The 57,671-nt window shown below is 43.8% G+C and carries 34 protein-coding genes (2 of these 34 only partly in view); 19 read left to right on the top strand and 15 right to left on the bottom strand.

All coding sequences use genetic code 11. From position 1 onward, the window contains the following. Positions 1-292 carry the beginning of a diaminopimelate dehydrogenase gene (locus tag RB604_RS20500; RefSeq protein WP_055294901.1) on the bottom strand. It extends 608 nt beyond the left edge of the window, so only the first 292 of its 900 coding nucleotides appear in the window; its start codon is at positions 290-292; the stop codon falls past the left edge of the window. A gap of 156 nt (positions 293-448) precedes the next feature. On the opposite strand from RB604_RS20500, the gene ruvA reads away from it, so the two are divergent. The 4 genes from ruvA (at position 449) to rpiA (ending at position 10,513) form a co-directional block, all read left to right on the top strand. Continuing rightward, entirely contained in the window at positions 449-1,045 is a 597-nt protein-coding gene (gene ruvA / locus RB604_RS20495) for a Holliday junction branch migration protein RuvA (RefSeq protein ID WP_025819005.1), read from the top strand. After that, entirely contained in the window at positions 1,042-8,418 is a 7,377-nt protein-coding gene (sov, locus tag RB604_RS20490) for a T9SS outer membrane translocon Sov/SprA (protein WP_309007139.1), read from the top strand. The genes ruvA and sov overlap by 4 nt, the downstream gene beginning before the upstream one ends. A gap of 39 nt (positions 8,419-8,457) precedes the next feature. Continuing rightward, entirely contained in the window at positions 8,458-9,447 is a 990-nt protein-coding gene (locus tag RB604_RS20485; protein WP_055294859.1) for a DUF3843 family protein, read from the top strand. A 367-nt stretch (positions 9,448-9,814) separates the two neighbouring features. Further along, positions 9,815-10,513, top strand: a complete 699-nt coding sequence (gene rpiA, locus RB604_RS20480; RefSeq protein WP_005933263.1) for a ribose 5-phosphate isomerase A — start codon at positions 9,815-9,817, stop codon at positions 10,511-10,513. A gap of 84 nt (positions 10,514-10,597) precedes the next feature. Here rpiA and RB604_RS20475 read toward each other — a convergent pair whose 3' ends face one another. Further along, positions 10,598-11,164, bottom strand: a complete 567-nt coding sequence (locus RB604_RS20475) for a TlpA family protein disulfide reductase (RefSeq protein WP_055294861.1) — start codon at positions 11,162-11,164, stop codon at positions 10,598-10,600. Beyond that, positions 11,157-12,005, bottom strand: coding sequence for an outer membrane protein assembly factor BamD (locus tag RB604_RS20470; protein ID WP_055294863.1), 849 nt, complete (start codon positions 12,003-12,005; stop codon positions 11,157-11,159). The genes RB604_RS20475 and RB604_RS20470 overlap by 8 nt, the downstream gene beginning before the upstream one ends. Before the next feature lie 156 nt (positions 12,006-12,161). Between RB604_RS20470 and RB604_RS20465 the strand changes: the two genes are divergently transcribed. The 3 genes from RB604_RS20465 to RB604_RS20455 all read left to right on the top strand — a co-directional run bounded on the left by RB604_RS20465 (position 12,162) and on the right by RB604_RS20455 (position 18,772). After that, the gene (locus RB604_RS20465; protein ID WP_055294865.1) at positions 12,162-13,595 is read left to right on the top strand and encodes a CCA tRNA nucleotidyltransferase; all 1,434 of its coding nucleotides are present in this window, start codon (positions 12,162-12,164) and stop codon (positions 13,593-13,595) included. Between the two features lie 277 nt (positions 13,596-13,872). Continuing rightward, positions 13,873-15,978, top strand: coding sequence for a WD40 repeat domain-containing protein (locus RB604_RS20460; protein ID WP_005933253.1), 2,106 nt, complete (start codon positions 13,873-13,875; stop codon positions 15,976-15,978). A gap of 7 nt (positions 15,979-15,985) precedes the next feature. After that, the gene (locus RB604_RS20455) at positions 15,986-18,772 is read left to right on the top strand and encodes a caspase family protein (RefSeq protein ID WP_021935700.1); all 2,787 of its coding nucleotides are present in this window, start codon (positions 15,986-15,988) and stop codon (positions 18,770-18,772) included. Between the two features lie 158 nt (positions 18,773-18,930). Here RB604_RS20455 and RB604_RS20450 read toward each other — a convergent pair whose 3' ends face one another. From RB604_RS20450 to RB604_RS20440, 3 genes are all read right to left on the bottom strand, one after another. Continuing rightward, on the bottom strand, positions 18,931-20,094 hold the full coding sequence (locus tag RB604_RS20450) for a M24 family metallopeptidase (RefSeq protein WP_055294867.1): 1,164 nt from the start codon (positions 20,092-20,094) through the stop codon (positions 18,931-18,933). Between the two features lie 160 nt (positions 20,095-20,254). Beyond that, on the bottom strand, positions 20,255-21,592 hold the full coding sequence (gene gdhA / locus RB604_RS20445) for an NADP-specific glutamate dehydrogenase (protein WP_005933243.1): 1,338 nt from the start codon (positions 21,590-21,592) through the stop codon (positions 20,255-20,257). Positions 21,593-21,904: 312 nt separating this feature from the next. Continuing rightward, positions 21,905-24,016, bottom strand: coding sequence for a prolyl oligopeptidase family serine peptidase (locus RB604_RS20440; protein WP_055294869.1), 2,112 nt, complete (start codon positions 24,014-24,016; stop codon positions 21,905-21,907). A gap of 161 nt (positions 24,017-24,177) precedes the next feature. Between RB604_RS20440 and RB604_RS20435 the strand changes: the two genes are divergently transcribed. Then, on the top strand, positions 24,178-27,147 hold the full coding sequence (locus tag RB604_RS20435; RefSeq protein WP_007482426.1) for a PEP/pyruvate-binding domain-containing protein: 2,970 nt from the start codon (positions 24,178-24,180) through the stop codon (positions 27,145-27,147). A 1-nt stretch (position 27,148) separates the two neighbouring features. Here the strand turns inward: RB604_RS20435 and RB604_RS20430 are convergent, their stop codons facing one another. The 6 genes from RB604_RS20430 to RB604_RS20405 form a co-directional block, all read right to left on the bottom strand. Further along, positions 27,149-28,729 carry a PD-(D/E)XK nuclease domain-containing ATP-binding protein gene (locus RB604_RS20430; RefSeq protein WP_007482428.1) on the bottom strand — a complete coding sequence of 527 codons (1,581 nt, stop codon included), beginning with the start codon at positions 28,727-28,729 and terminating at the stop codon, positions 27,149-27,151. Between the two features lie 700 nt (positions 28,730-29,429). Continuing rightward, positions 29,430-30,764 (bottom strand): NADP-specific glutamate dehydrogenase, encoded by a 1,335-nt coding sequence (locus RB604_RS20425; RefSeq protein ID WP_005933232.1) that lies wholly within the window; start codon positions 30,762-30,764, stop codon positions 29,430-29,432. A 164-nt stretch (positions 30,765-30,928) separates the two neighbouring features. Next, the gene (locus RB604_RS20420; RefSeq protein WP_005933230.1) at positions 30,929-31,105 is read right to left on the bottom strand and encodes a hypothetical protein; all 177 of its coding nucleotides are present in this window, start codon (positions 31,103-31,105) and stop codon (positions 30,929-30,931) included. Continuing rightward, entirely contained in the window at positions 31,102-33,390 is a 2,289-nt protein-coding gene (locus RB604_RS20415; RefSeq protein WP_005933229.1) for an NADP-dependent malic enzyme, read from the bottom strand. Before RB604_RS20415 ends, RB604_RS20420 begins: the two co-directional genes overlap by 4 nt. Positions 33,391-33,555: 165 nt before the next feature. Next, positions 33,556-34,041, bottom strand: coding sequence for a PepSY-like domain-containing protein (locus tag RB604_RS20410; protein ID WP_005933227.1), 486 nt, complete (start codon positions 34,039-34,041; stop codon positions 33,556-33,558). Positions 34,042-34,315: 274 nt separating this feature from the next. Further along, entirely contained in the window at positions 34,316-35,164 is an 849-nt protein-coding gene (locus tag RB604_RS20405; RefSeq protein WP_055294871.1) for an AraC family transcriptional regulator, read from the bottom strand. 148 nt (positions 35,165-35,312) lie between these two features. Between RB604_RS20405 and RB604_RS20400 the strand changes: the two genes are divergently transcribed. From RB604_RS20400 to RB604_RS20380, 5 genes are all read left to right on the top strand, one after another. Further along, complete coding sequence (locus RB604_RS20400) at positions 35,313-36,515, top strand: multidrug effflux MFS transporter (RefSeq protein ID WP_227096913.1); 1,203 nt, start codon at positions 35,313-35,315, stop codon at positions 36,513-36,515. A gap of 19 nt (positions 36,516-36,534) precedes the next feature. Further along, on the top strand, positions 36,535-37,653 hold the full coding sequence (locus tag RB604_RS20395; RefSeq protein ID WP_005933221.1) for an efflux RND transporter periplasmic adaptor subunit: 1,119 nt from the start codon (positions 36,535-36,537) through the stop codon (positions 37,651-37,653). Positions 37,654-37,791: 138 nt separating this feature from the next. Beyond that, entirely contained in the window at positions 37,792-40,989 is a 3,198-nt protein-coding gene (locus RB604_RS20390) for an efflux RND transporter permease subunit (RefSeq protein WP_005933217.1), read from the top strand. A 30-nt stretch (positions 40,990-41,019) separates the two neighbouring features. After that, positions 41,020-42,396 (top strand): TolC family protein, encoded by a 1,377-nt coding sequence (locus RB604_RS20385; protein WP_044094161.1) that lies wholly within the window; start codon positions 41,020-41,022, stop codon positions 42,394-42,396. Between the two features lie 21 nt (positions 42,397-42,417). Beyond that, entirely contained in the window at positions 42,418-43,026 is a 609-nt protein-coding gene (locus RB604_RS20380; protein ID WP_005933210.1) for a TetR/AcrR family transcriptional regulator, read from the top strand. Positions 43,027-43,195: 169 nt separating this feature from the next. Here the strand turns inward: RB604_RS20380 and RB604_RS20375 are convergent, their stop codons facing one another. After that, complete coding sequence (locus RB604_RS20375; RefSeq protein WP_227096914.1) at positions 43,196-44,536, bottom strand: MATE family efflux transporter; 1,341 nt, start codon at positions 44,534-44,536, stop codon at positions 43,196-43,198. Between the two features lie 82 nt (positions 44,537-44,618). Next, positions 44,619-45,275 carry an HAD family hydrolase gene (locus RB604_RS20370; protein ID WP_055294877.1) on the bottom strand — a complete coding sequence of 219 codons (657 nt, stop codon included), beginning with the start codon at positions 45,273-45,275 and terminating at the stop codon, positions 44,619-44,621. A 791-nt stretch (positions 45,276-46,066) separates the two neighbouring features. Between RB604_RS20370 and RB604_RS20365 the strand changes: the two genes are divergently transcribed. Genes RB604_RS20365 through RB604_RS20350 form a run of 4 tightly spaced genes read left to right on the top strand, consistent with a single transcriptional unit; the run spans position 46,067 to position 53,909 of the window. Next, complete coding sequence (locus tag RB604_RS20365) at positions 46,067-47,305, top strand: T9SS type A sorting domain-containing protein (RefSeq protein WP_055294879.1); 1,239 nt, start codon at positions 46,067-46,069, stop codon at positions 47,303-47,305. Between the two features lie 59 nt (positions 47,306-47,364). Continuing rightward, positions 47,365-47,898, top strand: a complete 534-nt coding sequence (locus tag RB604_RS20360; RefSeq protein WP_005933199.1) for a leucine-rich repeat protein — start codon at positions 47,365-47,367, stop codon at positions 47,896-47,898. 24 nt (positions 47,899-47,922) lie between these two features. Beyond that, the gene (locus RB604_RS20355) at positions 47,923-49,014 is read left to right on the top strand and encodes a leucine-rich repeat protein (RefSeq protein ID WP_007482443.1); all 1,092 of its coding nucleotides are present in this window, start codon (positions 47,923-47,925) and stop codon (positions 49,012-49,014) included. A gap of 8 nt (positions 49,015-49,022) precedes the next feature. Further along, positions 49,023-53,909, top strand: coding sequence for a C25 family cysteine peptidase (locus RB604_RS20350; RefSeq protein ID WP_007482444.1), 4,887 nt, complete (start codon positions 49,023-49,025; stop codon positions 53,907-53,909). Positions 53,910-54,016: 107 nt separating this feature from the next. Here the strand turns inward: RB604_RS20350 and RB604_RS20345 are convergent, their stop codons facing one another. Further along, complete coding sequence (locus RB604_RS20345) at positions 54,017-55,297, bottom strand: O-acetylhomoserine aminocarboxypropyltransferase/cysteine synthase family protein (RefSeq protein ID WP_005933191.1); 1,281 nt, start codon at positions 55,295-55,297, stop codon at positions 54,017-54,019. 393 nt (positions 55,298-55,690) lie between these two features. Between RB604_RS20345 and RB604_RS20340 the strand changes: the two genes are divergently transcribed. Beyond that, positions 55,691-56,740, top strand: a complete 1,050-nt coding sequence (locus tag RB604_RS20340) for an N-acetylmuramoyl-L-alanine amidase family protein (protein WP_005933189.1) — start codon at positions 55,691-55,693, stop codon at positions 56,738-56,740. 87 nt (positions 56,741-56,827) lie between these two features. Further along, positions 56,828-57,671, top strand: the 5' portion of a protein-coding gene (locus RB604_RS20335) for a homocysteine S-methyltransferase family protein (RefSeq protein ID WP_007482445.1). Its footprint extends 110 nt past the window's final position; only the first 844 of its 954 coding nucleotides appear in the window; its start codon is at positions 56,828-56,830; its stop codon lies beyond the right edge, outside the window.

The following is a 57,671-nucleotide window of genomic DNA, read 5'->3' as shown; positions in this document are numbered from 1 at the left end:
TGATACCTGTGTGGATATCGAAGCTGTCTACCGTATTGATACCTAATGCCAGAATCTCTTTTGCATAGGATTCTACGCTACGGGTAGGAGTACATAGAATGGCTACGTCTACTCCCTGCAGCTCTTTGATGTCTTTCACAACGGCATAATCATTCAGTTCGGCCGGCTTGTTTTCGGCTCCTGCACGACGGACTACACCTGCTATTTCGAAATCGGGGGCTGCCTGGAGCGCTTCCAGTACATAGTGACCAATATTGCCATATCCGACGATGGCTGCTCTTACTTTTTTCATTTCTTTATTGGTTTTGTTTAACATATTTCTTGTTTTATGCCGCAAAAATAATCATTTTCTCTGTTTATTGCCCTAAAAGGGTTGTTAAAGTTAGTTTTTGTTGCTCAAGGTTAGTAAAGCACAATATTTCTCGTGCGCGTGCGTTATAAGGATATTATGATAGAATACGTCAAAGGCGAGATTGCCGAACTTAGTCCGGCAACAGCGATAATCGATTGTAACGGTTTGGGGTATGCGGTAAATATTTCATTAAATACATACTCTGCAATTCAAGGAAAAAGCACTTGCAAACTCTATATTTATGAAGCCATTCGTGAAGATGCATATGTGCTTTATGGTTTTGCGGACAAGCAGGAACGTGAGTTGTTCCTGTTATTGATTTCCGTATCCGGCATCGGCGGTAATACGGCGCGGATGATTCTTTCGGCACTCTCTCCGGCCGAGTTGGTAAATGTGATCAGCACAGAAAATGCCAACATGTTGAAAACCGTGAAGGGGATCGGATTGAAAACGGCACAACGTGTAATTGTTGATTTGAAAGATAAAATAAAGACTTCCGTACCCGCAAGCGGAGGCGGACAGGCTATGTTGCTGTCTGCCATGAATACCGAAATACAGGAAGAAGCGGTAGCTGCACTTACTATGCTTGGGTTTGCGGCTGCTCCTTCACAAAAAGTAGTACTTGCCATTTTGAAAGATGAGCCCGATGCGGCTGTAGAGAAAGTTATTAAACTTGCTTTGAAAAGATTATGAAAGTAATATGCCAATTTTTTAATGTTTCAATTTACCAATGTGCTGCGTGGGTATGTCGCGGGTTCGCCGGTATGTCGACACATTACTTTATTGGCATATTATTTTTATGTTTAGGAAGTTTGCCTGCTGTTGCCCAAGTGCTCCAGCCTATGCCTATTGTTGAAGAGAAGGTAGAGTATGATGCATTGACCAACCGCTATCTGATCCGTACCATTGTAGGAGGGCAGGAAATGGAAGTTCCTATCATAATGACTCCTGCCGAATATCTGGACTGGAGCATGAAACGTTCTATGCAGAACTATTATCGCCAACGCAACGACTCGGTATTCACCAAAGGAAAAGAAGAATTCGACTTCACGAACATGAAGTTCAATCTCGGGCCGGCAGAAAAGATATTCGGCCCGGGTGGCGTTCAGATCAGAACTCAGGGAAGTGCTGAACTGAGTATGGGAATGAAGTATAACAATGTCCAGAATCCGACTCTTCCCGAAAGTATGCGTAAGACCTGGGGATTCGACTTTGATGAAAAGATCAATATCAATGTCAATGGTAAAGTGGGTGATAAGGTGAACCTTGACATGAACTATAATACGGATGCAACTTTTGATTTCGACAGCAAAAAGTTGAAGCTGAAATATGAAGGTAAAGAAGATGAGATCATAAAACTGCTGGAAGCCGGTAATGTGAGTATGACTACCGGTAATTCATTGATACGGGGGGCTACTTCCCTGTTCGGTGTACGCGCTGATTTGCAGTTTGGAAAATTGAAGTTGCAGACGGTTATCAGCCAGCAGGAAAGCGAATCGAAAACGGTGAACAGTAAGGGCGGGGCACAGACGACTTCTTTTGATTTTTCGGCAGCCGATTATGATGAGAACCGTCACTTTTTTCTGGCGCATTATTTTCGGGATAGGTATGATGAGAATATGGCGCAATTGCCGAATATTCTTTCCGGTGTCACGATTAACCGTATTGAAGTGTGGGTGACCAACAAACGGGGTAATTATGATAACCCCCGTAATATTGTGGCGTTGACGGATTTGGGAGAGAGCAATCTTCCTGCCGGTTCGCCGTGGTCCTCCGAATCGGGAGGCAATAAAGTTCCGAGGAATAGTGCCAATAATCTGTATAGCCAGATGGTGAATGTTTATTCCGCCGCACGTGATATCAGTTCGGTAAATGCCGTAATGGAGGGTATTCCCGGGATGGAGAGCGGGATGGATTATGAGAAGATAGAAAGTGCCCGTTTGCTTACTTCTTCGGAATATACGCTGAACACCACTTTAGGATATCTTTCGGTGAAACAGACTTTGCAGCCCGACGAGGTGCTTGCCGTTGCATTTGAATATAATATCGGTGGTAAGACCTATCAGGTCGGTGAGTTTTCTTCCGATATAAAGGAAACTTCAAATTGTCTTTATGTGAAGTTATTGAAAAACACCTCTAATTCTCCGAACTCCAATTGCTGGGATTTGATGATGAAAAACGTCTATTCATTGAATGCTTATCAGGTGCAATCGGAGAAGTTTACGTTGAATATTACCTATTTGAGTGATACTACGGGTGTGTATCTGCGATACATTCCGGAAGGGAAAATCAATAAGATACCTTTGCTTAAGGTGATGAATCTGGATCGTTTGAACAGTAAGAACCAGGTGGGTAGTGACGGATTCTTCGATTTTGTCGAAGGGTATACGGTCAATGCGCAAAACGGTCGTATCTTCTTCCCGGTGGTGGAACCTTTCGGTAAGCATCTGGCCGATAAACTCGGCAATAAGGAACTGGCCGATAAGTATGCATTTACGGAGTTGTATGACTCTACATTGACGGTGGCCAAGCAGTTGGCGGAGAAAGATAAATTCCGTCTGCAGGGAGAGTACCGTGCCTCGTCTGCCAATGAGATACGTCTTGGTTCGATGAATGTCCCCCGGGGATCGGTGCGTGTCACGGCTGGTGGACGGACGCTGACGGAAAACTCCGATTACTCGGTTGACTATACGATGGGAGTAGTTACCATCCTGAATCAAAGTATCATCGATGCAGGTACTGCGATCAGTGTGAATCTTGAAAGTAATACGGCTTACAACATGCAGCGAAAAACGATGTTGGGGCTGAATTTCACGTATGATTTTTCACCGGATTTCCAGTTGGGAGGTACCATTATGCATCTGAGTGAAAAACCGATGACCACCAAGGTGGCTATGGGAGACGAACCTATTTCGAATACTTTGTGGGGGCTGAATGCGTCGTGGAAGCGGGAAAGCCAGTGGCTGACCAATATGGTGGATAAGTTGCCTTTTGTCGAAGCTACCGCCCCGTCGAATATAAACTTGGGATTGGAATTTGCCCAGCTTATCCCGGGACATAGCGGAGGATTGCAGGACAACTCTTCTTATATCGATGATTTTGAAAGTTCTCAAAGTGGAATCGATTTAAGTCAACCGCTAAATTGGCAGCTCTCTTCTATTCCTTATAATGCAAAAGGCCCTCTAAACGGGGGAAGCGGCGAACAGATATTATTTCCGGAGGCAAGTACCAACCTTTCCGATAGTACGGCTATTGGGAAAAACCGTGCTTTGCTGGCCTGGTATCATATCGACGGTTTGTTTACCCGCCGTAATTCCTCATTGACTCCGACCCATATTAAAAATGACTTGGACCAGCTTTCCAATCATTATGTCCGTGAAGTTTATGAACCGGAGTTGTTTCCCGGCAAAGATTATAACAATACGGAAACGTCCACTATGTCAGTGTTGAATGTCGCCTATTATCCGCAGGAGCGCGGTCCTTACAACTTGGACAGGGATTTGGATGAAAATGGAAATCTATTGGATCCTGCAAAGCGTTGGGGAGGAATGATGCGTAAAATAGAGACCAGTGATTTTGAAAAGAATAACATCGAGTATTTGGAGTTCTGGTTGCTCGATCCCTTTATTTATGCCGATGGAGACGAACCGGGTACTTCAACAAGAAAAAATACCCGCAGTACGAACGAAGGCGGATATCTGTATTTCAACTTAGGAGATATTTCTGAGGATATCCTGAAAGATGGAAAGAAGTTTTTCGAGAACGGTTTGCCTATCGATGACGATCCGTCCCGGGTGGATTATACGGTTTGGGGACGTGTGCCCAAAGACCGTAGTCTGGTATATGCTTTTGATAATACGGCAGGAGCCCGCAAGAAGCAGGATGTCGGATTCAACGGACTATCGGTAGAAGATGAAAGGAACTATCCTACATATGCCAAGTATCTTGAAGAGATACGGCCGAAGTTGAACGCCGATGCCTTTCAGAAATTCTATGATTCACCGGCCGGTGATAAATTTCATTACTATCGCGGATCGGACTATGATGCCGAAGAGAAAAGCATTCTTGAACGTTACAAGTATTTTAATAATACGGAGGGCAACTCGGTTGCCAAGGAAGATTCTCCGGAAAGTTACCCGACTGCTGCCAAAGATAGTCCTGATATTGAAGATATCAATCAGGATAATACCCTTTCGGAGACGGAAAGATATTTTCAGTATAGAATTCACCTGACTCCTTCCAAACTGGAAGTCGGGCAGAATTACATTACGGATAAACGGGTATCGAAAGTAAGACTGCGTAATGGCAGCTCGGAAGAGGTAACCTGGTATCAGTTTAAGGTTCCTGTACGTAGCGGAACGCCTATCGGTAATATCAAAGACTTTAAATCGATACGTTTCATGCGTATGTTCCTTACCCAGTTCGAGAAACCTGTTATTTTGCGTTTTGCTACGCTGGAACTGGTGCGTGGCGAATGGCGTACGTATACAGATCCTTTGTACAATCTTCAAAATCCGGCTCCTACTGTAACCGGTACATTGGATGTGTCTACTGTCAATATAGAAGAGAATGGTGATAAAACGCCGGTAAACTATGTAATGCCTCCAGGCATCAGTCGAGTTGTAGATCCGGGACAGCCGCAGTTACGCCAGCAAAATGAGCAGGCCATGAGTTTGAAGCTGGAAGATCTGGCGCCGGGTGATGCACGTGCCGTATACAAAAACTCTACAATGGACATGCGCCAGTATCGTCGCCTGAAGATGTTTGCTCACGCAGCAGCGCTGACCGACAATGTTACCGATCCGGAAGATGGGCAGTTATCCGTATTCATTCGTTTGGGATCCGACTATCGTTCTAATTTCTATGAATACGAAATACCGTTGAAATTGACTCCTGCCGGACATTATAATGGAGATTCGGAATCCGACCAACTCATTGTGTGGCCTAAAGATAATATGTTGGACATTGCTCTTTCTGTTTTTACCGATTTGAAGAAGAAACGTAATCAGGCGAAGAACAATCCTCTGAGCGGTGTCAGTTACGGAAAACTTTATTCCGAATACGATTCGGAGCAACCGGCCAACAAGATAAGTATTATCGGTAATCCGTCATTGGCGGAAGTGAAGACGATGATGATCGGTGTGCGCAATAATTCGCGCTCTAAAAAGTCGATAGAGGTTTGGGTGAACGAATTGCGTCTGTCCGATTTTGATGAAGACGGCGGTTGGGCAGCACAGGGAAATATGAATGTGCAACTTTCCGACCTCGGTAGTGTAAGTATGGCCGGACATGTAGAGACTGCGGGATTCGGCGGATTGGAACAGAGTGTCAGCGAGCGTCGCTTGGACGACTATTATCAATATCAGTTCACTACCACCTTTGAACTGGGACGTTTCTTTCCGAAAGCGGTGAAGTTGAGTGCCCCGATTTACTACTCTTATTCCCGTGAAAAAACTTCTCCCAAGTATAATCCGTTGGATAAGGATATGTTGCTGAAGGATGCACTTGATGCATTGGCTAACGACAGGGAACGGGATTCTTTACGGAACATCGCCAACGAGATAACGACGTACAAGAATTTCAGTCTGAGTAATATGCGTGTAGGGGTCACCAGTAAAAATCCGATGCCTTATGATCCGGGTAACTTTACCATGAGCTATAGCCGTACGAAACGGCATAACCAGGGCAGTACCACTGTTTATGAAAATGAAACGGACTGGCGTGGGGCGTTGTCTTATAATTATGCTCCCGTTTACAAAGCTTGGGAACCCTTCAAAGGATTGAAGAGCAAATCCAAATGGATGAAATTTGTGAAAGACCTGAACTTGAGTTATCTGCCGCAGAATATCTCTTTCAATACGGATATGAGCCGTCACTATTACGAACTCCAACTGCGTGATATGGAGAACTTGAGCGATCCTGCCGATATTCCCGTAAGTGTGGCGAAAGATTTTCTGTGGAATCGCGACTTTGCCTTGCGCTGGGATTTGACGAAGAATCTTCGTATGAATTTCACTTCGGCCACTCGTGCCGAGATAGAAGAACCTTATGGAGTGGTAAACAAGACGCTCGATCCGGATGAATATGAAGCGAAGAAGGATACGATACGTCGTAGTCTGTTGAGTTTCGGACGTCCGATCGATTATCAGCAGACATTCAATGCTTCGTATAAACTGCCATTCGATAAAATTCCTGCTACCGACTGGATTACGGCGGATACCCGTTTTAACTCTTCTTACAATTGGGATCGCGGTGTGTCGCTTTCGGATGGGAGAGAGATGGGTAATACCATTTCGAACCAGCGCAGTATCGATGTGAACGGGCGTTTCAATTTGGAGACTCTATATAATAAGGTGCCTTTCCTGAAAGCTACCAACCGTCGTTTTGCCGCTACTTCTTCGGCGCGTCGTCCGGATACGCGTAAGAAAGAGAAACCGAAACGGTATGAAAAAGAGATACAGTTGAAGAAAGACACTACGGTGACCGTTCGTCATAGCTTGGGGTCGAAGAAACCGAAAGTCTCGGCACTGACAGTAGATGGTAACCGTTATCCGATTCGTTATAAAGTGATGGATGCCAATACCATTCGCATCGAAACAAGAGACAGCATCCGGATAAAACTGACCGCTATACAAGGCCCGAAACCCGAAGATAACCGTTGGTATAAGATAGCACAGTCGGCAGCGCGTGTCGCTATGATGGTACGTAATGTAAGTGTTACTTATAAAAACACCTATGCGATGTCCATATCCGGTTTCCGACCGGAAATAGGGGATATGCTCGGGCAGACGAAAGGAGCGTCCGGTTTTGCTCCGGGACTTGATTTTGCTTTCGGTATGACGGGCGACAGTTATATTAACAAGGCGTTGGATAACGGCTGGCTGGTTTCAGATTCTGTAGTAAGTCCGGCAACAACCAATGCCCAGGAAGATTTACAGATACGTATGACGCTGGAGCCTGTCCGTGATTTGAAGATCGATCTTAATGCCGGACGTACCCGTAATAAATCCAATCAGATTCAGTTTATGTATGAAGGCATGCCTCAGATACAGAGCGGTAACTTCAATATGACGGTGATCACGATCGGTAGTGCATTCGAACGCCGCAGTGCTTCTAACGGTTACTCATCCTCTTCTTTCAACCGCTTTTTAGGAAATCTGGATATCATAAAGAACAGGATAGAAAATATGTATGCCGGAGTTCCTTATCAGGGGCAGAGTGGCTTGAATCAACAGCCATTGTATCAGGTGAACAAATATAGTTCTGACGTGATGATACCGGCTTTCCTGGCGGCTTACACCGGACGAAGTGCAAGCAACAGTGCTCTCGACCTGTTCCCGGGTATCTTGTCTATGATGCCTAACTGGCGTGTGACTTACAGCGGATTGAGCAAACTTGAATTTTTCAAGAAATACTTTAAGAGTGTGACGTTGAATCATGCTTATCGCAGTACGTATAGTGTCGGTAGTTACAGTACGTTCCAGAATTTCCATAGCTACATGGGGGATTGGGGATTTGTAGATGATATACAGACCGGTATACCTGTTCCGTCCTCTATGTATGACGTTTCTGCTGTTTCCATCAACGAACAGTTCTCTCCTTTGTTAGGCGTGGACGTTACTTTCAAAAACGGCATCACTACCAAGGTGGAATACAAGACTACCCGAATTCTTAATCTCAGCCTTGCCGCCAATCAGATTGTAGAGAGCAGTACGAAAGATTTCGTATTGGGTATGGGATATAAGATCATGGGTCTTGAACTTTTCCCGGGACGCAATAAGAAGGATTCGAAGAATAAGATAAGCAACGACCTCGCGTTGCGTATGGATGTGTCTTTCCGTAATCAGTCTGCTCTTGCCTGGGATATCCAGCAAGTGACCACGCAGGCCACCAGTGGTAACAAGGCACTTAAAATCTCTTTCTCTGCGGACTATACGCTGAGCCGCCTGCTTAGCGTCAGCTTCTATTATGATCGTCAGAAAAATACGCCGCTTGTATCTGCCAGCTCTTATCCGGTGACCAGTGCGGATTTCGGAATGAGACTGAAATTCTCGCTTACAAGATAATACTTTCCCGATGCTTTATTAAAAAAATACCCTCGTGATATGGAACGAAATAAAAAGATATTTATGCAGTCGTGGCTTCGGCCTCATCCTCGTGCAAAGTCGGTTTCTACGGATGAATGGTATCTGGACTTTGCCAACCGGCTTTTCTCGTTGATCGGCTCTTCACAACCCTATATCGGAAAACGGACAGAGGATATACAACGGGCTGCCATTATGCTGACTCTATATCTGGAAGACAGCATAGCGAATGCAGGCGGATGGCGGCATTTCTGCGACCTGTGTCATCAGCTATATGGTAGTTACCTTCCTTTTTATGAGTTGTCGGAAGATTATATTCCTGATGAGATAAACGAAGCCGACATTGCTTTTGTCCTGTGGAAACTCAATTCGGACGATGATTTCTCGGCGACGGTTGCCAACCCCTTTGATAAAGAGATGCTGCGATTGGCCGGAGATGTTTATCGGTTGATGGATCATGTATTTGAGCAGGCGCCTATTACGGAAGTCCCTTCCGGTGATTGGGTGTTGCCGTCCGAACAGCTATTGGTGGAACGGACTGCCATTCCCGCAATAACTCCGGAAATTCAATTGCCGGAAAGCGTAAAGCTCTTTTTGGAAGCTTCGCATGGTGAACAGTTGATGTATTTTCCGCTTTACGGGCAGATGGAGGATTTCTTTGTAAAGCATCTGCATTGGAATCGGGCGGATATTCCCGATAAACCGGATGAGGATGGTGACAATGTCGTTGTGTTTGCCAATCCCAAAGGTATCCTGATGGCACCGGGTGTTGCACAATTCTTTTGTGATAAACGCAATGAAACTGCATACAATGAAGCGGCGGCTTCGGCAGAAGGGTATAAGGTGTTTACCGATAAGGGCCGTTGCCCGTTCGACTTGTTAAAGCATGCCATGGAACGGAATTTGTTCCCCCAAGCACAGCTTCCCTTTGAGAATGGAAAAGAAATACTGGAGAAAAACTGGGATTTTATTGCCCGTTATTTCTTGGGTGAATATTATGAAGGGAGATAATGATGAGTGGTATAAGAAAGAATGTCTCTTCCGGTGCTTCCCGTTCTAAAAGTAGTGGAAAACCAAAGCCTACCGGGAAACGGATCGGGAAATCAAAGCCTGCCAAAGCAAATAATCAGTTGAACAGGAGAGTGAAATAATACTCGATAGAGGGCCAAAGCAGGTTTTCCTTCGTTTCATCTTATGGGTACAATTCGTTTCATATGCTTGAAACGATCGGTTTCATCCTATTGGAACGATTGGTTTCATATGGTTGGAACGATAAGTTTCATACGGATGGAACCATTTCTAACATTTTCAAGTATTATTTGTTCATTTATAATGAAAGGATATCTGTTTATGAATCGAGTCACTAAAACGAAACACAATGGAGTGGAAGAGTAATTTAATAACCGGTTTACAATGGTCGGACCGTATCATCAACCGGGAGGGGAAGGAACGCATTGCCCGCGAGCTGGCGGCACAGGTGAAGGATGGTGAAGTGATCGGAGCCGGTTCCGGTTCTACGGTTTATCTTACCCTGTTTGCCATCGCGGAAAGAATACGGACGGAGAAACTTCAAGTGAGAGTCATTCCGGCATCGATGGAGATCTCCATGACTTGTGTGCAACTGGGCATTCCGCAAACAACTCTTTGGGAGAGGCGTCCCGATTGGACATTCGACGGTGCCGATGAGGTAGATCCTTCGCATAATCTTATCAAAGGACGGGGCGGTGCCATGTTCAAGGAGAAACTGTTGATAAAAAGCAGTGAACGGGCTTTCATACTCGTCGACAACAGTAAGTTCGTTTCCAGATTGGGCAGTAAGTTTCCCGTGCCGGTAGAGGTCTTTCCTACCGGAGTGGTCTATGTGGAAAACCAGTTGAAAACTCTTGGGGCATCCAAAGTCGTTTTGCGGATGGCGAAAGGAAAAGACGGTCCGATACTGACCGAGAACGGGAATTTTATTCTGGATGCTTGGTTTGACGGGATTGGAAACTTTTTGGAGAAAGAGATTAAAAGCATTACCGGAGTCATTGAGAGCGGACTTTTTATCGGATACGATATCCAAGTGCTGGCTTCTTGAATACCGGCTCTTGCGATCTTTCTCCTTACACTCTGTAATACCCACCGGCAAGCCTTTTCTGCTATTGCGTAAGGGGGAGAATGTCTACTTTCCGGCTATTCCGTTTATTTGTTCGACAATTATTTCCGTGGTGACAATATACGAATCATCGGATGCGAAAACAATGATCCCTTCGGGAGAGGCAATATAAATACGCGGTATATTCTGTGATGCAAATTTTTGAAAAATGAAATCATCCTCCTGTGCGGAGTAGGGAAGGGTGAAGGCATTCTTTATCCAATAATCTGTCAGACTTTCATAGCCTTGTGATCTGCTTATGGCAATGAAGCGAATGCTTTCATCATCACGAAATTGTTGATAGGCTTTTTCTATTTCCGGCAGTTCCTTCCGGCAATCCGGACAACCGGTATTCATAAAAGCAATGACACTTATTTTGCCTTTTAGTATCGTATTCGAAATAAGCCCGCCTTTGTTGTCCTGTACCGAAAACCCCGGCAACGAATCACCCGGTTTTAGTGAGAATACCTCTTCGGGATCATCCTGTATGCACATGCTGAACAAGAACAAAAATGCAATGAATATGATTTGTTTTAGGATTTTCCGAAACAGGTGGTTCGTGTGGCAGCTCCGGTTTGTGAAGAAATCATTCATCTTTTTGCTCCGCCTTTTCTTCCTGTTGTTTTTGCTCTATCTTTTTAGTGACAAACTGTATTTTTAAGTTCGCTTCTTCCTGCTCTTTTTTTATTTGTTCGATTGATGACAACAATTGTGATAACTCATAAATACCGGCAAGCGCCTGTCTGTCGGCAGGGGGCATGGTAGTGGTATACTTACGTTCTCCGATGTATTCCACTTTGATGTTCTTGTTCCGGTTCAGATAGAGGAACCCCATTACATTTCCGTCAGCTCCCATTTTATAATCGGCTTTTTCTATTTTTTCTCCCAAGTCCGTAGTTTCGTAGCTGTCTTTCGATGCCGGTGTTTCGGCAAAGCTGCCATCCGGTGCTGTTACTTTTACTGCAAAATGATGGATGCTGTTTCCTCCGCAATAGATGGAAGTCATACTCATCACTCCCTGCTCGTTTACCTGAAAACGCAGGAAAGAGCGGTGCAGATTTTTCTCGACCGTTTGTGTCGGCCAGAAATAATTACCTACCCGCTGATATTCCGCGTCTTTTTCCAGTACATATTTATTTTTGATTTTTTCCAGTTCCTGCTGCTTGGTCTGCATCATGCTGTCCAGGTAAACTAAAGTCTGCTGCTGTTCTTTCAGTTCCACCTGTTGCATCAGTTTGATGCCTTCTCTTCGGGCGTCGAAGGCTTTCGGATATAGAATTTTAATGCTGTCTATCTGTAGCTTGGCTTCGTTATAGTCTCCTTGTGCAAAAGCACTGCGGGCGGCACTCAGCTTTTCGCTTGCTTTCTTTTCCGCATCATTGCCGCATGAAGCCAGCAACATGGTAACACAGATTCCTGCAATCAGTTTCTTCATCTTTTTGTTCTTTATGTTTATAGGCAACAAAAATACGAATTTAGTGTGAAGAGTGAAATGTAAAGAATGAAAAGTTGTACCTTTGCACTCCAAAAGTATCGATGGGTGGTATGAAGTCTCTCCCGGCCATTGATTTTTAATTTCTAAATACCAATTATGATAGAGTTGACTCAAGAAGAATTGAAACGACGCTTTAGCGATAAAATATTCGGGCAAATTTCAGAAACGGCCGATACACTCGGTTTGGAGTGCTATGTGGTGGGTGGCTACGTACGCGACATTTTTCTGGAACGCCCTTCTAAAGATATAGATGTAGTAGTGGTGGGGAGCGGCATCGAGATGGCCCAGGCATTGGGAAAACACTTGGGTAAGGGAGCACACGTCTCCGTATTCAAGAATTTCGGTACTGCACAGGTGAAGTATCACGGTGTGGAGGTGGAATTCGTAGGTGCACGCAAAGAGTCTTATCAGCGTGATTCCCGCAAACCGATAGTGGAAGACGGTACTTTGGAAGATGATCAGAACCGCCGGGACTTTACGATTAATGCGCTTGCGGTTTGCTTGAACAAAGACCGTTTCGGAGAGTTGGTCGATCCGTTCGGCGGCATGAACGATCTGAAAGAGAAAACGATACGCACCCCTCTCGATCCGGATATAACATTCAGCGACGATCCGTTGAGGATGATGCGTTGTATTCGTTTTGCCACCCAGCTCGGTTTTTATATAGATGATGAAACTTTTGAATCTCTTTGCCGCAACCGGGAACGGATTAAGATCATTTCCCGCGAACGGATAGCCGACGAACTGAACAAGATTCTTCTCTCGCCGGTACCTTCGAAGGGATTCATTGATCTGGAACGTAGCGGATTGCTGGCTCTTATTTTTCCCGAGCTGATGGAACTGCAAGGAGTGGAAACGCGCAACGGACGGGCACATAAAGATAATTTTTATCATACCCTCGAAGTGCTCGATAATATCAGCAGGCATACGGATAATCTTTGGTTGCGCTGGGCGGCCTTGTTGCATGACATTGCCAAGCCGGTTACCAAGCGTTGGGAACCCAAAGCCGGATGGACCTTTCATAATCATAATTTCATTGGCGAGAAAATGATTCCGAATATCTTCCGGAAGATGAAGTTGCCGATGAATGAGAAGATGAAGTATGTGCAGAAGATGGTAAGTCTGCATATGCGTCCCATTGTCATTGCCGATGATGTCGTGACGGATTCGGCCGTGCGCCGCTTGCTTTTTGAGGCGGGTGACGATATAGACGATCTGATGACGCTGTGCGAAGCCGATATCACCTCTAAAAATATGGAACGCAAGCAACGTTTCCTGAATAACTTCGCTCTGGTACGTCAGAAACTGAAAGATTTGGAAGAGAAAGATCGTATCCGGAATTTTCAGCCCCCGGTGAGTGGTGAAGAAATTATGGAAATCTTCGGACTCACTCCCTGCAAGGAGGTAGGATCGTTAAAAAGTGCTATAAAAGATGCAATTTTAGATGGTGTAATTCCGAATGAATATGAAGCGGCTCGTGCATATTTATTCCAAAAAGCGAAAAAAATGGGGCTTGTTCCTGTAAAGTAAAGTAGGACATTTCGTAGAGGTCCGGTTGCATTTTATTTAAATGTAACCGGATTTTTTATGAATGTGATTAATATGTAATTTGCTGTGTTGTAACGGAAAACCGTGATATTTATCTTCTGAAACTTCTTCTTTTGTCTTTTTCCTTTTCTCCTTCCTCCCATTTCTTCCTGAAATGACACTTTTATTGAAAAAAAATGCTGTTTATGTAATGTCGATTCAATAATTAATATTTATTTTGCAAAACACATTTAAACATAAACTAAATCATTTTAAGTATATGGGTATGATAAAAAGGGGATTTTGCTCCCGTGGGAGTGTCGTTTTATTTTTTGCTTCCGCTCTTTTTTGCGGACAAGTAACGGGACAAGTCGTTGAGAAGAGAACTTTTATGTCGCAAAAGCCGATTACGGCATTTGACAATACGACTTTCTGTACCGCTTATCTGTCGGACGGAGTCATGTATACAATGCGTGATATTGCTATTACGGAGTTGAGAAACATCGATCGCATTGCTTTCAATCCGACAGGCAGTTCATTGGCTGTATTGCGTCCCAAGAAGCCGATTGCGATCTTTTCTTTCCGTGAAAGGAACAAAAAACTGTTTGAACTGAAAGACAAAAGGAAGGGATTGAAAGAGAAACCGCTGATGCTGGCCATGTGTTACGGAAGTGACGCGCGCAATTTCATTGCTTCCAATTCTTTGGGGGAGATAATCGTTTATGACACCAAAGCCTATTTGCCACAGGCTTACATTAAATGTAGTGCTCCGGCTACGGCGTTAGCATTGAGTTCCAACAATTATTTCATCGCTTCGGCTGTGGGGAAAAATATTGTTATCTGGAATTTCCAGACAAAAGAACAGCGTACTTCCATTCCGATGCCGGCAACGGTTAAGGAGGTTGCCTTTTCGACCGATGCTTCTTTATTGGCTGCAACTACCGATGACAACCGCCTGACGATCATCGATACGAAGAACTGGGAGAAAGTCGATATTTTCGATAAATTGGGTGGAAAGCTGACTTCTCCTTCTTTCCATCCGGAAGGAAAATATGTGAGTGTGGTTCGTGACAATAAGGATATTGTGATTGTGAACTTGAAAAACAGTGTGGTTGAGCAGGAATTGTCGGAGGCACAGCCGGGCGTAGTGGGTACCCGTTTCTTCAAGAACAATCAGAATAGTGAGGTATTCCTGCTCTCCAACCGTCCTTATAAAATGGTGTTCTGGGATGCCAACGGATTGAATCCTTTCTACGGGAAGATCATGAGTAAGGAAGTAGACGCCAAAATGAACGAATGGGTGAAGATGATGCAGGGGGAATCGATGGAAGATTATGCGATCCGTGTAAACGATGAATCCCGTTTGAAACAACAGCAGATGTTTGCACAGGAAGTGGCTACCGAACTTGCCGGAGACCGTATTGCTATCGATAATCCGTTTATCGGCGACTATGACGCTTCAAGCAATATGCTGAATATTGGATTCAAGCAACTGCCTTCTATCGCTCTGGAAGTGCCTGCCGGGGAAGCGGAAGGTTTCGGGGACGCAAAGAACCTGAAATTCGAAAATGCTGTTTATGTGCTGAATGACAAGGATGAGTTTGAACTTGCTTATGTAGAAGTGAAGAACGAAACTACCAATAAGGTATACATCTATGATAATATCGGGCGTACCAAATTGACCGCATTGGAAGCCGATGCAAACTTCGTTCCGCTCGAAATTATGCAGCAGGCTACCCGTGAGGAGGTTCAATTGAAAGAAATCAAGGAACAGGTAGTGGAAGAGAAAAAACAGGATAAGCTGATTACGGACAATACGCAGATCAATGTGAAAACAGAGGTTGTGCCGGGTGTGGATGCCGATGGAAAGAAGATTCTGAATTACAAGGTCGGCTATCAGTATGAAGTTATCAATAAGGAGTTTTCTGCAAAAGAAGATTTTCCTTCCGGTGGATATAACATTGAGAAGTCGAATGCGGCGATGTCTTTGATGAAGATTATTAAGAATGCTTTTGAAGGCGATTTCTCTAAGTACCTTGCCGAAGGGAAGCAAGTGAAGGTGATTATTACCGGTTCGGCCGATGCCAGTCCGATTCGCGGGCGCATTGCCTATGACGGGCGTTATGGTGAATTTACCGACGAACCTTATTACAAGGACGGGAATCTGGACAATATAACGGTTACCAAATCATCGGGTATTACCCAGAATGAACAGTTGGCGTTGCTGCGTGCCGCCGGAGTACACAGCTATATCGAAAAGAATGTAACGACACTGAATAATACAAAGAATGACTACGAATATCATGTGGAAGTGGCCAAAGAACGTGGTGGGGAATTCCGCAAGATCAATGTAGAATTCGTGATTATGGACGCATTCCAACAATAAACAAACAATGAAAAGACTTATTTTACTGACAATCATTCTCACTGCGGGGGCGGTAACAGGCAGGATAGCGGCACAGGATGCCGCTTCTGTTTCCAAACGGGCCAACCAGCAGTATGTGCTTTTTGAAAGCGAGCGCGATAAAGGAACGAACATAACTGCCATGTACGATTATCTGCTGGAGAGTTATGTCAACTTCATAAAAATAGTGGAGGCACCGGATAACGGTCAGTATCTGGAAGGGGCGAAGAATCGTTTGCGCTCCTTGTATCCTTACCTGTTGAATGGTGCAGTGTATTACTCGGAGCAGAAACAACCGGCAAAGGCGTTGGACTTTGCATCGGCTTATATCGATATGCCCCAGTTGGCGATATTCCGTAGTGAGCTGTTGCCTAAGGACAACCGTTATGCTTCGGTGGTATATTATGCGGCCGTTTCGGCTTACAACCTGCAAAAGAACGAGCTGGCCTTGAAGTATTTCCAGGAATACCTGAATACCGGTACGGAAGCGCAGGAAAAAGATTGCTACGTGTATATGAATATGATTTACCAGTCGCAGAAGAAGTATGCCGATCAGGAACGTATTTTGTTGAAAGCCAATGAAAAATATCCTGTGTCATTGGATTTTCTTTATAATCTGGTGAATGTGTACATTGCCACCAACGATATGGAAAAGTTACTGGGAGCCATCGATAGGATTCTCGCCGTGGATCCTAATAATGATAAGGTGTTGCCTATCAAAGCGCGTATTCTCGAACGGCAGGGAAAGAACATAGAGGCACTCGATATTTATAAACGTCTCTATGCGCTTTATCCCAATAATTTTGAATTGATGACGGGAGTGGCCCGTGCCAATTTCAATTGTGCGACGGAAATCGTGAACAACGGTGCCACGATTGCCAACGATACGGAATATGCATTGATCCGCCAGCGTGCATCGGGGTATCTTTTGGATGCAAAAGACTTGTTCCTGAAGATTCTGGAGAAAGAGCCTTCTTCCAAAATGTATATGCAGGGGCTTGCCGGCGTATATCAGTATATGGATATGAAAGCCGAGTATGAAGTATTGAATAAGATTATCGAGGACGGTGCTTCTTACACTTTATTTCCGGATCGGTTGCTTGCATACAATGAGTCTCTGAAGAAGACGGAAAATGTGGCGCAGGAGCAGTCGTCTGTTCCGGTTCCGGTAGATCCGGCTATGCTGGTGATACGTGTGGATAGCTTTATAGATGGCAATAACAATAAGGTGATCGATGCCGGTGAGAGTTTCGCCGTGCAGTTTACCGTTGAAAACCAGGGAAAGGGCGATGCTTATAATATCCGTCTCCGTTTGTCCGAACAGCAGGGATATGACCGGTATTTCGATGGCCCGCGAGAATTGGATGGAGGGAATATTCCTGCCGGAACTTCCAAAGAGTATACTTTTCGATATATCGTGAAGCAGGAAATGCCTACTGCATTGGCCCGAATCAATATCTATGCTTTCGAAGCCAATGGGTTCGATGCCGATCCGTCCGAACTGATTGTGAACACGATGGAGTATTCGATGCCGCGTTTGCGGATTGCCGATCATCAGTTCTTTGCGTCCGAAGGTTCTTCCATCACTATCGGTAAGAATGGAAAACTGACTGTTGCCGTACAGAATTTCGGAACGAAAACGGCACACAATGTAAAACTGAATTTTACTTTACCGAAGAATGTTTATACGACCGACAGCCCCGAAATGACAATCGACAGCATTGCACCGGGAGATGTGGCTACGTTGGATTACGGCTTTCTTGTGAACAAACGCTTTGACGGAGACTCCATAGCCGTGGTACTGGCAGTTACGGAATCTACCCGTTCTTCTGCCATCAACGAGGCTTATAAGGTGAAAGTGGGTGAATACCTCACTGCGGCAAGTACCATGAATCTGAGCGGAAACGTTGTTGCCCGCAGGGCGGTTGCCAAAGATTTCTCGTTGACTTTCAAGAGTGAGTTGATGGAAGATATTCCGGTAGGAGCCGTCAATCGTCACCGGTATGCACTGATTATCGGTAATGAGGATTATAGCATGACCGGTGCCAATGCCGAAATCAATGTGCCTTATGCTGTGAATGATGCGATGGTGTTCCGTGAATATTGTGTACGTACGTTCGGGGTACCCGACAATCAGATAAAGGTAGTTCCTAATGCCACGGCGGGTATGATGCACGAACAGCTTGATTGGTTAGTGAATATGGCAAGTACCGATCCGGAAGCGGAGTTGATATTCTATTATTCCGGTCATGGTAATAATGACGAAGCCACGAAAGAGCCTTATCTGTTGCCGGTGGATATTACCGGTAAGAATATCCGTCTGGGAATTTCACTGACCGAATTGTATAGGGAACTGGCTACTTATCCGGTGAAAGGGGCTTATGTTTTTCTGGATGCCTGTTTCAGTGGCGGCTATAAGAGTGCTGCCCCTTTACTTGCCCAGAAAGGAGTGCGTGTAGTACCGAAGGTCGGATTGCCACAGGGGAAAACGTTGAGTTTCTCTTCAAGTAGCGGCGACCAGACATCCAGCGTTTATCACGATAAGAAGCAGGGGTATTACACCTACTTCCTGATTAAGACCATTAAAGATGCGCGGGGAGATCTCTCAATGAAAGATTTGTTTGAGAGAACGAGCGCAGCCGTGAAAAAGGCAACCGCTATGATCGGTAAAATGCAAGAACCGCAATGCATGGTTTCGCCTACCTGGTTTGGCTGGGAAAGTTTAAGATTGGAAACCCCGGTAGAACCGGCTCCTGTTGCTCCTCAGGGCGAGTAGGGACTGAATAAGGAGTATAAATCCGGATAAATACGGTGCGGTAGGATTATATGCTTTAAGTAGGAAAGGCTGCGAATGATGGAGTACATCGGTCGTAGCCTTTCTTTATGTGGTAATTTCCAAGATACGGTAGCTCACAGGCTTATTATATCGGGTACTTATTTCAATTCGATAATCTCTTCGTTACAGATGGTTAGTTTTTCTACTCCTTCGCTGGTTACCACCCATGAGTTTTCGATTCCTACAGGGCCTATGCCCGGTAATACGATTTTCGGTTCGAGTGCAAATACCATGCCCGGTTCCAATTCCTGCTTCATGCGTGGTGCCAGCACCGGCATTTCATTTATTTCCAACCCGATGCCATGACCGATAAAGCGTGCCTGTTGGCTGATTCCCATGAAATATTCTGCAAATCCCGCTTTTGTAACCATGTCGATAGCCGTATTGTATAAATCTTCGCATACGGTTCCCGGTTTGGCTAACGAAGCGACCTCGTTTTGTATATCCAGACAAACCTGATGTGCTGTGTAAGCTTTTTCATTGAGTTTGCCAATGGAGAAGACACGGCTCATATCGCCCATGTATCCGTTGAAATTCCCTCCTAAATCTACCATTACGCTTTGTCCTTCTTTTAAAAGAGTGTTGTTGACACCGCCGGGTAGAGCAGGATCGAGCCCCTCGCCACCTAAGGCAAAGTCGTATGGGGAGGGAGTGGCGGCATTATCACCGGTCAATACGCTTCCCATGAAAATTTCCATACTCTGGCCGAACACCCGGAAGATACCCAAAGAGCCTTCAAGGCGCATCAAGCGTTCAATTTCGATGGATAGTTCACGGTCGGTCATTCCCGGACGATAAACAGAGGGAATCCGGTCGTATGCTTTGGCGTGTGCAATGCCCGAACGGCGAAACATTTCGATTTCAATGGCTGTCTTGGTGCTGCGTGCCTGACGGATAACCGGGGTTCCATTGACAACTTCTGCATCAGGGAATAAAGCTGCCAGCCGTATGTATTCCGTGTAAGGCAGTTCGTCACCTTCCAACATCAGTTTGGTAGGCATAGGTAATTTTTCTTCCTCCAGAATACCCGGAATCTGTTCCGGTTTACGGACAGAGAAAATATGTTCTCCCGAAATGGTATTCGGGCGCTTTATAAACAGACGGGCGGGAGCGTTAAGCGGCAGGTATAGATATCCGCTGATAACGCGGCCATACGTATAGAGCAGATTTACATTGCAAGTGATCAGTGCGGCATCGATGCCTTGTTGGGCCATAAGCCAGCGAATTTTATCGCGGCGTAATTTTAATTCCGGTTGTAACATTTCAATATTATGTTTTTTGATTTCATGATGCAAAGTTAGGTTATTTTAGTTGAAAATGAAACCTTCGGAAAAAAAAGTACGCTACCTACGTCCTGTCACAGGAGGTAAGCAGCGTAAACCACAAATACAAATACAACTAAACAAAGTTTTTACTATCCGATCAGATGATTCCTTGCCCCATCATTGCGTGGGCCACTTTCATGAATCCTGCAATGTTGGCACCTTTCATATAATTGATATAACCGTTATTTTCAGTACCATATTTTACGCATTGGGTATGGATGTCACTCATGATCTGATGGAGATGTTTGTCCACTTCTTCGGCACTCCAGGAGATATGCATTGCGTTTTGGGTCATTTCCAGACCGGAAGTCGCTACACCGCCTGCATTGACAGCTTTACCCGGGCCATACATGATTTTTGCAGCAAGGAAGGTGTCGATCGCTTCGGGACGGCATCCCATGTTCGATACTTCACCTACGCACATAACTCCGTTGGCAACCAGTTGTTTGGCATCCTCTTCGTTTACTTCGTTCTGAGTAGCGCAAGGCATGGCGATATCCACTTTCTGTTCCCAGGGTTTCTTGCCTGCATAGAATGTGGCATTCGGATATTGTTCTGCATAAGGTGCTACGATATCATTGCCACTGGCACGAAGCTCGAGCATATAATCGATCTTTTCGCCGGAGATGCCATCCGGATCATAAATGTAGCCGTCGGGACCGGAGATGGTAACTACTTTCGCTCCCAATTCCGTTGCTTTTGTTGCCGCTCCCCATGCTACGTTACCAAAACCTGAGATAGCCACTGTCTTGCCTTCGAAACTCGTTCCTTTATCTTTCAACATCTGCTGAACAAAATAGCAGGCGCCAAAACCGGTAGCTTCCGGACGAATGAGCGAACCTCCGAATTCCATGCCTTTACCGGTAAAGGTTCCGGTGTGTTCGCGTGTCAGCTTCTTGTACATACCGAACATATAGCCCACTTCACGGCCTCCTACGCCTATGTCACCGGCAGGTACATCCATGTCCGGCCCTATATGACGCCATAGTTCAAGCATGAAGGCCTGGCAGAAGCGCATAATTTCCGCATCGCTTTTACCACGTGGAGAGAAATCGGAACCACCTTTACCGCCGCCCATCGGAAGGGTAGTCAGTGCATTCTTGAAAGTCTGTTCGAAACCTAAGAATTTCAGAATAGACAGGGTTACTGAAGCATGGAAACGGATACCGCCTTTGTACGGGCCGATCGCATTATTGAATTGTACGCGATAACCTAAATTGGTTTGTACTTCACCTTTGTCGTCTACCCACGTCACGCGGAATGTAAAGATGCGATCCGGTTCTACAAGCCTTTCGATTATTTTGGCTTTTTCAAATTCTGGATGTTGATTGTATATATCTTCAATAGAGAGAAGTACTTCTTTGACTGCCTGGAGGTACTCAGATTCACCGGGATGCTTTGCCTCAAGAGAGGACATAATTTTCTGAATATTCATAATACTATGTTTTAAAAGGTTGATTCTGATAAAATGTCAACTGGTGACACTGCAAATATAGGAAAACTTTTCAATATATGTATATTTTATGAATATATTTTCGCTAAATAATGATAAAATGATAGTTGGGGGTGGGCAGATCAAAGGGATTATGATTAGATAAGAGGAAGGGATTTACGATTAGACGATTTACTATTTACGATTGAAATTACACAAACTCCCATATATCCTTATATTATTACGGAATATAGTAGTTGCTTCAATCGTAAATAGTAAATCGTCTAATCGTAAATCCCTTCCTCTTGTTCTTTTTTAGAATGCGGGTTTCATTTTTAGGTTGTACATGATAAACCCATAGATATCGGCTTGTTCCTCCAATACTTTGGCCATCGGTTTACCTGCCCCGTGTCCGGCTTTACTGTCGATACGGATAATCGTCGGATTGGTGCCGTCATTGCATTCCTGCAAGGTGGCGGCAAATTTGAATGAATGCGCAGGAACCACACGATCGTCATGGTCGGCTGTTGTAACCATGGTCGCCGGATATTTAGTGCCGGGTTTCAGGTTGTGCAACGGGGAGTAACCTTTCAAGTATTCGAACATTTCCTGGCTGTCTTCACTTGTGCCGTAGTCGCTTGCCCAGTTCCAGCCGATTGTGAATTTATGATAACGAAGCATATCCATTACTCCTACCTGCGGGATGGCTACTTTGAACAGGTCGGGACGCTGAGTCATGCACGCACCTACCAGCAGACCGCCGTTCGAACCGCCTACGATGGCAATTTTATCCGGATTGGTGTATTTGTTATTGATAAGATATTCGGCTGCTGATATAAAGTCATTGAATACATTCTGTTTTTGCATTTTGGTACCGGCTATGTGCCATTCCTCGCCGTATTCGCTACCGCCACGCAGATTGACCTGTGCATAGATACCTCCGTTTTCCAGGAACGGGATGCGGGAAGTTGTAAATCCGGGATTGAGACTGATGCCAAAACCGCCATAGCCATAAAGGAATACCGGATTGTTTCCATTTCTTTCCAGGTCTTTCTTATAAGTAAGGAACATCGGAATCATGATACCGTCTTTACTGGGGAAGAATGCTTGTTCCGTTACAAAGTCATCGGAGTTGAATTCTACTTTCGGAGCGCGGTAGAGCTCGTAAGAATTCTTATCCATGTCATATTTATAAATAGTGCCCGGAGTAGTGAAAGAGGTGAATACAAAGAAACATTCTTTGTCGTCTTTCGTGCCGCTAAAACCGACGGAACCTAATGACGGAAGCTTGATTTCGTGCATGTGTTCTCCTTTTTGGCTGTAAACATAAGCATGATTGGAGGCATCCTTGTCATAAGTCAGGAATAGTTTTCCTCCGATGACTTCTGCGCTCGACAGAACAGATTCCATCTCAGGTATGAGTTCTTTCCAGTTTTCAAGTTTCGGATTATTGATATCGGCTACCATAATCCGGTTTTTAGGTGCGCCGTAATTGGTGAATATATAGACATTATTATCGATAACTTCAATCGGAGAATATTGATAATCAAAGTCTGTAGTCAACTGTATAAAAGGAGCATTGGCTTTCTTCAAGTCCTTTATGAACAGATTGTTACCTCTTCCTGCACCGGATTCGTATACAAAGAGAATCCGTTCGTCTTCGCTTGTGCCGGTATAATAGAAACGTTTCGGATATGCCGGATTCTGATAAATCAACTTATCCTCTGTCTGGGGAGTACCTATCTTATGATAATATACCTTATGGTTTTCGTTTACGTTAGAGAATTCTTTGCCTTTTACCGGGGCATCATAGGCGCTATAGTAGAAACCGTCTCCCTGCCAGGCTGCTCCTGTAAACTTTGCCCATTCGATGTGGTCGTCGAGCAACTGGCCGGTAACGGTATCCAGCACGTATATTTCCGTCCAGTCCGACCCGCTGCGTGAAATGGTGTAAGCAGCATATTTTCCATCATGGGAGAAAGAAAGGCCTGTCAATGCTACCGTGCCATCGTCCGATAATTTATTCGGGTCGAGGAATACACGCGGTTCTCCTTCGAGTGAATCCTGCACGTAGAGCACGCTTTGGTTCTGGAGACCGTCATTTTTGTAAAAGTAATACTTACCGTGTTTTTTGAATGGCGCACCTATTTTTTCATAATTAGCGAGGTTGGTCAACCGCTCCAATAACTGTTTTCTGAAAGGAATCTGAGCCAGATATTCGTTGGTTACCTTGTTTTCTGCCTCTACCCAGGCGGCCGTAGCTGCACTCGTATCATTTTCCAGCCAACGATAAGGATCGGCTACTTCCGTTCCGAAATATACGTCTACGGTGTCTACTTTCTCCGCTTTGGGGTAAGTTAACTTCTTTTGTTGAGGTGTACATGACATAACCATGATTCCACTAAGTAATAGGATTGTTTTTTTCATTGTTAATAAGTTGTTTGTATTGACTTAAAATACAAATATAGAGAGAAGTAATGAAATTACCGCCTTTGTTATCTAAAAATTCATTTCTCTTCTCTCTTCATTTGCATTTCACGATAAAAGAAGCGAACTTTGTCTGTCGATTTTTAACCACAGGAAAACCCATGCTCAGTAAATACAAATTAAACCAGCTTTATTTCAAAGATACGCAGTTTGCCAATCTGATGACGCGGCGTATATTCAATGTTTTGTTGATTGCTAATCCGTACGACGCATTTATGCTTGAGGATGACGGGCGCATCGATGAAAAGATCTTCAATGAATATACCTCTCTTTCCCTTCGTTATCCCCCTCGCTTTTCGCAGGTTTCTACAGAAGAAGAGGCATTGGCGCTGCTTGAGAACATGACGTTCGATCTCGTTATCTGTATGCCGAGCACGGGTGATAATGACAGTTTTGACATCGGGCGGCATATCAAGAGCTTGTACGAGCATATTCCTATCGTGATTCTTACCCCGTTCAGTCATGGCATTACGGCGCGTATTGCCGATGAGGATCTGAGTGCGTTCGACTATGTGTTCTGCTGGCTGGGCAATACGGATTTGCTGGTGTCCATCATCAAGTTGATAGAAGATAAAATGAATCTGGAGCATGATGTGGCGGAAGTGGGAGTGCAGTTGATCCTGTTGGTTGAAGACGGCATCCGTTTTTACTCTTCTGTGCTTCCCAATCTGTATAAATTCGTTTTGAAGCAAAGCCAGGAGTTTTCTACGGAGGCTTTGAATGCCCACCAACGGACGTTGCGTATGCGTGGGCGTCCTAAAATAGTGCTGGCGCGTACCTATGACGAGGCTATCACGATATATGAGAAATATAAGAATAATATACTGGGAGTAATCACCGATGTTCGTTTTCCTCGTGTGGAGCGTGGCGAGAAAGACGGGCTGGCCGGTATTAAACTTTGTGCTGCTATCCGGAGGGAAGACCCGTTTGTGCCTCTTATCATCCAGTCGTCCGAGTCGGAAAATGCTTTGTATGCCGCGAAGTATGGTGCCAGCTTTATCGATAAGAACTCCAAAAAGATGGACGTGGATTTGCGTCGCATTGTATCCGATAATTTCGGTTTCGGCGATTTTGTTTTCCGTAATCCGGAGACAGGGGAGGAGATTGCCCGTGTGCGGAATCTGAAAGAGTTACAGAATATTCTGTTTGCCGTGCCTGCCGAATCGTTTTTGTATCATATTTCCCGCAATCATGTATCCCGTTGGCTGTATTCGCGCGCCATGTTCCCGGTTGCCGAATTTCTTAAACCGATCACTTGGAACAGTCTTCAGGATGTGGACGCTCACCGGCGGATCATCTTTGAAGCCATTGTGAAATACCGCAAGATGAAGAATCAGGGAGTGGTTGCCGTTTTCAAGCGCGACCGTTTTGACCGTTATTCCAATTTTGCCCGTATCGGTGATGGCTCTTTGGGTGGAAAAGGCCGTGGTCTGGCTTTCATTGACAATATGGTGAAGCGGCATCCGGAATTTGAGGAGTTTGAGAATGCCCGTGTCGCCATTCCGAAGACAGTGGTGCTCTGTACCGATGTCTTTGACGAGTTTATGGATAGCAACAATCTGTATCAGGTAGCTCTTTCGGATGCCGATGATGATGTCATTCTTCGCTATTTTCTGAAAGCGAAGCTGCCCGACCGTCTGGTAGAGGATTTCTTCACGTTCTTCGATGTGGTGAAGTCGCCCATTGCCATTCGTTCGTCTTCGCTTCTTGAAGATTCTCACTACCAGCCGTTTGCCGGTATTTATAATACTTATATGATTCCTTATCTGGATGATAAATATGAGATGCTCCGGATGCTTTCCGATGCAATCAAAGGAGTATATGCTTCAGTTTATTTCAAGGATAGCAAGGCATATATGCAGGCAACGTCCAATGTGATCGATCAGGAAAAGATGGCCGTTATTCTGCAAGAAGTAGTCGGCAATCAATATGGTGACCGTTATTATCCGTCCATGTCGGGTGTAGCCCGTTCGCTTAATTACTACCCTCTCGGAGACGAAAAGGCGGAAGAGGGTACGGTGAATCTGGCTCTCGGTCTCGGAAAGTATATTGTGGACGGAGGAATGACGCTTCGTTTCTCTCCCTATCATCCCAATCAGGTGTTGCAGACCAGTGAGATGGAGATTGCCCTGAAAGAGACACAGACCCGCTTCTATGCGTTGGATTTAAAGAATGCCGGTGAAGATTTTTCCATTGACGACGGATTTAATCTGCTGAAACTTCACGTCAAAGAGGCGGAAAAAGACGGTTCGTTGCGTTATCTTGCTTCTACTTATGATCCTTATGACCAGATCATCCGGGACGGACTTTATCCGGGTGGGCGTAAGGTGATTACTTTTGCCAATATCTTGCAACACGACGTGTTCCCATTGGCGCGTATCCTGCAATTGGTTCTGAAGTATGGCGAACGTGAGATGCGCCGTCCTGTGGAGATTGAATTTGCAGCGACCATGAGCCGTGAGCAGGATAAGACCGGTACTTTTTATCTTTTACAGATACGCCCGATCGTCGATACGAAGGAGATGCTGGATGAGGATCTCACAGCCATTCCGGACGAAGATGTCATTCTGCGTTCCAACAATTCTTTGGGACATGGCATTATGAATGAGGTGTATGATATTGTTTATGTCAAAACCGATGGGTACAGTGCTTCTAATAACCAGACCATTGCTTGGGAAATAGAAAAAATGAATCAGCAGTTCCTTAATGAAGGAAAGAATTATGTGCTGGTTGGTCCCGGAAGGTGGGGAAGCAGTGATACCTGGTTGGGTATTCCTGTCAAGTGGCCGCATATCTCAGCAGCTCGTGTTATCGTTGAGGCCGGATTGACCAATTACCGGGTAGATCCGAGTCAAGGTACTCATTTCTTCCAGAACCTGACTTCGTTTGGAGTGGGATATTTCACCATCAATGCTTTTATGAATGATGGAGTTTATAATCAGGACTTCCTGAACGCACAGCCGGCCATTGAAGAAACAAAGTTCTTGCGGCATGTGCGTTTTGAAAAGCCGATAGTGGTAAAAATGGATGGTAAGAAGAAACAAGGAGTGGTGATGATGCCGGAAATGTGAATTACTCCGTTAACCAACGGTTGAGGTTACGTTTCTCGGCACTGAACTCTACTCCTATCTTTATGAGTTTACGTCCGTCTGCCTGATAAGGAATCAAGTATCCTTTATCGTCTATTTGCTGTAAGGCTTCTTCGGCTGTACCATTAAGTTTGAACTCAAAAACATAGATGTATTGGAGGGTCCTCACTACAGCATCCGCCCGCCCGCGACTGCTGCGTACTTCGACATCTGTGAACTGCCCCATGAGTTTGAAGACGAGATAGAATACTACCTGATAATGGCGTTCGGTCTTCGTGTTAAGCTCATAAGGGAAGTCTGCAAAAAAGGCTTCCATGCGGTTTAGAAAAGCTTCGACGTCGCCTGTTTCCAACTCATGGACAAACTTGCCTATGTAAAAAGCCGTGTCCCTCTCGGAGACAGGTGTATAAAAAGGAGCGGCAAAATTGAGAAAGCCGTATTCCACCTCTTCATTCGGAAATCCGAGCGTGTATATGCGGAAGCGTTCATCAAATTTCTTGATAGTCAGGTAACCGCTTTGATAAACCATGGGGATGGGATTGTGTATATCCGCCCGATCGTCACTGAGCGATGCGGCAGAGACTTCGATACCATCGAGTTCCCGTAGGTCGTAGTCTGTTTTCTTCAACATTTCCACCAGGAAAGTGGGCGTACCACTGGCAAACCAATAACTGCCGAAGCTGAGTTTGGAAAGGGCGCTGAGCACACTGAACGGGTTGTACATCGGAGTGAATTCTTCATCGTGGGTGAAGCGGTATCCGTCGTACATCTGCGTCATTTTCTCCATAACTCCGGGATGGTCTGTCTTATTCTTTTCTGTCATTTGCAGAAGTTCGGGAGCAAAGGTCGCTTCTATTTCCGAGCGGGTCATCCCGCAAAGGGTATTGTAGGCAGAGTCAAAACTGATGTCATTCAACTGGTTAAGGTTGCTGAAGATTCCCATTTGAGCAAACTTAGTTACCCCGGTGATAAAAACAAATTGTAGCCAGGGATCGGCACTTTTCAACACAGAGTAGAAAGCTGTGAGCGTTTCACGGAAGTCGGCTTGTAACGCTTCGTCGTGAAAGGAGCGTAGCAGGGGTTTGTCATATTCGTCGATGAGCACTACCACGCGGCGTCCTGTCTGTTCATAGGCGTTGCGGATAACATTCATAAAACGAATGGAATAACTGGGATTGGCACTGGTAATGCCATAGCGGGCTTCCCAATGTTTTAATTGGCTAACGAGTAAGTTCTCCAACTTTTCGCGGCTATCATACTTCTCGGCATTGAGGTCGAGATGCAGTACCGGATACTTGAACCAATCTTGTTCCAATTGTTCAATAGCAAGCCCTTTGAAAAGTTCTTTTTTCCCCTCGAAATAAGCTTCGAAAGTAGAGAGCAGCAGGCTTTTACCGAAACGACGCGGACGGCTTAGAAAACAGGGATTTCCTGCTTTTATCAATCGATAGGCTAACGCAGTTTTATCTACATAAAGAAATCCTTCACTGCGTAATTTCTCAAAGCTCTGTATTCCTATCGGGAGTTTTCGGAGCGGACTGTAGGGAATGATGGTTGTACTCATACTGCTCATTTGATTTTGTCAAATGCAAATATACGAAAAAAAGACAGATACAACGAAGGATAGCTTTGATGAAAATAAATTTCGGACTTGTTGGAGGAGGCTTCATCCGTTAGATAAGATACGGATATCTTTCTGAGCATTTTATTGCATTATTCACATGAAATTTCCCCCCCCTCATCTCCTTCACCTTTCTTGCTTAATCGCCTTATTCATCGGAAATAGAGGGTGAAGGCCCGCTCCAGTTCTCCCGTCCTCATACAAATGTCTCTTAAGCACCGGGCATACAGTTCGTAAGCAATATGCATACGGATGTTGAGCACCAAGCATACGGATGACGGGCACGGTACTTGGCAATACAGGGTGGGTCTTCACCCTGTATTGCCGATGAATAAGGCGATTAAGCAAAAAAGGTGAAGGGAGTGAAGGGGTAAAAATATGCGGAATAGGCAGTCTGAAGAATAAAAAAACGTTTACTGGAGAAAAAGATGCTACATCTTTTTTTTAACATCAAGAGCTTTTTTAAAAACCTGTACATCTTTCTATTGTAGTCTGCTACGTCTTTTTTTGAAAGATGCTATATTTTTCAAAAAAGATGCTACGTCTTTTCATGGGCAGGTGAAATAAAGAAAAGCCGTCTCCAATTTCGGAAACAGCTTTTCTGTTATAAATGACTATAGCTTTTGAAAAACGGGCTTGCTGATTATAATATACCCTGAGCCATCATAGCTTTGGCTACTTTCATAAATCCGGCAACGTTGGCGCCTTTCACATAGTTCACATAGCCGTCGGCTTCAGTACCATATTGTACGCAGGCTTCGTGGATGTTCTTCATGATGCTCTTCAATTTTTCGTCTACCTCTTCAGAGCTCCAACTCAGTTTGATAGAGTTCTGGGTCATTTCCAGACCGGATACGGATACACCACCGGCATTGGCTGCTTTACCCGGAGCATACAGGATTTTTGCATCTTGGAATACTTTGATGGCTTCCGGAGTAGAAGGCATGTTTGCACCTTCGGATACGGCCATTACACCATTGGCAACCAATTTGCGGGCATCGTCACCATTGATTTCGTTCTGAGTGGCAGAAGGCAAAGCGATGTCACCTTTTTCACCCCAAGGACGGGCTCCTTCTACATATTTACAACCGTAAGTTTCTGCATATTCGCGGATACGGCCACGGTAGAGGTTTTTCAATTCCATGATGTAGTCCAGTTTTGCGCGGTCGATACCGTCCGGATCATAGATGTAACCGTCTGAATCGGACATGGTAACTACTTTACCACCCAACTCCAGTACTTTTTCTGCTGTATATTGAGCCACATTACCGGAACCGGAAATCAGACAAACTTTACCTTTCAAGTCAGCACCTTTTCTCTTCAGCATTTCCATCAAGAAGTAGATGTTACCGTAACCGGTAGCTTCCGGACGAATCAGTGAACCACCGAATTCACGGCCTTTTCCTGTGAATGTTCCTGTAAATTCGTGAGTCAGTTTTTTGTACATACCGAACATGAAACCTACTTCACGGCCACCTACACCGATATCGCCTGCCGGTACGTCGGTCTCAGGACCGATATGGCGCCACAACTCTAACATGAATGCCTGTACGAAACGCATTACCTCTGCGTTTGACTTGCCACGTGGAGAAAAGTCGGAACCGCCTTTGCCACCACCCATCGGCAGTGTAGTCAGTGAATTCTTGAATGTTTGCTCAAAGGCAAGGAATTTAAGGATACTGAGGTTTACAGAAGCATGGAAACGGATACCGCCTTTGTACGGGCCGATAGCGTTGTTGTGCTGAACGCGGTAACCCATGTTAGTCTGTACGTTACCTTTGTCGTCTACCCAAGTTACACGGAACTGATATACTCTGTCTGGAATGCAAAGACGTTCTATCAGATTGGCTTTGTCGAATTCAGGGTGTTTGTTGTATTCTTCTTCAATGGTAGAAAGTACTTCCTCTACTGCCTGATGATACTCCGGTTCATTGGGGAACCTTCTCTTTAAATCTTCTAATACCTTAGCTGCATTCATAATTGTTTTCTTTTATAAGTTGAGTTTATAAGTTTGCGAATATTGTTCTCTCTTGCGGTTGCAAAAGTAAATATAAAAAATGAACTTGCAAACATTTTATAAAGAAAAACGGGATAAAATATCAAAAATGATATTTTATCCCGCAAAAATAGAATAAAAAGATATTATTTATTCTTTTTAAGTGATTTGTAAACGGGAATGAATACTAATGCTGCCGAAATGATAAGCATTACTATTGTTGGGCCGTCAATACGTTCGGCATATACCAATACTATATAGCAAAGCGCCACCCAAAGCAGGATGATGCAAACTATTTGTGATCTGGATAGCGGACGTTTCATTTACCTGCTTTTTTCTTGTCTACAATCGCGTCGATAACAGCTACTGCCGTAATGTTTACGATGTCGCGCACGGAGCTTTCGATGTCGGTAAAGTGAATCGGTTTGTTCAGTCCCATCTGTATCGGGCCGATGAATTCCGTATCCGGATCCATCGCCTGCAATAACTGATATCCTGCATTGGCAGAACTCAGGTTCGGGAATACCAACGTATTGACATCTTTGCCGTAGAGACGTGTAAACGGATATTTAGAGTCACGAAGTGTACGGTTCATGGCAAAGTTCACCTGCATTTCACCGTCAATGGCCAATTCCGGGTATTCTTTCTGCATGTATGCTACTGCTTCATGTACTTTAAGCGGGCTACCTGCCTGATCGGAACCGAAATTGGAGTAACTCAACATGGCAATCGCCGGTGTATGGTTGAAGAACCGGACAGTCTGGTCTGCTAATTTGGCTATATCTATTAAAGTGGAAGCATCCGGATGCCGGTTGATCAAAGTATCTGCCAGGAAGTAAGTTCCTTTTTTGGAATTCAGGATGTGCATGGTCCCGAAATGATTGTATTCCGGGCGGATGCCGATCACCTCTTTGGCTACTTTGATGGTATTGCTGTATTTGGTATACAATCCGGTGATGAATGCGTCGGCATCTCCGGTTTCCACCATCATCATACCGAAGTAGTTACGTTCGAACATTTTGTCATTGGCTTCATCGTAGGTGGCTCCTTCGCGGGCACGTTTCTGTGAAAGGATCTGTGCGTAACGTTCGCGGCGTTCTGCTTCGCGGTCATGGCGCAGATTGACGATTTCGATACCTTCCAGACTCAGGTCGAGTTCTTTTGCCAGTTTCTCGATACGTTCTTCGTTACCTAATATAATAGGATGGCAGATACCCTCCGCTTTTGCTTCTACGGCAGCTTTCAGCATGTTCGGGTGACCGCCTTCGGCAAATACGACACGTTGCGGGTGGCGGCGTGCCGTGTCATAGAGTTGGCGGGTAAGCTGGGATTCTTGTCCCATGAGTTCGCGGAGATGTGTTTTGTATCCATCCCAGTCTTCGATATTCTTACGGGCTACGCCGCTTTCCATAGCAGCACGGGCTACGGCGATGGAAACTTCCGTTATCAGACGTGGATCTACCGGTTTCGGTATGAAGTATTCCGGGCCGAACGTGAAATTGTTTACATGATAAGCTTCATTTACCACATCGGGTACAGGCTGCTTGGCCAGATTGGCAATTGCGTGTACGGCAGCTATTTTCATCTCTTCGTTGATCGCTTTTGCCTGCGTATCCAGAGCACCACGGAAGATATACGGGAAACCGATTACGTTGTTAATCTGATTCGGATAATCGGAACGTCCGGTTGCCATCAGCACGTCCGGACGGGCGGACATGGCATCTTCATAAGAGATTTCCGGTGTCGGATTGGCCAGGGCGAATACGATAGGAGAAGGAGCCATACTGCGTACCATGTCTTGCGACAGCACGTTGCCTTTAGACAGGCCTAAGAAAACGTCTGCTCCCTTGATGGCTTCTGCTAAGGTATGGATATCCGTACGGTCGGTGGCGAAATAACGCTTTTGTTCGTTCAGATCGGTACGCGCTTTGCTGATTACGCCTTTACTGTCCAGCATGACAATGTTTTCAAGGCGTGCGCCGAGTGATACGTATAGTTTGGTACACGATACGGCAGAGGCGCCGGCACCGTTTACTACGATTTTTACATCTTCAATTTTTTTACCGGCCACTTGCAAGGCATTTACCAGTCCGGCACTCGAGATGATGGCCGTTCCGTGTTGGTCATCGTGCATTACGGGAATGTCGAGTTCCTCTTTCAGGCGGCGTTCTATTTCGAAACATTCCGGAGCTTTGATATCTTCGAGGTTGATACCTCCGAAAGTCGGTGCAATGGCTTTGACAGCCTCGATAAATTTATCCGGGTCTTTTTCATCGACTTCGATGTCGAATACATCGATACCGGCATAGATTTTAAACAGAAGGCCTTTTCCTTCCATTACCGGTTTGCCGCTCAGTGCACCTATATCTCCCAAACCAAGGACGGCTGTTCCATTGGAGATAACAGCTACCAGATTGCCTTTGGCTGTATATTTATAAGCATCCTGCGGGTTCTTTTCAATTTCAAGACATGGTTCGGCCACACCGGGCGAGTAAGCAAGCGATAAGTCGGTTTGTGTACTGTAGGGTTTGGTTGGAACTACTTCAATTTTACCGGGTTTGCCCTGTGAGTGATAGAGCAAAGCGGCTTCTTTCGTTATTTTTGCCATGATAGTGCGTTTTAATAAAAGTTATCATTTGTCTGCAAATGTAGGAATAAAAGTTAGAAACTGTAGTCTATCTGTCATAAATTCTATTAAACTAATAACATAAAGGCACAAAAAGAGAAACGATACTTCTTCTTTTCGTGCCTTTATTGCATATTTATAACAAAGTTACTGTATGAATGTTTTCGGTCCGAGGATGTCGTACATGTCGCTTACATTCCGGGTACGCAGTATTTCTCCGTTAGGGGCATAAAAAAGCTGATATTTAATGTCTACGTTCGGCTGTCCCACTTTGATGACGATGATCGGCTCCCATTTCGGAAACTCTACGTAAGTTACATCCAGAACTTCCCAGGCAGCATAGTTACTGGCTGCAAAGGCATTATATACAGGAGGGGTAAGGCGGTCCGTACTTATCAGTTCAGTCTGTATCATCACCCATTGCGCCTGTGTGTTGAACCAGACATTTTTCTCAAGGCCGTTCATCATGAAGTCGGCACAGTAATAACCGTCATCCTGCGACCAGGCTATGTCCTTGGCATCGGGATACATCTTTTTGAGTGCGGCCTGTACATTGGCCGGTGAATATCCGGCAAAGGCGGTGGTGGTAACTGCCAGCATGGCCAGCAATATACCGAATTTTAATTTTATCATAGTTAAAACAGTTTGGGTTAAGTGACTTTTGCCGATTAGAACAGCCAACCGTGAGAATTTGTTTTCTATGTTACCGCCGGTTTATGCAACATTATAATGTAGAGGAATGGTAAAGTCTATATTTTGGCTATATAGAAGTCTATATTTTTGCCATATAAAAGTCTATACCTTTACTCTGTAAAAAAGGTATATTTTTATATGCATTGATTATCAATGCATTATTTCGGATTGTTGGATTCTCCGATACTGACTTCATTAACAGGCCGGTTTGTCGTTATGTACCTGCTGTTTTCCGGTAATCTCCCGGTGACATTCCTTCATACCGTTTGAAATAACGTCCTAAATAGGATTGGTCGGGAAAACCCAGACGATCGGCTATTTCCTGCATACTTAATTCGGTGGATTGCAGTAAGACTTTTATTTCAAGGATCACATGTTGATCGATGATCTGCTTGGCCGAGGCACCATTGGTAATACTGCGGCAGATTCCGGTGAGGTACTTGGTGGAGATACAGAGGCGATCGGCATAAAAAGATACCTCACGCTCCGTGAGACAGTTTTCATGAATGAGTGCGATGAACTTTTTGAAAAGTTCGTCCTGGCGGTTGTGACCTTCCATATCGTCGCGGGTAAAGAAACGATGAACTTTGTCATACACATCGAGCAGAAAGCTTTGCAGGTGATTGCGGGCTATCTGATAGCGGAAGTTATGGTCTTTATCGGCATAAAGGGAGATAGTGGCTTCCAGTAACCGGTTGATATTAGCTGTAAATTCATCGGGCAGTGTGAAGCAAGGTTTCTCTTTCAGAAAATGAAAAAAAGAGGGTTCGAGACGCAGACAAGCTTCACGAAACATATCACTGTGGGCTGCGAAATAAGAAACACGAAAATCGTTACTTTGTCCGGCAAGACTGATGACTGTGCCGGGGAGAAGAATCATTTGGGTATTTCGTATTATTTCATGTCGTTCAAGATCGATAAGTACCTGTCCCCAACCACTGTGGCAGAAAATAATAATCATACAGTCGAGTTTATACAGCCGACGGTGAAAAACTGCCAGATTGCTTGTGCCGGCTACGAACGGGCGTTCCCTTGAAAGGATGAGAGGGTTTCTATATTCCATAAGTAGTTCTTTATTTCACCTGCAAAAGTAGAGTTTTTTAGGGAATTTACGCTAATTTGTTCCAAAAATGAACAAAACTGTAAACAGTATGAAAAGTTTTCATCCGAAGAAAGCCGTTACCTTTGCCACGATCAAAAAAAGTAGAAAAATGGAGAATAGGAAATATAATTCAAGAAGGTTTGTCCTTGTATTTGCAGCATTGCTGTCGGCATTCGGCCCGTTTATGACCGATTTGTATCTGCCGGCTTTTCCGGAATTGATGGAATATTTCGGTACGACTACTTCCCTGATACAACTCAGTTTGACTTTTGGCGTGATCGGTTTGGCTGCCGGGCAGCTGGTTATCGGTCCGTTGAGTGATAAGTACGGGCGTCGTTGTCCGTTGATTTTATCTTTGACGGTGTTTGTAGTATCCACGCTTATTTGCTTATTATGCCGGGACGTGATTACATTTATCTGTTTCCGTCTTTTGCAGGGTATTGCTGCTGCCGGAGGAGTAGTGATTTCCCGTTCGATAGCTGTCGATCTATATGAAGGAAAAGAATTCACTCGTTTTTTTGCCATGCTGAGTGCTGTGCAGGGGTTGGCACCGATTGTAGCTCCTATTGCCGGTGGATTATTGTTAGGGATAACAGACTGGAGGGGTATTTTTGCAGTACTTCTTTTAATTGGTGTGGCGATCTTGGCGGCTGCTTTCCGTTTTCGCGAGTCGTTGCCCGAAGAACGCAGGCAAACAGGGAGTGTACTGGCCACTTTTGCAAATTTTCGTTCGGTGTTGGGTAATAAGCATTTTGTGTGCTACATGCTGATACAGTCGTTTGCAATGGGAGTATTGTTTGCATATATTTCCTCATCCCCGTTTATTTTTCAGACAGAATACGGGTTAACCCCGGTGATGTACAGCGTTTGTTTTGCTTTCAACGGATTGGCGATTATGACGGGAAATTTGATAGTTCCGAGATTTGGAAGCGAAGAACGGGCATTGGGTATAGGAGCCTGTTGTCTGCTGATAGCTTCGCTTGTATTGGCCGTTTGCCTGATGGGCGGTTGGTCCGTGGTTGCGATAGAAATAGGATTTTTGGTATTGCTTTTTTGTGTGGGCATGGTGCTGCCCACCTCTACCTCGCTGGCATTGGCATTGGAAAGAAAGAATTCGGGGAATGCTTCGGCGATGTTGGGATTCTTTCAATTTACTTTCGCCGGTTTGGTAGCTCCGTTAGTGGGACTGGGCGAGGTTTCGGTTGCTACAAGTTGGGTAATTGTCATAGCCAGTTGTGCAACGTGCGGATTGGTAGGGCTTTTATTAATGGCGACTTCTCATACTTTTTTTCAGAACACATCATATAAATAGTTTTTTTAATAGTTAGAACATGAAGAATCAGGTAAACAGATTGTTGCAAACGGCATTGGCCGTTTGCTGTTTGGTAGTGGCAAGTTGCCAGCAGGCACCTCCCGCTCAGGTAGAGGCAGAATACGAAGTAATGACCATCGCTCCGGCGGACAGAACGCTGACAAGTGTTTATTCTGCCACCATTCGTGGACGGCAAGACATTGAGATCTATCCGCAGGTATCCGGTTTTCTTACGAAGGTGTGTGTCACCGAAGGAGAACACGTACGTCAGGGGCAGACTCTTTTTATCATTGACCAAGTGGCTTACGAAGCTGCTTTGCAGACAGCCCAAGCCAATGTGAAGGCTGCTGAGGCCTCACTTGCTACGGCACAGTTGACTTATGACAGCAAACAGGAACTTTTCCGCCAGAATGTGGTTTCGGAATTCGATCTTAGTACGGCGCATAATTCATTGCTGACAGCTAAAGCCCAATTGGCGCAGATGAAAGCACAGGAGGTAAGTGCCCGTAACAATTTGTCATATACAGTTGTGAAAAGCCCGTCGAACGGGGTAGTGGGCACGTTGCCTTACCGGGTAGGGGCTTTGGTAAGTGCCAGCCTTCCGGAACCTTTGACTACCGTTTCGGATAATTCCGACATGTACGTGTATTTCTCTATGACGGAAAATCAATTGCTCAATCTTATCCGGCGTTACGGTTCCAAAGAGGAAGCGTTGAAGCAGATGCCCGAAATCGATCTGATGTTGAATGACAATTCGGCTTATTCGCAAAAGGGGAAAATCGAAACGATCAGTGGTGTGATAGACCGTTCGACAGGAACTGTGAGTCTGCGTGCCGTATTCCCCAATAAGGAGGGATTATTGCATAGCGGTGGTGCAGGTAATGTGGTTATCCCTGTTCAGAAAAACGGTGCGGTGGTCATTCCGCAGGCAGCGACATTCGAAATACAGGACAAAGTTTATGTCTATAAAGTGGTAGACGGCAAAGCACAGTCAACTCCTGTGCAGGTAACCCGTGTGAACGGTGGTAAAGAATTTATTGTTGATGAGGGGCTTACAGCCGGTGAAGTCATTGTGACCGAAGGAGTGGGATTGCTCCGTGAAGGGACACCGATCAAGGCAAAGAATAATAATAAATAATGCGCTGATTTGCCAATATGCCAATGTGCCAATTAATGAATTAAGAGTGAAAGAATTAATAATGAATCGATGTGATGGCAATGGGATAATGTGGTAATTGGATAATGTGCTAAATAATAATTTAGATAGAACGATTATATGAATTTAAGAACTTTTATTGAGCGGCCGGTACTATCCGCCGTCATCTCCATAACGATTGTCGTTGTCGGCATCATCGGATTGTTCTCCTTGCCCGTAGAACAATATCCGGATATTGCGCCGCCAACTATTATGGTCTCCACCAGCTATTTCGGCGCCAGTGCAGAGACTTTGCAGAAAAGTGTGATTGCTCCGTTGGAAGAGGCCATCAACGGTGTGGAAGACATGACTTATATGACCTCTTCTGCTACGAATGCGGGATCGGTTACCATTACGGTCTATTTTAAACAGGGTACTGATCCCGACATGGCAGCGGTGAATGTGCAGAACCGTGTTTCTAAGGCCACCGGGCAGCTTCCGGCAGAAGTGACTCAGGTGGGTGTTACCACCAGCAAGCGTCAGACGAGTATTCTTCAGATGTTCTCTCTGCATAGCCCGGACGACTCTTACGATGAGGCATTTCTTGCCAACTATATCAGTATTAACCTGAAACCGGAGATTCTCCGTATCAGTGGTGTGGGTGATATGATGATTATGGGTGGTGACTATAGTTTGCGTATCTGGATGAAACCGGATGTGATGGCACAGTATAAACTGATTCCTTCGGATGTCACTGCCGTGTTGGCCGAGCAGAACATCGAATCGGCTACCGGTTCGTTCGGTGAGAATTCGGATGAGACTTATCAGTATACCATGAAGTTCAAAGGGCGTAGGGTTACTCCGGAGGAATTCGGTGAAATCGTAATCCGTTCTACAGACAATGGTGAAGTACTGAAACTGAAAGATATTGCCGAAGTGGAACTGGGACAGGAAAGTTATGCCTACAAGGGTACCACGGACGGACACAATGGTGTGTCCTGTATGGTTTTCCAGACGGCCGGCTCCAATGCGACGGAGGTGAACAACAATATTGATAAATTTTTGGAAGAGGCACGGAAGGATTTGCCGAAAGGGGTAGAGCTGACGCAGCTGATGTCATCCAATGACTTCCTTTATGCATCTATTCATGAAGTGGTTAAGACACTGATCGAGGCCATTATTTTGGTTATTCTGGTGGTATATGTGTTCTTGCAGGATATCCGTTCTACACTTATTCCGTTGGTAGGAATCGTTGTATCGCTTATCGGTACGTTTGCTTTCATGGCATTGGCCGGTTTCAGTATCAACCTGATAACCTTGTTTGCTCTTGTTTTGGTGATCGGTACGGTGGTGGATGACGCCATTGTCGTCGTCGAGGCCGTGCAGGCGCGGTTCGATGTAGGCTACAAATCTTCTTATATGGCCAGTATCGATGCCATGAAGGGAATTAGCAATGCAGTTATCACCTCTTCACTGGTGTTTATGGCGGTATTTATTCCGGTATCGTTTATGAGTGGTACTTCCGGAACTTTCTATACCCAGTTCGGATTGACAATGGCGGTGGCCGTAGGTATCTCGGCTGTGAACGCCCTGACATTGAGCCCGGCACTTTGTGCATTATTGCTCAAACCTTATATTAATGAAGACGGAACACAGAAGAATAACTTTGCCGCCCGTTTCCGTAAGGCGTTCAATGCTGCTTTTAACGTGGTGGTAGAGAAATATAAGAATATTGTATTGTTCTTTATCAAACGCAGATGGCTGACATGGTCATTGCTGGTTTGTTCCATTATTCTGCTGGCATTCCTGATGAATACGACTAAAACCAGTCTTGTGCCCGATGAAGACCAAGGGGTTGTTTTTGTCAATGTAAGTACGGCTGCCGGTAGTTCGTTGAAAACAACCGATGATGTGATTACACGCATCGAAAAGCGTTTGGAAGCAATTCCGCAGGTGAAACATGTACAGAAGGTGGCCGGCTACGGATTATTGTCCGGGCAGGGTAGTTCGTTCGGTATGTTGATCTTGAAACTGAAACCTTGGGACGAACGTCCGGGGAAGGAGGATAACGTACAAGCGGTTATCGAGCAAGTCTATGGAAGTACGATGGATATTAAGGATGCTACCGTATTTGCCATTTCTCCGGGTATGATTCCGGGATACGGTATGGGTAATGCCTTGGAAATGCATGTGCAAGATAAACAGGGAGGTGATGTGACTACTTTCTTCCAGACTACACAGCAATATTTAGGTGCTTTGAACCAGCGTCCGGAGATTGCTATGGCTTACTCCACATTTGATGTGCGCTATCCGCAGTGGATGGTAGAGGTAGATCCTTCCAAGTGTAAACGTGCAGGCATCACTGCCGATCAGGTACTCAGTACTTTATCAGGATATTACGGCGGACAATATGTATCCAACTTCAATCGTTTCTCGAAGGTTTATAAAGTGATGATACAATCCGATCCTAAATATCGTCTGGATGAGGCATCGTTGGACAATACTTTTGTACGCATGTCCAATGGAGAGATGGCACCGCTCAGTCAGTTTGTGACTTTAACCCGTGTGTATGGCGCCGAAACGTTGAGCCGTTTCAATATGTACAATTCTATTGCAGTGAATGCCATGCCGGCCGAGGGATACAGTACGGGTGATGCCATGCGTGCCGTACAGGAGACGGCCGTAACAGCCTTGCCTAAGGGATATGGCTATGACTATGGAGGTATTACCCGTGAGGAAAATCAGCAGAGCGGTACTACAATTATCATCTTTGCCATTTGCTTCCTGATGATTTATCTCATTCTGAGTGCCCTTTATGAGAGTTTCATCATTCCGTTTGCCGTGTTGCTCAGTGTGCCGTGCGGTCTGATGGGTAGTTTCCTTTTTGCCCGTATATTCGGACTGGAGAACAATATCTATTTGCAGACAGGGCTTATCATGTTGATCGGTTTGCTTGCCAAAACCGCTATCTTGCTGACAGAGTATGCAGCCGAACGTCGTAAGGCCGGTATGGGGCTGATCGCTTCTGCCGTGAGTGCAGCCAAAGCCCGTTTCCGTCCTATTTTGATGACAGTGTTGACAATGATATTCGGTCTTTTCCCTCTGGTGGTAGCCAGTGGAGTAGGAGCCAACGGTAACCGTTCATTGGGAACCGGTGTCGTAGGCGGTATGTTTGTCGGTACGTTGGCATTGCTTTTCATTGTACCTTCGCTCTTCATTGCTTTCCAATGGCTTCAGGAAAAGCTGCATCCCGTGCAGGCCGAACCGTCTCAGGATTGGCAGATTGCAGAAGAAAAGCAGGAAAGTGACCGGGAGAAAAGGGAAGCCGGAAAAGAATAATAAATAGAGCTAATTATGAAGATACGAAATATGAGAAAACAAATTTTATTGTTTGTAGCCGTTGCTTTTACATTGAGCAGTTGCGGCATCTATTCCAAATATAAACCTGTTTCGGAAGTACCGGACGGACTGTATGGCAGCACTGATGAGAGTGCTGCCCAGACAGCCGATACTGCCAACTTTGGCAATCTGGCGTGGCGGGAAGTTTTTTCCGATCCTTTTTTGCAGACATTGATTGATTCGGCGTTGGTTCGTAATACCGATTTGCAGACAGCCCAATTGCGGGTGAAAGAAGCGGAAGCGGCCTTGATGACTTCCAAACTCTCTTATCTGCCGTCTCTGTTTTTGGCGCCGGAAGGTTCTATCAGTAGTTTTGACGGCGCAAAGGCTACCAAGACTTATTCGTTGCCTGCTACTGCTTCATGGGAGATCGATCTCTTCGGACGTCTGACCAATGCCAAACGGGGTGCGAAAGCTGCGCTTCTGCAAAGCCGGGAATATGAACAGGCGGTACAGACACAATTGGTGGCATCGGTGGCAAACGCGTATTACACGTTGTTGATGCTCGATGCCCAATATGAAATTGCAACAGCTACCGAAAAAGCCTGGAAGGAGAGTGTGGCTGCCACCCGTGCCATGAAAGCTGCCGGCATGGTGACAGAAGCCGGACTGGCACAAACCGAGGCTACCTATTACAATATATGTACTACCGTGCTCGATTTGAAAGAGCAAATCAACCAGACGCAAAATAGCTTGTCATTGATTCTGGCCGAGGTTCCCCATGATATTCAGCGTGGTAAACTTGCCGGACAGCAGTTACCGGAGACTTTTGCTACGGGAATTCCTTTGCAGATGTTATCCAACCGGCCCGATGTGCGGAGTGCCGAACTTTCACTGGCACAGGCCTTTTATTCTACGAATGCCGCCCGTTCGGCTTTCTATCCTTCCATTACATTGGGTGGTAGTGCAGGCTGGACCAACAGTGCCGGTTCGATGATTGTGAATCCGGGCAAACTGCTGGCTTCGGTATTCGGATCGTTGACGCAACCCTTGTTTAACAAGGGAGCTAATATCGCCCAACTGAAGATAGCGAAAGCACAGCAGGAAGAAGCGAGTTTAGCTTTCCAGCAAACATTGCTTGCTGCCGGAAGCGAAGTGAATGATGCTTTGACGCAGGTACAAACTGCACGCAGCAAATCCATTTACTTCGACAAGCAGGTAGCTTCATTGGAAAATGCCGCCCGCAGTACCCGCTTGCTGATGCAGCACGGCAACACTACCTATCTGGAGGTCTTGACTGCCCAGCAGACATTACTCAATGCGCAACTCTCTCAGGTAGCCAACCGGTTTACCGAAATTCAAGGAGTTATCACCCTATATCAAGCACTTGGTGGCGGGCGAATGTAAAACAGGCAGAGAGGAGGTATTATGATGAAAGCCGAAACAACCCGTCGGCTTGTTGTTGATCATACGAAGCGAGAGATGATTCGTCAAGGTATCAGCCGTTTGACAATGGATATCATTGCTCAAGGGTTAGGGATGTCGAAACGAACACTTTACCAACTCTTTCCCAGCAAGGTCTGTCTTGTACAGATTTGTCTGGCAGACATTGCTGGGGAAAAAAAACGGACTCTGTTGGCCCGGGCAGATAATGACCGGTCGTGTGTGAAAACGTTGTTCGATATTGTTGGCGGGTATGTCGATCTGATGTATTCTATGGGAAGGGTGCTACTGACCGATTTGGCACAGGAGACGGATTACCAATCGTTCTCGAAGCGAGAAGAATATTTCTGGTTGCAGCAATTTGCAGATGTATTAAATCGTTGTAAGGCCTGTGGATATCTGCTTCCCGATGTCGATCCCGATCGCTTTGCGAATGATTTGCTTGTCCTTCTTTATGAGAATAGTTTGCGTGGTGCACGTTATACTACACAATGGTTGTTTTGTCAAGCGTTGTTGCGTGGTATATTCCGGACGAATGCTATTCCTTTGATTGATGAATATATGGAAGAACATGATCTTGCAGTACATGCCTGATCTCTTCAATATTTTAAAAAAGATGCAGCAACTTGATGCAAAGATGCTGCGTCTTTTTTTTATAGATTTTATTTCCTGAAATCAATAATGAATAAAACGCGCAGCCAATCGGCACATTAATAAGACAGCGCAGCCAATTGGCACATTGGCATATTGCCGCATTGGCACATTATTTGTCCGTTTTCAGCTCTTTCAGTACACTGCATGTCAACGGTATGGCCAACAGGAAAGAAAGTAAGTCTGCCATTGCCTGGCACATTTCCACTCCTTGCAGTCCGAAGAAGCGGGGCAACAGGAAGATAAGCGGAATGAAGAACAGTCCTTGGCGTGCCGAAGAGAGTAGTGTGGCACGTACCGGTTTGCGGATAGTCTGCAGCATCATGTTACTCATAATGATCCATGAACCGAGAGGCAAGGTAATAAATTGCCATTTCAATGCTGCCGATCCTATGGAGACAACCTCTGCATCTCCTTTACGGAAAAGTTCTATCACATCCGGTGCAAAGGCAATTCCTGTGATTGTGACGGTCAGCAGAAAAATAAATCCTACTTTTACACAAAACCAGAATCCTTCCCGTACGCGACTGTTCAGTCCTGCTCCGTAATTGAATCCGCACACGGGCTGGAATCCTTGTCCGAATCCGATAAGGAAAGAGTTGATGAACATACAGACCCGTGTGACGATAGACATCCCGGCAATGGCGGCATCTCCGAAATTACCGGCCGCCACATTCAGTAAGATAGTAGATCCCGATGCCAGTCCCTGACGAAAGAGGGAAGGGGTTCCTCCGTCGATAATCTCTTTGAAAAATCTCCAGGTAGGGGTGAAATGCTTGTATCGGATGATGATATTATTTCCCCGGCGTGCCATATACAGTAGTAGTGAGAAACTGCACATCTGGCTGATGATGGTAGCTAATGCCGCTCCCGATATCCCCATTCCGAAAGTGAAAATCAGTAACGGATCCAACACGATGTTCACTACCGCACCGGTGACGATACCCACCATGGCATAGGCGGCATTTCCTTGAAAACGCATCTGATTGTTCAGCACCAGCGAAGCCGTCATGAAAGGTGCGCCGATCAGGATAATGCCTAAATATTTTTCTGTGTAAGGCAGGATGGTAGGGGTAGACCCCAATGCGACGGAGAGTGGCGTTAACAGCAACAAGCCGACAACGGCAATGACTACTCCCATGAACAAAGCAAAGAAAAATCCTGTAGCCGCCATTTTTTCCGCATTATCCGTTTCTTGTGCTCCCAACTTTCGTGAGATGTAGTTTCCTGATCCGTGTCCGAAGAAAAATCCCACAGCCTGAATGATAGACATGACGGAAAACACGATGCCTACTGCTGCTGTCGACTGTGTGTTGATCTTCCCGACGAAATAAGTGTCTGCTATATTATAAAAGGAGGTGACCAGCATACTGATAATTGTCGGTACGGCCAGTTTACCGATTAATCCCGGAATGGGAGCGGTAGTCATCTGTGTAAAATTATCTTTCTTCATCGCTGTAAGGCGGCACTTCCGTGTCTTTATCGCTTTGTAAATTCGTACAAAGATACGCATCCCTGCGGATATACGGGTGGCATTAGACGATCAGATTACGGTCTGCTTCATCAAAATTACGAATAATTAGATAATCTGCCCAGTCGGAATAATCGTCATTATTTGAGTTGACGGCAATAATGCATCCTGCATCCGCATTCTTGGCCGCCTGAAGTCCGGCAACAGCATCTTCAAAAACAATTACTTCGTCCGGTTGTTTTCCAATCACCGACATGGCAATCCGGTAAATTTGTGGATCGGGTTTTCCTTTTATCTGTCCGTTGTTGTACACTATCCTGTCGTAATCGAACCATTTGCCTATTCCCAAATGCTCGAAGTAGAAGTCCACATTCTCTTTGTCGGAAGCGGTGGCAATGGTGAACGGAACCTTTCTTTCTTGAAGAAAATCGAGGAAGTCAGGAGCACCCGGTGCCAGCATCATTTCGGTTTCCAGGCATAATTGCCGGTATAAAGTCTCTTTTTCATCAACGAGCGCACGTATCTCTTCTGCCGAATGTTCGCGTTGGAAAAGACTGTTGAAAATATCCCTGTTATTCTTTCCGTGAAAGGTGGCGAAGAACTCATGATCGGACAAATGCATGCCCCGTTTTTCCAGAAACATGTTCCAAGCTTTATTGTGTAAGGGAGTATCCCAGAACAATGTACCGTTAAAGTCGAATATCACACCAGAGTATTTCATAACAGAATGGTTAGATGGATTTGGATTTATGTATGCAAAGGTGGAAAAAGAAAGGTAGACGGGCAATGATATAAATCAAGAAATGAGGTTTCAATAATTTTTGTTTTCAATTATTGGAATTTTTTGTCGTATATGTTGTATGCTTATAACGGTTCTTATTGGCAGGAAGAATTTATTATTTTTCAAATACATAATAGTTGAAAATAACATGTAGTTTACCCGATAAAAACGTTAAAATTCATCTTTTTATTTTATAATTGATTTTCCAGAACAATATATGTTAAATGATTACATTATTGTAGTTGTGTTGTGTTTTATTTTATTATTTTTATGATAAATTTAAAAAATAGGCAACCATGCTCACGTAGGGATACAAGTTCTCTTCTCTGAGCCTGTAATGAAAATGCTTCGGAGTGAATATAATAAAGTCCGACTATTTGTTTAGTTGACTTTTAATAAACGCCCAAACGGACTTACATAGCCTAAAATAGTCCTTTGACATGCAGATATTTGGAAAATCATCAACTTGATGAAGTTTATCCACATGCATCTGACATTAATCTACATGGAGCGCTTTAACAACCTCTGTAGCGGGTCTTTGTTGCTGCGCGTATGAAAGCTATGGTTTCGAGCTCTTCCCTTAAAAACTCTTCCTTTTTTGTTTTATCCCGAAATGGGATTACGGTATTTGACATGAAGCGGTTATAATGAACCGCAGGCTTGTTTGAATTTTAACCGTCCACTTCTAGTGAACACTTATGAATATGTTTAACAATTTAAATTTAATTATTATGAAACGATGTATTATTTCCGCATGCCTGATAATGGTGTGTTCTTTGGTGTTTGCACAGGTAAAAGTGGGTTCGGATGGTAAGGTAGCTATCGGAACTGATACTGCTGCTCCTTTATCCATATTAAGTGTGAATAGTAAGGGAGAAGCCGATAGCGATATTATTATCGAATCGACCAACTCGATGGCTCTGACGGCAATACACAATCCTACGGAAAGATTAACGGGTTGGGCAAGAGGCTGCAATACCGGTATTGCGTTGTCACCCCATACATTTAATGTGGGAACTTTGGGCTCTGCATATTCTCACTCCGCTTTAAGTAGTGGAAGGGGATTTGGTTTGTTCGGTACAGCAGGCAATTATACATCAGGTTACAACTATGGTGTTTTAGGAATGCTTTATGGAACTAACAATGGTGCAGGCATCTATGGTACTTCTGTTCATAGTGATTATGGTGTGCCGATAAACGGTCGTTATGCAGGTTATTTCCGGGGAAATGTGTATGTGACTGGTAGTATTTATAGTGTTTTGTTGACTCCTGCAACAACTTCGACCAATCTTTCAACTCTATCCGCCCAATCGGAATCGGAAGAAGGCACAATGACGAAGTTGAGCCGGTTGAATACGGTTCAATACAATATGCAGTCTCCTTTCAAAACGGCAGTCCCAGCTACTTTTATTGCCACTGATACGGTAGCTCCGGCTGTGCAGCTCTCGGCGGATGAAGCTCAGATTTATTCACGGGTTCATTATGGATTTATTGCCCAAGAATTGAAGAATGAATATCCTAATCTCGTTTATGAAAACGAACAGGGAGATTTAAGTATAAACTATATAGAGATGATTCCTCTCTTGGTACAATCCATTCAGGAGCTGACGGTAGAGATAAACCGGCTGAAATCGAAAAGCCAATCTCCTCTCTCAAGAAGTGTAGATGAGGAAGATGGAGAAGTCGAGGACGGTCTTATGGATAAATTAGAATCCGAATTGTTTCAGAATACTCCCAATCCATTTAGTGATAATACTGTAATTAAATATGTCATTCCGCAAGATGCACAAAATGCTAACTTGCTAATTTATGATATGAATGGCAAACAAATCGAGCAATTTGTTTTAACTCAAAAAGGTATGGGATCTATTGTATTGGAGGGGAGTCATTTGGAAGCCGGAATGTACCTGTATTCTCTGATTGTTGATAGCAAAGTGATTGATGTGAAAAGAATGATCTTAACAAATTAATAGGATAAAAACTATGCCATTGTAATTGTAAAATTGTAATTCATGAATGATAGAATATTATGAATAAGATTATATGTTTATTATTGTTTACATTTTGGGGCATTTTATCGTATTCACAAAATGTAGTGACTGATGGTGTTATCTTCTCAATAGATGGAAAGACTCTGATAAAGTATCCTACAGACAAGTTCTATAAAGAATATATAATACCTGAAGGTACGGAAATCATAGATAGAAAAGCATTTGTAGGAGCTCAAATAGGGAAAGTGACATTGCCAACTACATTAACTCATATAAACGATTCTGCGTTTTATAATGGTCCATCTGATTTCATTCTTACAGGGAAATTCCCCATTATTGGAAATCGTGTTTGGCCCAATGATAGGCGTTTTGAAGTTACTGAGAGCAATCCTTATTGTCGAGTATCGGACGATGGTTTTGTTTATTCTAAAGATGGAAAAACTGTACATATAGTTCCTATAGATATACGTGGTTATTTAGAAGATATTGAAATAATTGATAGATATGCTTTTCAAGATTGTTACTTCCGTTATGGATATATGAAGATGGCGATGGAAAAGTTATCAAATTGAATATTTAATTAGTAATAGAATGTTATGAAAAAAATTACATGTCTTTTATTGTTTACATTTTGGGGTACCTTGTTATATTCCCAGAATATGGTTGTTGATGGGGTCACTTTTTCTGCGGATGGGAAGACGTTGATAAAATATCCGAAAGATAAAGTGGATGAAGAGTATGTGGTTCCGGAAGGGACACAGATAATTGAAACAGAGGCTTTTGATCAAGTAGAATTGTTGTCACATATTATTTTACCTTTTTCTTTAAAGGAGATAAGAAACAATGCTTTTTTTAAATGTTTTGTTTTAAAGGCTGTGACTTGGAGTAATTTTCCCTCGATTGTGGGTAGGGATATTTTTTACGAATCTCCAATACGGGAATTTTATGTGTCAGATGGTGCTGATTGTGTAGTGGTAAACAATGTTCTTTTTTCTATGGATCAAAAGAAGCTGTTACGTTATCCTCCAAGAAGAGAAAAATCACAAGAAGAATCTGAAAATCCTACATATTTCACAGAATATGTAATTCCGGAAGGTACTGAAGTAATAAATAGATTAGCGTTTGATAGAGTTTTTTTGTATAGTGTAACTTTGCCGTCAACTCTAAAAACAGTAGAGGAAGGTGCTTTTTGGGTAGAACCACGTGTGCCTGTCGGTAGAAATAATCAAGAAACCAATCGTGATAATGATTTTGATTGGGATTTGGAATATCGGGACATGGATGTAGTTGTTTGTAACGCAATTGTACCTCCTGTGCTGATTGGCTATCCATTTGCGAATACATACTGGACAAGATTGTATGTTCCTAAAGAGAGTTTCGATGCTTATTGCTATGCACCGGGCTGGATGAAGTTTAGGGATATAAATCACAAACTCAATCCGGCTTCAGTTAATGACATTTCATTATCTGGCTTGAGAGTTTTTTTAGATGGTGACAACTTGAATATAACGGGTATGCGGAAAATATCAGAAGTAAGATTATATGCATTAAATGGTATTTTATTATTAGAAGAAATCATAAATGATAATTCGTGTAATTTAAAAATAGATAATCTGTCACATGGATTATTACTCTTAGAGGTGGTTTATGAAGATGGAACGAGGGAAAAGATAAAATTCCATAAATAAATTGATTTATGAAAAAGATATTAGTTTGTTTGATAGCTATTGTAGTTGTCATGAATTTGAGTGCACAAGTGGAAGGTACGATACAATGGAGGCCTGAGATAGATTTTACTTATCAGGTAAATGGTGAATATGTAGAAATATCATCTGAAACCGGATATGTTGATGAACCGGGAATGCCTCAGATTCCATATTGTGTGAAAACATTTCTTATACCTGTGAATACTCAGCCAGCAATACAGATAAAGTATGTAAATAGAAAGCTACAAAAAAAGGATATTTTATTATATCCGGTCCAACCGCCAATTCCTATTGGAGAAAGTATCTTATCATGGGTAGAGCCCAATAGTGATATTTATAACTCATCGAATCCTTTTCCAGGAAAGTATGCCGAAATTGTATCAGATAGGATGGATTTTGGTTACCATCTTGTAACGGTGAGATTTTATCCAATTGAGTATATTCCTAAACAGAGGGAACTGTATACTTGTGATATTGCTTATTCTTTAACTTTTTCGATGGCTAAAAAGTTAGCTTCTACTTCAATAATAGAAAAGCAATCGGAATACTTAAGTCAATTAGATGAGGACTATATTCGATCAATTATTGATAATAAGGAGATGTTGTCAGAGATTACTCCGAACATAAAAGCATCTTTCAGAAAAGGGCGTTTGGGCGCAATGGTAAGCGCAGCAGAAAAAAATGCTAATTCAGATGTGGATAATTATCTGCCGGAGTATCTGATTATAACGAATGAAACGTTGAAAGAGAAATTCCGGATATTGGCTGATTGGAAAACTAAAAAAGGGATACCTGCTATTATAGAAACAGTAGAGGAAATTTCTACCACATATACAGGAAGTGATATTCAAGAAAAAATTCGTAACTATTTGGTTGATGTTAAACGTAACTATGGTTCTATGTTCGTATTACTTGGAGGAGATACAAATGTTATACCCGCTCGTGTAAAGAAATCAAGAGATTCAGATAATAAAGATTGGGTTGCAGTTGATTTTTATTATACTTGTGTAGATAATGGAAACTGGAATAAGAATGGGAATAATATATATTATGAAGCTGATAAAATAGATTTTGAAGATAGTAAAGATTGGGGAGTATCATTTAAATTAGGAAGAGCCCCGGTGGAAACATTAGAAGAGGCAGAGATATTTGTCAATAAAGTAATTCATTATGAAAAAGCAGATTTAAATATTGATTATTCATATATAAATAATTCGGTAGCAGCTGACGCCTTTATTTCTAAAAACGAAAATACCGGTTATTTATCTAATGAAAAAAGAAGTGAAATTGCAAGTTTTTATTCTGAGACAAATCTGAATCGTTGGTTGATTTATGATCATTATAACTGTAAAAGTAATATTGCTACTTGTAGTAATAAACATAGTGTATATGAAGATCAGTCCGGTAAAGGAGAAGAATTGAATAAGGTCCATTTTGTAAGCGCTTTACAAAATGGTGGAAATTCGGGTTTAAACCATTTTCACCTTGTTTATCACATGGACCATTCTTCGCCGGAAGGAATGGGAACTTCTTCTAAGGATAAGAATGAATCAATATCCAATTGGGATGTGGATAATTTGAATAATGGATATTATTATCAAATAGTTATGTCGGGTGGCTGTTCGCCGGCAGACATAACAAAAGATTGCATAGCGGAACATTTTATAAATAATCCTCAAGGTGGAGCTGTTGCATTTATTGGTAATGCCGATACAGGCTGGGCAAATGAACATGTTCATTTAGGCCAATTTTTGTCTGAACTTTATAAAACGTCTGCTAATGCGACCAATAGATATGATTTGTCCATTCTTCATCAGAAGGCACTTGAAAATATTAAATATAAAAATCTTAAATTAGCTAATTGTGCTTTGCATCTTTTAGGTGATCCTGAAATGCAGGTATGGAGTGATGTTCCAAAAACGATGAATGTTACATTAATGCCTGCTTCCTTAACAACGGGTGAGAATATGATAATGGTAAACATAAATGGTTTACCACAAAATGAAACTGCCAGAATTTGCATTCAAAAAAAGGATGAACTGTATATTGTTGATCAATTGGCTAATGGAAGTCATACTATTAATGTATCTGTACAGACATTGGGAGTTGTGAATATAACAGTCACTGCCCATAATTTCAGACCTGTGGAAAGAGATGCTCAAGTATCGCAAAATGGTAGTGAGTCTACTATTGCTGTTGAAGATCTAATTTACAATGATAAAGGAACTGGTGTAAGTATAGGAAATGGTGACGGACAATTGGATGCTGGGGAAACGATTGAATTGACTGTAAAATTGAGAAATACCGGAAACAGCGCATTAAATGGAGTAACAGCATCTTTAATAAGTACATCCGATGATATAGAGATCGTGAATGCTAATGCTACATTTGGGAATATTGCCGGTAATACTGCTGTGAGATCTGTCACTCCGTTCGTTTTCAAAATAAATAAAGATAGTGGTGAACATTTGAGAAATAACTCCAGTGGAATAAACTTGAATCTACAAATATCAGTAAATGGTGAAACTAAAATTCAACCGCTTAAGATAGATAATATTTATGCTCCTAAAATAGAAATAGGGAATCAAAAAATTACTTGGACGAGTAATGGAAACACTACAGTAGAAGCGGGTGAAACTGTGAAGATGAATATTGATTTAATGAATGTAGGACAGGCCGAAGCTACAGGACTGAAAGCTGTACTTATTTCGAATAATTTGCAGGTGTCATGTTCATCTACGCCAATCGTGTATCCTTCTATTGCCTTTTCTGAGACTAAAACAAATACAATTGCTTTTCAGTTCCAGACATCAAGCAGTTATGCGGGGATATTGAGTTTCACATTACAAGTAAGTAATGAGTATGGAAGGACTTGGAACTTTCCAGTAAATCCATTGTCAAGACCCTCTGTGATTAAAACATCGACTCTTGATTTTCAGCCTTATGCTTCTTCTATCAATGTGTATTGGACACCTGTCAAGGAGGTGGCCGGATATAATATATACCGTAGTGACAATGGAGAAAATGGCATTTATCGGAGATTGAATAGATTTCCATTGAAGGCTGCATATTATTTAGATGATAGCCTTGCCGAACGAACATTGTATTATTATAAGGTTGCAGCAATTTCAACAAACGGAAATGAAAGTGAATGGAGTGCGGCTTACCGGACATGGACTTCTTATCCGGTTGTTAGTCCATTCCCCAAAAGATTAGCTACCGGTGTTTATTCATCTGTATCTTGTCCAAATATTGCAGATGTGGATAATGACGGCAAACAAGAGATATTCTGGATCTATGAAGATCGGTATGATACTCATACAAGTTACATAATGGGATTTCGTCCTTCGGGCGAAGAGTTATATGATATCGATGGAAATGTGACCACGGTAAGTGGCTTTGTGAAAACACCAACAATGTTGACAGGGCAAGTGGCTTTTGGAGATTTGTCCGGAAATGGGGAACAAAATATAGTAGCATCTACTTGGGAAGATGATAAAAAATATCAGGAAAAAAGAGCAGTCTATTGTTATTCTCCGTTTGATAGGGATGGGGACCATAAACCTGATTTGTTGTGGGAAAAGCGAATTCCTTATTCAATGTTTCAAAGTCCGGTCATTGCCAATTTGGATGGTAGTGCCGATGGTACAATGGAGGTTATTGTAAAATCGCATCAAACTTCTGATATCTTTATTCTGGATCATGACGGAAATGAAGTGAGACGTTTGAATCCTAACGTTCATGTTACGAATGGAAAAGACCATAATCGTTCAGCTTTAACAGTAGCCGATCTTGATGGTGACGGTCAGATGGAAATAATAGCTTCGTATGATTCTTTAGGAATTTATATTTGGCGGCAGGATGGAACTCCTTTTACGACGAATCCGTTTTGGGGAGCAGGAATTCCCAGATTAGCTTCTGCTCCGGTGGTGTGCGATTTAAATGAAGATGGTAAAAAGGAGATATTGTTTTCTCAACGGCAAATGGCAGAAAGTAAGGTATTTGCTATTAGTTTGGATGGGGATAAAACAGTTGCAGGGTGGGATGGAAGTCAGACAATTCCGTATACAGTCAATGCTGTTGGATCTACTTTAGATCATACTTTATCAGTGGGTGATATAAACAATGACGGGCATTTGGAGGTGGTTATATTGGGGCATGAAACGGTAAAAGCATGGACACATACAGGGAAGCTTATTTTTAGCAAATCGATTAAAGGCTTATTTCCACAAGAAAATTATGCGTCTAATATGAATACTCCAATTTTGGCCGATGTGGATGGAGATGCTGTACCTGATATTGTATTCTGCTGCAACAATTATATTTATGCTTTACATAATGACGGTAGTGATATAATCGGATTTCCGATAATATCGGATGAGAAATTTTTAGATACTCCTTGCGTGGCAGATATTGATAATGATGGTAAAAGCGAGTTAATAGCCGGTAATGAACATGAATTGTATGTCTGGAAAACCGATGGTGTTCCTACGGCCATAGAGTGGGGTGTTAAGCGTGGAAATCCACAGAATACGAATGAATATTTCCCGACTGTTTGCCAGCCGACACTGATAAATTCCAATGAAGTATGGGACGGGGAATCACCCTGCGGAAATGTAGTGTTGCAGTCGGGGCGATTACTTATTCCTGCCGGTAAAACGATGGTGCTGAATAAAACTTTTTCTGTGATCGTCCGTTCCGGTGCTGTGCTTGAAGTAGATGGTGGAAGTATTTTGAATGCAAGGCTTGTCGTGCAAAAAGGCGGCACGGTCATCGTCAAGAACAATGGTTTAATCAAGTTACGAGCAGGCTCCGACTTTGACATGGAAAAAGGGGCTATACTTGATTTCTCTTTTGGAGCAATTGACATACCTTGATAAAAGAACAGAATCAGCAGTAGGATAAATATAATTAAGAGATGAACCACAAACACTATCGGTTCATCTCTTAATTTTTACTTGTCCTGTCTCTTTCCGTGAAATACTTATGCGTTCAGCGCTTGCTCTATATCGGCAATGATATCTTCGGCATTCTCGATGCCTACACTGAAACGGATGAGGTCGGGGCGAACTCCGGCTTCCATCAGTTGCTCGTCTGTCAATTGCCGGTGAGTATGGCTGGCAGGATGCAGCACGCAGGTGCGTGCATCGGCTACATGCGTAACGATGGCAGCTAATTTCAGCGAATCCATGAATTTAATAGATACGTCGCGTCCGCCTTTCAGACCGAAGGAGATGACACCGCAGGAACCGTTCGGAAGGTATTTCTGAGCCAGTTCATAATATTTATTACCCGGAAGGCCGCAATAGTTTACCCATGCCACCCGGTCGTCATTCGACAGGTATTCGGCCACTTTCTGTGCATTACGGCAATGTTGAGGCATGCGAAGGTGAAGTGTCTCCAATCCTAAATTGAGCAGGAAAGCATTTTGCGGGCTTTGTATACTGCCGAGGTCACGCATCAGTTGGGCAGTTGCTTTGGTGATATAGGCCATTTTACCGAATGCCTTGGTATAGGTCAGTCCATGATAAGATTCGTCCGGAGTACACAATCCGGGGAATTTATCGGCATGGGCATTCCAATCGAAATTGCCGCTATCAACAATACAGCCGCCTACACTCGTGGCATGTCCGTCCATGTATTTGGTGGTGGAATGTACCACGATGTCTGCTCCCCATTCAAAAGGACGGCAGTTGATCGGAGTAGGGAAAGTATTGTCTACGATCAGAGGTACACCGTGATTGTGAGCTATGCGGGCAAACTTTTCAATGTCGAGCACTTCAAGAGAGGGATTCGAGATGGTTTCGCCGAACAGGGCTTTCGTGTTCGGGCGGAAAGCAGCCGAAATCTCTTCTTCGCTGGCATCAGGACTGATAAAGGTAACATCGATACCGAGCTTTTTCAGCGTTACACCGAAGAGGTTGAATGTGCCGCCATAGATGGCTGAAGAACACACGAAGTGATCGCCTGCCTGACAGATATTGAATATGGCATAGAAATTGGCTGCCTGGCCACTGGATGTCAACATTGCTCCTACACCTCCTTCAAGAGCGGCTATCTTGGCAGCCACTGCATCGTTGGTGGGGTTTTGCAAACGGGTATAGAAATATCCACTGTCTTCAAGGTCGAAAAGACGGGCCATCTGCTCGCTGGTTTCATATTTGAAAGTAGTACTCTGATAAATGGGCAGCACACGGGGCTCACCCTTTTTAGGAGTCCATCCTGCTTGTACACACAGGGTTTCGGGCTTGAATTGTTTTGCCATAATTGTTATTGTAGTTACAGTTTTATTTCTTTAAAAAGTTATATCGATGCAAAAGTAGAGAAAATAATTGGTTTAAAACATTATCTTTGCGAGTGAAATATATAATAATGTACCAATGTGCTAATATGCCAATGTGCCAATTAAGAATGGGGACAATTGAATAATATAGCAATGAAACGGAATATATGGATCATTTGGCGCAGCTGATTGGTGCATTGGTATATTCTTTAATTTGTGCATTTGCCTATTAGTACATTGATTCATTGTCTATTATTTCATTCTTTCAATTGGTACATTAGCACATTGGCACATTATTTAATTGGCACATTGGCATATTAGCATATTGGCATATTAGCATATTGGCACATTATTTAATTGGCACATTATTTTATTATGAATAAATATTGTATTCTTCTGTTTTTCTGCTTTTTGTTTTCTGTATCTGCTTTGTGGGGGCAGCAGAAGGCGACTCCGAAACCCGGTGAAGGTATTTCTACTTTCCTGTTGCGGCACAATCGTGCACCGAAGAAGTATTATGACGATTTTATCAAATTGAATGAGGCTAAATTAGGAAAGGGGCAGACATTAAAGTTGGGAGTGACTTATTTGATTCCTCCTGTGAAAAAAAAGGTTCCGGCTTCTGTAACGACTGCCGGAAGCGCTGCCAAGAAAGAAAATACAGGAAAAAAACAACCGCCCCGGAAGACGGAAAGAAATGAGCCGCTTTTTGGAAAACTTCTGGCAAATGTGAAGGTGACTTCCAACCGGCTGGCAGGGGCGTGCTTTTATGTAGTCAGTGGGCATGGCGGCCCCGATCCTGGAGCTATCGGAAGAGTGGGAAAGCACGAACTGCATGAAGATGAATATGCCTATGATATTGCTTTGAGATTGGCACGTAACCTGATGCAGGAAGGGGCGGAAGTACATATCATCATTCAGGATGCAAAGGATGGTATTCGTGATGATGCCTATCTGTCGAACAGTAAGCGTGAAACCTGTATGGGTGCTCCCATTCCCTTGAATCAGGTACAGCGTCTTCAGCAACGTTGTGATAAGATCAATGCTCTGTATCGTAATGACCGGAAAAAGTATAAATATTGCCGTGCCATTTTTATCCATGTCGATAGTCGCAGCAAGGGCAAGCAGACCGATGTGTTTTTTTATCATTCCAACCGCAGGGCGGAAAGTAAGAAACTGGCAAACAGGATGAAAGACACTTTTGAGTCAAAGTATGGCAAGCACCAGCCCAATCGTGGTTTTACGGGTACGGTGAGCGGACGGAATCTGTATGTATTGACACGTGCTATCCCTGTATCTGTGTTTGTGGAACTGGGAAATATTCAAAATTCACTCGATCAAAAAAGACTGGTGATACCTTCTAACCGACAGGCACTTGCGAATTGGTTGATGGAGGGTTTTCTGAAAGATTATAAAGGGATGTGAATATAACAAGAACGGATAACCGTACTGTGAGAATAAGTTCTATATTTGTCCGGAAATGCAAAGTAAGAACCTAAAAACTCACCTTACATGAATCAACTCTCTTTTGTCGATGCGTATCGGACTTTCCCTTACATCCTTACCGAAGGAGCTATTGTAGAGCGTTTACGCCATGAATTTCATATCCCTTTGGACGAACATCTTGTTCATGCCGCTTTGATTTATGACGATGCTCATCGTGATACGCTGGCAGGTCTTTACAAGCAATACATCGATATTGCCGCCAGTCACGATTTGCCTCTGATGCTGATGACACCCACCCACAGGGCAAATGTCGAAAATATTGCTGTTTCTGCTTATCGGAATCGGAGTGTCATTCCCGATAATGTCCGTTTTCTTTTGCAACTGCGCGCATCGGCCCTTTCACCTGTTTATATCGGTGGTCTGGCAGGTTGTCGCGGTGATGCTTATGATGGTCGCTATCATTTTTCCGTAGAAGAGGCGATGCAGTTTCATTATCCTACGGTTCGTGCAATGGCTGAAGCGGGAGTCGATTTTCTGTTTGCAGGTATTATGCCCCAGCTTACCGAAACGATCGGCATGGCCAATGCAATGGCGGCAACCGGTTTGCCTTATATTATCAGCTTTATGGTTCGGCGCGACGGACGGCTGATGGATGGCACTTTTATTCATGATGCCATCGATACCGTAGATAAAGAGACGACCACCCGTCCTTTGTGCTATATGGCAAACTGTGTACATCCCGATGTTTTGCATCAGGCATTATCACATCCGAGGAATGATACTTTTTTAGTTCGCGAACGCTTTCGGGGTATCCAGGCCAATGCTTCCGCGTTGAGTCCCGAAGAATTGAATGGCCGTACCGATTTACTTTCTTCTTCTCCCGATGAACTGTCTGACAGATTGATGACCC

The sequence above is a fragment of the Bacteroides salyersiae genome, from assembly GCF_031172035.1.
GTDB lineage: Bacteria > Bacteroidota > Bacteroidia > Bacteroidales > Bacteroidaceae > Bacteroides > Bacteroides salyersiae.
The sequence above is the reverse complement of the archived record's forward strand: the minus strand, read 5'-3'. Positions and strand labels throughout refer to the sequence as shown.

Excerpts from the sequence above, each read along its gene's own strand:
- RB604_RS20450 (WP_055294867.1), bottom strand. The coding sequence starts at position 20,094 with ATGTTACAACCGGAATTAAAATTACGCCGCGATAAAATTCGCTGGCTT.
- RB604_RS20350 (WP_007482444.1), top strand. The coding sequence starts at position 49,023 with ATGAAAAAGATATTAGTTTGTTTGATAGCTATTGTAGTTGTCATGAAT.
- RB604_RS20355 (WP_007482443.1), top strand. The coding sequence starts at position 47,923 with ATGAAAAAAATTACATGTCTTTTATTGTTTACATTTTGGGGTACCTTG.
- RB604_RS20365 (WP_055294879.1), top strand. The coding sequence starts at position 46,067 with ATGAAACGATGTATTATTTCCGCATGCCTGATAATGGTGTGTTCTTTG.
- RB604_RS20390 (WP_005933217.1), top strand. The coding sequence starts at position 37,792 with ATGAATTTAAGAACTTTTATTGAGCGGCCGGTACTATCCGCCGTCATC.
- RB604_RS20425 (WP_005933232.1), bottom strand. The coding sequence starts at position 30,764 with ATGAATGCAGCTAAGGTATTAGAAGATTTAAAGAGAAGGTTCCCCAAT.
- RB604_RS20410 (WP_005933227.1), bottom strand. The coding sequence starts at position 34,041 with ATGATAAAATTAAAATTCGGTATATTGCTGGCCATGCTGGCAGTTACC.
- RB604_RS20380 (WP_005933210.1), top strand. The coding sequence starts at position 42,418 with ATGATGAAAGCCGAAACAACCCGTCGGCTTGTTGTTGATCATACGAAG.
- ruvA (WP_025819005.1), top strand. The coding sequence starts at position 449 with ATGATAGAATACGTCAAAGGCGAGATTGCCGAACTTAGTCCGGCAACA.
- RB604_RS20420 (WP_005933230.1), bottom strand. The coding sequence starts at position 31,105 with ATGAAACGTCCGCTATCCAGATCACAAATAGTTTGCATCATCCTGCTT.
- RB604_RS20395 (WP_005933221.1), top strand. The coding sequence starts at position 36,535 with ATGAAGAATCAGGTAAACAGATTGTTGCAAACGGCATTGGCCGTTTGC.
- RB604_RS20415 (WP_005933229.1), bottom strand. The coding sequence starts at position 33,390 with ATGGCAAAAATAACGAAAGAAGCCGCTTTGCTCTATCACTCACAGGGC.
- sov (WP_309007139.1), top strand. The coding sequence starts at position 1,042 with ATGAAAGTAATATGCCAATTTTTTAATGTTTCAATTTACCAATGTGCT.
- RB604_RS20435 (WP_007482426.1), top strand. The coding sequence starts at position 24,178 with ATGCTCAGTAAATACAAATTAAACCAGCTTTATTTCAAAGATACGCAG.
- RB604_RS20430 (WP_007482428.1), bottom strand. The coding sequence starts at position 28,729 with ATGAGTACAACCATCATTCCCTACAGTCCGCTCCGAAAACTCCCGATA.
- RB604_RS20440 (WP_055294869.1), bottom strand. The coding sequence starts at position 24,016 with ATGAAAAAAACAATCCTATTACTTAGTGGAATCATGGTTATGTCATGT.
- RB604_RS20405 (WP_055294871.1), bottom strand. The coding sequence starts at position 35,164 with ATGGAATATAGAAACCCTCTCATCCTTTCAAGGGAACGCCCGTTCGTA.
- RB604_RS20455 (WP_021935700.1), top strand. The coding sequence starts at position 15,986 with ATGAAAAGACTTATTTTACTGACAATCATTCTCACTGCGGGGGCGGTA.
- RB604_RS20465 (WP_055294865.1), top strand. The coding sequence starts at position 12,162 with ATGATAGAGTTGACTCAAGAAGAATTGAAACGACGCTTTAGCGATAAA.
- RB604_RS20470 (WP_055294863.1), bottom strand. The coding sequence starts at position 12,005 with ATGAAGAAACTGATTGCAGGAATCTGTGTTACCATGTTGCTGGCTTCA.
- RB604_RS20460 (WP_005933253.1), top strand. The coding sequence starts at position 13,873 with ATGGGTATGATAAAAAGGGGATTTTGCTCCCGTGGGAGTGTCGTTTTA.
- RB604_RS20375 (WP_227096914.1), bottom strand. The coding sequence starts at position 44,536 with ATGAAGAAAGATAATTTTACACAGATGACTACCGCTCCCATTCCGGGA.
- gdhA (WP_005933243.1), bottom strand. The coding sequence starts at position 21,592 with ATGAATATTCAGAAAATTATGTCCTCTCTTGAGGCAAAGCATCCCGGT.
- RB604_RS20370 (WP_055294877.1), bottom strand. The coding sequence starts at position 45,275 with ATGAAATACTCTGGTGTGATATTCGACTTTAACGGTACATTGTTCTGG.
- RB604_RS20400 (WP_227096913.1), top strand. The coding sequence starts at position 35,313 with ATGGAGAATAGGAAATATAATTCAAGAAGGTTTGTCCTTGTATTTGCA.
- RB604_RS20385 (WP_044094161.1), top strand. The coding sequence starts at position 41,020 with ATGAGAAAACAAATTTTATTGTTTGTAGCCGTTGCTTTTACATTGAGC.
- RB604_RS20485 (WP_055294859.1), top strand. The coding sequence starts at position 8,458 with ATGGAACGAAATAAAAAGATATTTATGCAGTCGTGGCTTCGGCCTCAT.
- rpiA (WP_005933263.1), top strand. The coding sequence starts at position 9,815 with ATGGAGTGGAAGAGTAATTTAATAACCGGTTTACAATGGTCGGACCGT.
- RB604_RS20340 (WP_005933189.1), top strand. The coding sequence starts at position 55,691 with ATGAATAAATATTGTATTCTTCTGTTTTTCTGCTTTTTGTTTTCTGTA.
- RB604_RS20360 (WP_005933199.1), top strand. The coding sequence starts at position 47,365 with ATGAATAAGATTATATGTTTATTATTGTTTACATTTTGGGGCATTTTA.
- RB604_RS20345 (WP_005933191.1), bottom strand. The coding sequence starts at position 55,297 with ATGGCAAAACAATTCAAGCCCGAAACCCTGTGTGTACAAGCAGGATGG.
- RB604_RS20475 (WP_055294861.1), bottom strand. The coding sequence starts at position 11,164 with ATGAATGATTTCTTCACAAACCGGAGCTGCCACACGAACCACCTGTTT.